General features: G+C 60.8%; 61 protein-coding genes (1 of these 61 only partly in view). 38 read left to right on the top strand and 23 right to left on the bottom strand.

The window, feature by feature from the left end:
* A protein-coding gene (locus tag CFB10_RS16345; protein WP_020009632.1) for a CbtA family protein crosses the window boundary here: on the top strand, positions 1-139 show its 3' end. The gene continues 575 nt to the left of window position 1, outside the view; 139 of the gene's 714 nt are visible here — the last part of the coding sequence; its start codon lies off the left edge, out of view; it ends in the stop codon at positions 137-139.
* Between the two features lie 4 nt (positions 140-143).
* Positions 144-458 (top strand): hypothetical protein, encoded by a 315-nt coding sequence (locus CFB10_RS16340; protein WP_020009633.1) that lies wholly within the window; start codon positions 144-146, stop codon positions 456-458.
* Positions 459-563: 105 nt separating this feature from the next.
* Here the strand turns inward: CFB10_RS16340 and CFB10_RS16335 are convergent, their stop codons facing one another.
* The 5 genes from CFB10_RS16335 to CFB10_RS16315 all read right to left on the bottom strand — a co-directional run bounded on the left by CFB10_RS16335 (position 564) and on the right by CFB10_RS16315 (position 3,740).
* Positions 564-1,130: a type 1 glutamine amidotransferase family protein gene (locus tag CFB10_RS16335; protein ID WP_026363492.1), complete on the bottom strand. Its 567-nt coding sequence runs from the start codon at positions 1,128-1,130 to the stop codon at positions 564-566.
* Positions 1,131-1,151: 21 nt separating this feature from the next.
* A complete protein-coding gene (locus CFB10_RS16330) occupies positions 1,152-1,640 on the bottom strand; it encodes a GNAT family N-acetyltransferase (protein WP_003509304.1) in 489 nt (162 codons plus the stop codon).
* Between the two features lie 195 nt (positions 1,641-1,835).
* The gene (pip, locus tag CFB10_RS16325; RefSeq protein ID WP_020009635.1) at positions 1,836-2,783 is read right to left on the bottom strand and encodes a prolyl aminopeptidase; all 948 of its coding nucleotides are present in this window, start codon (positions 2,781-2,783) and stop codon (positions 1,836-1,838) included.
* 83 nt (positions 2,784-2,866) lie between these two features.
* On the bottom strand, positions 2,867-3,280 hold the full coding sequence (locus tag CFB10_RS16320) for a helix-turn-helix domain-containing protein (protein WP_026363493.1): 414 nt from the start codon (positions 3,278-3,280) through the stop codon (positions 2,867-2,869).
* 109 nt (positions 3,281-3,389) lie between these two features.
* Complete coding sequence (locus tag CFB10_RS16315; protein WP_020009637.1) at positions 3,390-3,740, bottom strand: hypothetical protein; 351 nt, start codon at positions 3,738-3,740, stop codon at positions 3,390-3,392.
* A gap of 128 nt (positions 3,741-3,868) precedes the next feature.
* Here CFB10_RS16315 and dmeR point away from each other — a divergent pair, with 128 nt between their 5' ends.
* Both dmeR and dmeF read left to right on the top strand, forming a co-directional pair.
* On the top strand, positions 3,869-4,141 hold the full coding sequence (gene dmeR, locus CFB10_RS16310) for a Ni(II)/Co(II)-sensing transcriptional repressor DmeR (protein ID WP_003509296.1): 273 nt from the start codon (positions 3,869-3,871) through the stop codon (positions 4,139-4,141).
* A gap of 98 nt (positions 4,142-4,239) precedes the next feature.
* On the top strand, positions 4,240-5,271 hold the full coding sequence (gene dmeF / locus CFB10_RS16305) for a CDF family Co(II)/Ni(II) efflux transporter DmeF (protein ID WP_020009639.1): 1,032 nt from the start codon (positions 4,240-4,242) through the stop codon (positions 5,269-5,271).
* Positions 5,272-5,281: 10 nt separating this feature from the next.
* On the opposite strand, the gene CFB10_RS16300 is transcribed toward dmeF, so the two are convergent.
* The 5 genes from CFB10_RS16300 to CFB10_RS16270 form a co-directional block, all read right to left on the bottom strand.
* Positions 5,282-5,569 (bottom strand): hypothetical protein, encoded by a 288-nt coding sequence (locus CFB10_RS16300; protein ID WP_020009640.1) that lies wholly within the window; start codon positions 5,567-5,569, stop codon positions 5,282-5,284.
* Between the two features lie 341 nt (positions 5,570-5,910).
* A complete protein-coding gene (locus CFB10_RS16295) occupies positions 5,911-7,011 on the bottom strand; it encodes a glycine betaine/L-proline ABC transporter ATP-binding protein (protein ID WP_020009641.1) in 1,101 nt (366 codons plus the stop codon).
* Positions 7,004-7,912 carry a proline/glycine betaine ABC transporter permease gene (locus CFB10_RS16290; RefSeq protein WP_020009642.1) on the bottom strand — a complete coding sequence of 303 codons (909 nt, stop codon included), beginning with the start codon at positions 7,910-7,912 and terminating at the stop codon, positions 7,004-7,006. Before CFB10_RS16290 ends, CFB10_RS16295 begins: the two co-directional genes overlap by 8 nt.
* Before the next feature lie 247 nt (positions 7,913-8,159).
* Positions 8,160-9,170: an ABC transporter substrate-binding protein gene (locus tag CFB10_RS16280; RefSeq protein WP_020009643.1), complete on the bottom strand. Its 1,011-nt coding sequence runs from the start codon at positions 9,168-9,170 to the stop codon at positions 8,160-8,162.
* A gap of 495 nt (positions 9,171-9,665) precedes the next feature.
* The gene (locus CFB10_RS16270; protein WP_020009645.1) at positions 9,666-11,765 is read right to left on the bottom strand and encodes a S9 family peptidase; all 2,100 of its coding nucleotides are present in this window, start codon (positions 11,763-11,765) and stop codon (positions 9,666-9,668) included.
* Positions 11,766-11,988: 223 nt separating this feature from the next.
* On the opposite strand from CFB10_RS16270, the gene CFB10_RS16265 reads away from it, so the two are divergent.
* The 4 genes from CFB10_RS16265 to CFB10_RS16250 all read left to right on the top strand — a co-directional run bounded on the left by CFB10_RS16265 (position 11,989) and on the right by CFB10_RS16250 (position 15,518).
* The gene (locus CFB10_RS16265) at positions 11,989-12,390 is read left to right on the top strand and encodes a DUF930 domain-containing protein (protein WP_003509289.1); all 402 of its coding nucleotides are present in this window, start codon (positions 11,989-11,991) and stop codon (positions 12,388-12,390) included.
* Between the two features lie 105 nt (positions 12,391-12,495).
* Complete coding sequence (locus CFB10_RS16260) at positions 12,496-13,404, top strand: dihydrodipicolinate synthase family protein (RefSeq protein WP_020009646.1); 909 nt, start codon at positions 12,496-12,498, stop codon at positions 13,402-13,404.
* Between the two features lie 51 nt (positions 13,405-13,455).
* Positions 13,456-14,181, top strand: a complete 726-nt coding sequence (locus CFB10_RS16255; RefSeq protein WP_020009647.1) for a polysaccharide deacetylase family protein — start codon at positions 13,456-13,458, stop codon at positions 14,179-14,181.
* A 257-nt stretch (positions 14,182-14,438) separates the two neighbouring features.
* On the top strand, positions 14,439-15,518 hold the full coding sequence (locus CFB10_RS16250; protein WP_020009648.1) for a bifunctional transcriptional activator/DNA repair enzyme AdaA: 1,080 nt from the start codon (positions 14,439-14,441) through the stop codon (positions 15,516-15,518).
* Between the two features lie 297 nt (positions 15,519-15,815).
* Here CFB10_RS16250 and CFB10_RS16245 read toward each other — a convergent pair whose 3' ends face one another.
* Both CFB10_RS16245 and CFB10_RS16240 read right to left on the bottom strand, forming a co-directional pair.
* A complete protein-coding gene (locus CFB10_RS16245; RefSeq protein ID WP_020009649.1) occupies positions 15,816-17,012 on the bottom strand; it encodes an AI-2E family transporter in 1,197 nt (398 codons plus the stop codon).
* An 84-nt stretch (positions 17,013-17,096) separates the two neighbouring features.
* A complete protein-coding gene (locus tag CFB10_RS16240; RefSeq protein WP_026363494.1) occupies positions 17,097-17,957 on the bottom strand; it encodes a VOC family protein in 861 nt (286 codons plus the stop codon).
* Here CFB10_RS16240 and CFB10_RS16235 point away from each other — a divergent pair.
* The 5 genes from CFB10_RS16235 (at position 17,940) to CFB10_RS16215 (ending at position 20,632) form a co-directional block, all read left to right on the top strand.
* Positions 17,940-18,188, top strand: a complete 249-nt coding sequence (locus CFB10_RS16235; RefSeq protein ID WP_081629468.1) for a hypothetical protein — start codon at positions 17,940-17,942, stop codon at positions 18,186-18,188. The genes CFB10_RS16240 and CFB10_RS16235 overlap by 18 nt on opposite strands.
* A 47-nt stretch (positions 18,189-18,235) precedes the next feature.
* The gene (locus CFB10_RS16230; RefSeq protein WP_020009651.1) at positions 18,236-18,646 is read left to right on the top strand and encodes a universal stress protein; all 411 of its coding nucleotides are present in this window, start codon (positions 18,236-18,238) and stop codon (positions 18,644-18,646) included.
* 61 nt (positions 18,647-18,707) lie between these two features.
* Positions 18,708-19,028 (top strand): TraR/DksA C4-type zinc finger protein, encoded by a 321-nt coding sequence (locus tag CFB10_RS16225; RefSeq protein ID WP_020009652.1) that lies wholly within the window; start codon positions 18,708-18,710, stop codon positions 19,026-19,028.
* A gap of 318 nt (positions 19,029-19,346) precedes the next feature.
* On the top strand, positions 19,347-20,015 hold the full coding sequence (locus tag CFB10_RS16220; protein ID WP_026363495.1) for a hemolysin III family protein: 669 nt from the start codon (positions 19,347-19,349) through the stop codon (positions 20,013-20,015).
* A 119-nt stretch (positions 20,016-20,134) separates the two neighbouring features.
* Positions 20,135-20,632: a GNAT family N-acetyltransferase gene (locus CFB10_RS16215; RefSeq protein ID WP_026363496.1), complete on the top strand. Its 498-nt coding sequence runs from the start codon at positions 20,135-20,137 to the stop codon at positions 20,630-20,632.
* Between the two features lie 211 nt (positions 20,633-20,843).
* On the opposite strand, the gene msrB is transcribed toward CFB10_RS16215, so the two are convergent.
* The gene (msrB, locus tag CFB10_RS16210; protein ID WP_020009655.1) at positions 20,844-21,251 is read right to left on the bottom strand and encodes a peptide-methionine (R)-S-oxide reductase MsrB; all 408 of its coding nucleotides are present in this window, start codon (positions 21,249-21,251) and stop codon (positions 20,844-20,846) included.
* Positions 21,252-21,454: 203 nt separating this feature from the next.
* Between msrB and CFB10_RS16205 the strand changes: the two genes are divergently transcribed.
* From CFB10_RS16205 to CFB10_RS16160, 10 genes are all read left to right on the top strand, one after another.
* Entirely contained in the window at positions 21,455-23,824 is a 2,370-nt protein-coding gene (locus CFB10_RS16205) for a putative monovalent cation/H+ antiporter subunit A (RefSeq protein WP_020009656.1), read from the top strand.
* On the top strand, positions 23,821-24,240 hold the full coding sequence (locus CFB10_RS16200; protein ID WP_020009657.1) for a Na+/H+ antiporter subunit B: 420 nt from the start codon (positions 23,821-23,823) through the stop codon (positions 24,238-24,240). Before CFB10_RS16205 ends, CFB10_RS16200 begins: the two co-directional genes overlap by 4 nt.
* Complete coding sequence (locus CFB10_RS16195; protein WP_003509263.1) at positions 24,240-24,617, top strand: Na+/H+ antiporter subunit C; 378 nt, start codon at positions 24,240-24,242, stop codon at positions 24,615-24,617. Before CFB10_RS16200 ends, CFB10_RS16195 begins: the two co-directional genes overlap by 1 nt.
* Positions 24,618-24,636: 19 nt before the next feature.
* A complete protein-coding gene (locus CFB10_RS16190) occupies positions 24,637-26,214 on the top strand; it encodes a Na+/H+ antiporter subunit D (RefSeq protein WP_020009658.1) in 1,578 nt (525 codons plus the stop codon).
* On the top strand, positions 26,211-26,690 hold the full coding sequence (locus tag CFB10_RS16185; protein ID WP_020009659.1) for a Na+/H+ antiporter subunit E: 480 nt from the start codon (positions 26,211-26,213) through the stop codon (positions 26,688-26,690). Before CFB10_RS16190 ends, CFB10_RS16185 begins: the two co-directional genes overlap by 4 nt.
* The gene (locus tag CFB10_RS16180) at positions 26,687-27,070 is read left to right on the top strand and encodes a cation:proton antiporter (protein ID WP_020009660.1); all 384 of its coding nucleotides are present in this window, start codon (positions 26,687-26,689) and stop codon (positions 27,068-27,070) included. Before CFB10_RS16185 ends, CFB10_RS16180 begins: the two co-directional genes overlap by 4 nt.
* A complete protein-coding gene (gene mnhG, locus CFB10_RS16175) occupies positions 27,067-27,399 on the top strand; it encodes a monovalent cation/H(+) antiporter subunit G (RefSeq protein ID WP_026363497.1) in 333 nt (110 codons plus the stop codon). Before CFB10_RS16180 ends, mnhG begins: the two co-directional genes overlap by 4 nt.
* A gap of 433 nt (positions 27,400-27,832) precedes the next feature.
* The gene (gene ros / locus CFB10_RS16170) at positions 27,833-28,261 is read left to right on the top strand and encodes a MucR family transcriptional regulator Ros (protein WP_003509257.1); all 429 of its coding nucleotides are present in this window, start codon (positions 27,833-27,835) and stop codon (positions 28,259-28,261) included.
* Positions 28,262-28,594: 333 nt separating this feature from the next.
* Positions 28,595-29,017, top strand: a complete 423-nt coding sequence (locus tag CFB10_RS16165; RefSeq protein ID WP_026363498.1) for a helix-turn-helix domain-containing protein — start codon at positions 28,595-28,597, stop codon at positions 29,015-29,017.
* The gene (locus CFB10_RS16160; RefSeq protein WP_026363499.1) at positions 29,010-29,852 is read left to right on the top strand and encodes a DUF6456 domain-containing protein; all 843 of its coding nucleotides are present in this window, start codon (positions 29,010-29,012) and stop codon (positions 29,850-29,852) included. The genes CFB10_RS16165 and CFB10_RS16160 overlap by 8 nt, the downstream gene beginning before the upstream one ends.
* Positions 29,853-29,856: 4 nt before the next feature.
* Here the strand turns inward: CFB10_RS16160 and CFB10_RS16155 are convergent, their stop codons facing one another.
* Positions 29,857-30,273, bottom strand: coding sequence for a SufE family protein (locus tag CFB10_RS16155; protein WP_003509253.1), 417 nt, complete (start codon positions 30,271-30,273; stop codon positions 29,857-29,859).
* Between the two features lie 183 nt (positions 30,274-30,456).
* Entirely contained in the window at positions 30,457-30,882 is a 426-nt protein-coding gene (locus CFB10_RS16150; protein ID WP_020009664.1) for a DUF5330 domain-containing protein, read from the bottom strand.
* A 488-nt stretch (positions 30,883-31,370) separates the two neighbouring features.
* Between CFB10_RS16150 and CFB10_RS16145 the strand changes: the two genes are divergently transcribed.
* The 3 genes from CFB10_RS16145 (at position 31,371) to CFB10_RS16135 (ending at position 34,386) form a co-directional block, all read left to right on the top strand.
* Entirely contained in the window at positions 31,371-32,903 is a 1,533-nt protein-coding gene (locus CFB10_RS16145) for a HAMP domain-containing sensor histidine kinase (RefSeq protein ID WP_020009665.1), read from the top strand.
* Positions 32,875-33,774 carry a peptidoglycan-binding domain-containing protein gene (locus CFB10_RS16140; protein ID WP_026363500.1) on the top strand — a complete coding sequence of 300 codons (900 nt, stop codon included), beginning with the start codon at positions 32,875-32,877 and terminating at the stop codon, positions 33,772-33,774. The genes CFB10_RS16145 and CFB10_RS16140 overlap by 29 nt, the downstream gene beginning before the upstream one ends.
* Positions 33,775-34,032: 258 nt before the next feature.
* Entirely contained in the window at positions 34,033-34,386 is a 354-nt protein-coding gene (locus tag CFB10_RS16135) for a DUF1491 family protein (protein WP_020009667.1), read from the top strand.
* 74 nt (positions 34,387-34,460) lie between these two features.
* Here CFB10_RS16135 and CFB10_RS16130 read toward each other — a convergent pair whose 3' ends face one another.
* Positions 34,461-35,396, bottom strand: a complete 936-nt coding sequence (locus CFB10_RS16130; RefSeq protein WP_026372543.1) for a DUF2336 domain-containing protein — start codon at positions 35,394-35,396, stop codon at positions 34,461-34,463.
* 561 nt (positions 35,397-35,957) lie between these two features.
* Here CFB10_RS16130 and CFB10_RS16125 point away from each other — a divergent pair.
* Positions 35,958-36,146 carry a hypothetical protein gene (locus CFB10_RS16125; RefSeq protein ID WP_003509245.1) on the top strand — a complete coding sequence of 63 codons (189 nt, stop codon included), beginning with the start codon at positions 35,958-35,960 and terminating at the stop codon, positions 36,144-36,146.
* 19 nt (positions 36,147-36,165) lie between these two features.
* On the opposite strand, the gene CFB10_RS16120 is transcribed toward CFB10_RS16125, so the two are convergent.
* From CFB10_RS16120 to CFB10_RS16110, 3 genes are all read right to left on the bottom strand, one after another.
* On the bottom strand, positions 36,166-36,714 hold the full coding sequence (locus CFB10_RS16120) for a membrane protein (protein ID WP_020009671.1): 549 nt from the start codon (positions 36,712-36,714) through the stop codon (positions 36,166-36,168).
* On the bottom strand, positions 36,707-37,294 hold the full coding sequence (locus CFB10_RS16115) for a DUF1214 domain-containing protein (protein WP_020009672.1): 588 nt from the start codon (positions 37,292-37,294) through the stop codon (positions 36,707-36,709). Before CFB10_RS16115 ends, CFB10_RS16120 begins: the two co-directional genes overlap by 8 nt.
* A gap of 109 nt (positions 37,295-37,403) precedes the next feature.
* Positions 37,404-38,012, bottom strand: coding sequence for a LysE/ArgO family amino acid transporter (locus tag CFB10_RS16110; protein ID WP_020009673.1), 609 nt, complete (start codon positions 38,010-38,012; stop codon positions 37,404-37,406).
* Between the two features lie 289 nt (positions 38,013-38,301).
* Here CFB10_RS16110 and CFB10_RS16105 point away from each other — a divergent pair, with 289 nt between their 5' ends.
* Entirely contained in the window at positions 38,302-39,201 is a 900-nt protein-coding gene (locus CFB10_RS16105) for a LysR family transcriptional regulator ArgP (RefSeq protein ID WP_020009674.1), read from the top strand.
* A gap of 250 nt (positions 39,202-39,451) precedes the next feature.
* Here the strand turns inward: CFB10_RS16105 and CFB10_RS16095 are convergent, their stop codons facing one another.
* A complete protein-coding gene (locus tag CFB10_RS16095) occupies positions 39,452-41,644 on the bottom strand; it encodes a transglycosylase domain-containing protein (RefSeq protein ID WP_020009675.1) in 2,193 nt (730 codons plus the stop codon).
* A gap of 254 nt (positions 41,645-41,898) precedes the next feature.
* Here CFB10_RS16095 and CFB10_RS16090 point away from each other — a divergent pair, with 254 nt between their 5' ends.
* From CFB10_RS16090 to CFB10_RS16055, 8 genes are all read left to right on the top strand, one after another.
* Entirely contained in the window at positions 41,899-42,378 is a 480-nt protein-coding gene (locus CFB10_RS16090) for a YcgN family cysteine cluster protein (protein ID WP_020009676.1), read from the top strand.
* Positions 42,379-42,547: 169 nt separating this feature from the next.
* Complete coding sequence (gene blaOXA, locus CFB10_RS16085; protein ID WP_020009677.1) at positions 42,548-43,372, top strand: class D beta-lactamase; 825 nt, start codon at positions 42,548-42,550, stop codon at positions 43,370-43,372.
* Positions 43,373-43,413: 41 nt separating this feature from the next.
* Positions 43,414-44,022 (top strand): class I SAM-dependent methyltransferase, encoded by a 609-nt coding sequence (locus tag CFB10_RS16080; protein WP_020009678.1) that lies wholly within the window; start codon positions 43,414-43,416, stop codon positions 44,020-44,022.
* A 173-nt stretch (positions 44,023-44,195) separates the two neighbouring features.
* Positions 44,196-46,763: a heavy metal translocating P-type ATPase gene (locus CFB10_RS16075; protein WP_020009679.1), complete on the top strand. Its 2,568-nt coding sequence runs from the start codon at positions 44,196-44,198 to the stop codon at positions 46,761-46,763.
* Positions 46,760-47,182: a Cu(I)-responsive transcriptional regulator gene (gene cueR, locus CFB10_RS16070; protein ID WP_020009680.1), complete on the top strand. Its 423-nt coding sequence runs from the start codon at positions 46,760-46,762 to the stop codon at positions 47,180-47,182. The genes CFB10_RS16075 and cueR overlap by 4 nt, the downstream gene beginning before the upstream one ends.
* A gap of 53 nt (positions 47,183-47,235) precedes the next feature.
* A complete protein-coding gene (locus CFB10_RS16065; protein WP_020009681.1) occupies positions 47,236-47,436 on the top strand; it encodes a heavy-metal-associated domain-containing protein in 201 nt (66 codons plus the stop codon).
* Positions 47,437-47,504: 68 nt separating this feature from the next.
* The gene (locus tag CFB10_RS16060) at positions 47,505-47,771 is read left to right on the top strand and encodes an AbrB/MazE/SpoVT family DNA-binding domain-containing protein (RefSeq protein WP_020009682.1); all 267 of its coding nucleotides are present in this window, start codon (positions 47,505-47,507) and stop codon (positions 47,769-47,771) included.
* Positions 47,771-48,130: a type II toxin-antitoxin system PemK/MazF family toxin gene (locus CFB10_RS16055; RefSeq protein ID WP_020009683.1), complete on the top strand. Its 360-nt coding sequence runs from the start codon at positions 47,771-47,773 to the stop codon at positions 48,128-48,130. Before CFB10_RS16060 ends, CFB10_RS16055 begins: the two co-directional genes overlap by 1 nt.
* 20 nt (positions 48,131-48,150) lie before the next feature.
* On the opposite strand, the gene CFB10_RS24060 is transcribed toward CFB10_RS16055, so the two are convergent.
* Positions 48,151-48,399: a hypothetical protein gene (locus tag CFB10_RS24060; RefSeq protein ID WP_020009684.1), complete on the bottom strand. Its 249-nt coding sequence runs from the start codon at positions 48,397-48,399 to the stop codon at positions 48,151-48,153.
* Positions 48,400-48,575: 176 nt separating this feature from the next.
* On the opposite strand from CFB10_RS24060, the gene CFB10_RS16045 reads away from it, so the two are divergent.
* Positions 48,576-49,964 (top strand): MFS transporter, encoded by a 1,389-nt coding sequence (locus CFB10_RS16045; RefSeq protein WP_026363502.1) that lies wholly within the window; start codon positions 48,576-48,578, stop codon positions 49,962-49,964.
* A gap of 78 nt (positions 49,965-50,042) precedes the next feature.
* Here CFB10_RS16045 and CFB10_RS16040 read toward each other — a convergent pair whose 3' ends face one another.
* Both CFB10_RS16040 and CFB10_RS16035 read right to left on the bottom strand, forming a co-directional pair.
* Positions 50,043-50,216, bottom strand: a complete 174-nt coding sequence (locus CFB10_RS16040; protein WP_020009686.1) for a hypothetical protein — start codon at positions 50,214-50,216, stop codon at positions 50,043-50,045.
* Positions 50,217-50,283: 67 nt separating this feature from the next.
* Positions 50,284-51,999: a glycoside hydrolase family 32 protein gene (locus CFB10_RS16035; protein WP_026363503.1), complete on the bottom strand. Its 1,716-nt coding sequence runs from the start codon at positions 51,997-51,999 to the stop codon at positions 50,284-50,286.
* 169 nt (positions 52,000-52,168) lie between these two features.
* Here CFB10_RS16035 and CFB10_RS16030 point away from each other — a divergent pair, with 169 nt between their 5' ends.
* Entirely contained in the window at positions 52,169-53,629 is a 1,461-nt protein-coding gene (locus CFB10_RS16030; RefSeq protein WP_020009688.1) for a YdiU family protein, read from the top strand.
* Positions 53,630-53,690 lie beyond the last annotated feature (61 nt).

Genomic DNA, 53,690 nt, shown 5'->3' with positions numbered 1-53,690 from the left:
GCCGGAAGGTGAACATGCGCTGGCGCCGCTGCCGCTGGAGCGTCAGTTCATCGTCGCCGCCACCATCACGAGCTTCGTTTTCTGGGCGCTGCTCGGGACATTGAGCGCGTTTTTCCTGAAGCGCTTCCAGCAGGCTTAAATCCATGCAGGACGCAGCGGAATGGAGTGAGGAACTCGATGCGCTGCGTTTTGCCGTTCCGGGTCACGGCGCTTTCTGCGCCGTGCACCGTCTTGCTTTCAAGGCAATGCTGGGGCCGAACCCGGATCGCGAGGCGGCTCTCGCCTGTTTTCATGGACACGAAGCTGCATTTATCGCTGCGGCGCTCAGCAAGATAAAACGCTCGAATTTGCCCGCCGGCCGTAGCCTGCATCTGAACAGCCGCGATATTCGCCGTGCGATAGCAGGTGAGGGCGACGCGTCGGCGGCGCATATGTGCCGGGTGCTTGATCGGCGGTGATGCGTGAGGATGCAAAGACTTTGGTATTTGGCGCTACCCTCACTCCTGTGACAGCCACAGGAATGAGGGTGGGGGATTACGTAACCGCCAATATCAGCGTCCGCCTCACCGATGCTCCGCCGCAAAAACCTGAAGTTCCGCCTCGGCTTCCGGACCAAAGAGGCCGAGGTGTTTCAGGATTTCCACAGCGAAACTGACCGGTGCGCTGCCGGCGGCCGTGATGATGCCGCGATCGCTGACCGCTTTCGGCTGGTCGCGGTAAAGCGCCTCGCCACTATAGACGGCATAGGCCTTGTGGGACGCCAGCGAATTGCCGGTATGGGCGACATCGTTCAGAACGCCCGTGCCGCCGAGCGCGCTCGCCGCCGCGCAGATGCCGGCAACCAGCCGGTCGCTGTCGCGAAACCGGTGCACCAGCCCGCCGAGATCGACAGCCATGCCCTTTTCCCAGCTCAAGCCGCCGGGAATGACGAGCGCATCGATGCCAACAGGATCAAGCGCGTCATAGGATATGTCAGGCGTCACATTCAGCCCGCCCATCGACGTTACCGGCCGGCCATCGGGCGTGGCATAGATGATTTCGACGCCGAGATAGCCGCGCGCTGCGGCAGCAAGCAGCGCCGGTTCCCAGTCCGCAAAATCCTGCGCGAGCGCAATGGCGATCCGTGTCATGGCCGTCTCCATTTATGCCAGTCAGGCAATCGACTGCATGTAGCGCATGCCGGTAACCGGCCGGGGCGCGAAATCCATGTTTTCATAGAAACGATGCGCCGCGACATTGCCTGTTGTGGCGCTGACGGAAAGATAGTCGCAGCCGAGACGCTTGGCGATATCGCGGGCGCGGGAAACCAGATGCTGACCGGTGCCATGGCCGCGATGGCCGTCACGCACGAAGAGATGATGCAGCTCAAGCCCGCGCCGGCCTTCCTGCGCCCTGTAGAGCGGCAGAAGCAGGGCGTAGCCGATCAGCGCGCCATCGGCTTCGGCCACGAGACCGTGCACCCAGGGCAGCGGGCCGAACAGGTCGCGTTCCAGTTTCGCCGGCGTGATCGCCGCCGCATCGCCGTGGTAGGAGGCAAGCAGCGTGATCATCTCGTTGAGTTCGGGCAAGTCCGTCTTGCGTGCGCCACGAATGATGACGACGGGCGGTCTTTCCAGTGTAAGGGAGCTATCTTCGGTCATTTTTTCGGTCCTTTGGTCTTATCGGTGCCGTCAGGACGCTTGAGAAACAACAAAGCCGCCTGACGGCGGCTTGTTGACAACATGATCTGTCGAGCCGCCCTTAGAGGTAGGCCCAAAAGTACGAGCAGGAGATGGGTGCGCGTTCGTTGATCATGGGAAATGCAATGCGCCCGAATCCGTAATCTGTCAAGCGGGTCAATTCGCAAATCGCGCGATTGCCGACAGGATTGCATCTTCCATGCCCGCATCGCCCGTGGAATGGCCGGCGCCATCGATGGCGACAAGGTCGCTTCCCGGCCATGCTGCGGCAAGTTCGTAAGCAGTGACGGGCGGCCCCTGCAAATCACGCATGCCCTGAATGAGTATGCCGGGAACACCGGCGAGGCTGCCGGCATTGTGCAGAAGCACGCCATCGTCCAGCCAGGCGGCATGGTGGAAATAATGGGCGCAGAGGCGGGCGCGGGCAAGAATGTAATCGCCGTCGCGCCATTTTTCAGGAAAGGCCGAAATGCCCTCGGCGCTGATCGAGCCCGCCTCCCATAAATGCCACTCAAGGGCGGCCGTTGCGCGCACGGCAGGGTCGAGATCGTTCAGAAGCCGGTGATAGGCGCCGACCGGATCTTGCCTCGGCATATGATCCGGGATCGCGGCGATGAAGCGCTGCCACTGCTGCGGCAGAAACATTGCCAGCCCCTTGTACAGCCAGTCGATTTCCTTCTGCCGCGTGGTGGTGACGCCCGCCAGCACCATGCCGCGCACGCGCTTCGTGTGGCGCTGGGCATAAGCGAGGGCGAGCGTGGAACCCCATGAACTGCCGTAGACCAGCCAGTCTTCCACCGCGAGCGCACAGCGAATGGCCTCCATGTCATCGATCAGATGATGCGTCGTATTGTGTTCAAGGCTATCGGCGGCGTTCGGCGTGCTTTGGCCGCAGCCGCGCTGGTCGAACTGGATGATACGGAAAATGGCGGGATCGAAGTAGCGCCGTGCTGTCGATGACAGCCCGGAGCCGGGCCCGCCATGCAGCAGGATCGCAGGCCGCCCGGCCGGATTGCCGGCAAGCGTCACGTGCAGCCTGTGACCCTCGGAAACATCTAGGAAAATGGTGTCTGATGGCGTGATGTCAGGAAAGAGTTCGGCCATCCGGCATCCTTTTTTCAGGCGGGTACGAGGCGCTTACCGGGTGCGGATGACATTTGAATGTCAGTCCCGTTCCCTGTTGCCGCTCAGTGCTCGCCCTCGCACATGTCATGATTGGAAAGCGCGCGGATGACGTAACAATCCTCGATCGAATGGCCGTGGCAGTGGGAGACGATGCGCTCCAGCTCGTGCTCCAGCTTTTTCAGGCTGGCGATCTTTTCTCGCACATGGGCAAGGTGTTCGGCGGCGATGCGGTCCGCGCCCTCGCATGGCATCTGCCGGTGCTGGCTAAGCGCGATCAATTCGCGGATGGCGTCGATGTTCAGCCCGAGATCACGCGCATGGCGGATGAAGGCCAGCCTGTCGAGGTCGGTCTTTTCGTAACGGCGCTGGTTGCCCTCCGAACGATCGGCCTCGCGGATGAGGCCCATCTGCTCGTAATAGCGGATCGTCGGCACCTTGACGCCGGTACGTTTCGACAGTTCACCGATGGACAGCATGACTTTCTCCATATCTCGGGCAAAGACGGGAAAACGGGTGGCTCCGCCGTTCAGGGTCGATGCTCTAGTCTCTAGAGATATTGCTTTTCAGCCCGCCATTCAATGGGTCTCAGACGGCTTCATCCACGCCAAGCGCCTGGGCGAGCGCTTTGAGGACATCATTCTCGATGCTGGATGCGGCTTCTGGCTGCGCCGATGCGGTCATGTCCAGGGCGGGCGTTGTCGTGGAAGTGCCGCTGTCGAGATTCCAGAGTGCCGTGGCAAGGCCGAAGGAAGCACTGGCGGCGGCCGGCGCGATGGCCGTGGCAGCGGTTTCGACGCTCGAAATGGTGCGATGCGCGGCGCGGGTAAGCTCCAGCAGGGCTTCGGTGGTGGAGTGGGTTTCCTTGCCTCTCGCCGGCTCAATGCCCCGGAGCGGAGTGGGATGATAGCTGCTGATGGTTGCTGCGATAGTCGTCATGACTGAGTCCCCTAAGTTTCATGGGGGATTTTTTAAGGGGCGAAACATTCGCGAAGATTGCGTCACGCGGGGCTTGAACGGAAAATTCTCTCAATATAGTATACCCCCCTATAGTATATGAGGTGCTCATGTCCCATACGATCCGCAATAAGGAGAAGCTTCTGGCCCGCATCCGCCGCCTGAAAGGGCAGATGGAAGCGGTGGAGCGCGCACTTGATGATGCCAAGCCGTGCGGCGAGGTGCTGCAATTGCTCGCTTCGGTGCGCGGCGCGCTTTCCGGACTGACGGGGGAGGTGATGCAGGAGCATCTGCATGAGCATGTGGTGCATGCCGAAAATGAGGACGAACGGGCCCGGGCGGCGGAAGAGCTGGCCCAGGTGCTGAAGACCTACATCCGGTAAAATCGAACGGGCCAGCAGATCAGACAGGCCCGTAACAAGCGGGCCAATAACAAGCAGGCCAGTAGCAAACAGGCCAGTAGCAAACAGGATTGAGCGACATGACGACGACATCCGAACACCGTGCAGCAGCCGGTCACGACCATGTTTTCCTCGGCCAGAACCACGAGCGCAATGAAAGGCGCGTCTGGATGGTCATTGCGCTGACCGCGGCCATGATGGTGGCTGAGATCGTTGCCGGCCACTGGTATGGCTCGATGGCGCTGACGGCGGATGGCTGGCACATGTCCACCCATGCGGGCGCGATGCTGATTTCGGCCTTGGCCTATCTTTATGCCCGTCGTGAGGCGCGCAACCCGCGCTTCACCTTCGGCACCGGCAAGTTCGGCGATCTCGCGGGTTTTGCCAGCGCCATCGTGCTGGCGGTGGTGGCGCTGCTGATTGCCGTGGAAAGTGCGATGCGCCTCGTCAATCCCGTCGAAATCGATTTCAACCAGGCCATCCTCGTCGCCATTATCGGCCTTGCCGTCAATCTTCTCAGCGCCGTGCTGCTGAAGGATGATCATCACCACGATCATAGGCACGGGCATGGACATGGGCATGGCCACGCGCACGGCTCGCATGCCCATCACGGCCATGGCAGCCACGCCCATCATGATCATGGCTCGCATGCCGGTCATCATGCTGATCACGGCGCAAAGGGCGGCAGGGATAATAATCTGCGCGCGGCCTATCTGCATGTGCTGGCGGATGCGCTGACCTCGGTTCTCGCCATCGTCGCGCTGCTGCTTGGCAAATGGAACGGCTGGTCGTTTCTCGATCCGGCCATGGGCATCGTTGGCGGTCTGGTCATCGCCCGCTGGTCATGGGGGCTGATCCGCTCCACGGCGACGACCCTGCTCGACGCGCTGCCGCCGGCGGAGGATTTGCCCCAGGAAATCCGTGAAAGCGTGGAAACCGAAGAGGATCGCATCACCGACCTGCATGTCTGGCAGGTAGGGCCGGGGCATCACGCCGCTATCGTGGCGATCCATTCGCAGGTGCCGAAAGCGCCGGCTTTCTACAAACAGAAACTTGCCGCCATACATGAACTGTCCCATGTGACGGTGGAAGTGAGCCCGGCAAGGGCCTGATAGGAATCGTTTATTCGGTATATTCCGAATAGGCGCTGCGCACCCATTCCGCCTGTGCTTCCGCCTTGTCCTCGGCGGAAGCCGCCGCCGGATCCTGATAAGCGGGCGCGCTGCCATTGCCGACGGCCCAAAGCACATTGGCCAGCGACTGGGAAAGAATGGTGCTGGAAACGGTGGGGTTGCCGGGGCTGCGTTTGACGGCCTGTTCTTCAGCCGCATTCTGCGCGCCGCCGGCTTTTTCAAGCTCGCGAACACGCCCCTGGTAATTATATCCGCCGATATTGCTTTCAATCTGCATGTCGGTGATTCCGCGTTCAAAAGTTAACGAATGGTTAACGACGGGGACTTGTCCGAAACTTGCGCTTGCTGCGCTGCAGCGATCGCCGAGGGTTGACAGCCGGCGAAGTAGTGCTTCGTTTTTGCATGGAGGGGGCGGGGAGCGTGGATTGGTGAATGAGCCCACCCTCCGGACGCCAGCAATGTGTGCGTGGTCGGATAAAAGGTCGATCTCGCCAGATATGCCGACGTCATCCTCGGGCCTGTCCCGAGGATCTGCAACGTTTCGATTGTATTGACGTGTTTAGATCCTCGGGACAGGCCCGAGGATGACGGGAGAGTTTCAGAGCGTAAACAGGCTGATCACGCCGTTTCCTTCTCCGCCGGAGCAACAGGCTCCCGCACCTTCTCCGCTTCCTCTTCCGCCTCCGCCTCAACTTCCTGCGGCGCAGGCGTCACCATCGCGGCCACCAGCGTGTCCAGACCGATGCTGCCGACCGGCTTGCCGTCCTCGTCCACCACATGGGCGGTCGTCTCGTTGGCTTCCGACATGTCGCGGGCGATTGTTTCCAGCGTCGCGTTCTCCTGCACGGCCATGCCTTCGGGGCGGCTTTCGAGCGGCTCCATGACAGTGGTTGCCTGCAGCACGCGGCTGCGATTGACGTCACGCACGAAGTCGGCGACGTAGTCATCCGCAGGTGAGAGGATGATGCTCTGGCCGTCGCCCTGCTGCACCACTTCGCCGTCTTTCAGGATGGCAATATGGTCGCCGAGCCGCAAAGCCTCGTCCAGATCGTGGGTAATGAACACCACGGTCTTTTTCAGCTCCTGCTGAAGGTCGAGCAGCATCGTCTGCATATCGACACGGATCAGCGGATCGAGCGCCGAATAGGCCTCGTCCATCAGCAAAATATCGGCGTCATTGGCAAGCGCGCGGGCAAGGCCGACACGCTGCTGCATGCCGCCGGAAAGCTGGTTCGGGTAATAATCCTCATACCCGTCCAGACCGACGCGGTTCAGCCAATACCGGCCCTTTTCCTCGCTCTTGCTGCGCGGCACGCCCTGGATGTCGAGACCGTAGACGCTGTTTTCCAGCACGGTGCGGTGCGGCAGAAGGCCGAATTTCTGGAACACCATCGCCGTCTTGTGGCGGCGGAATTGCCTGAGCGCCGAAGCGCTCATGCCGCAGATATCCTCGCCGTCATAAAGCACCTCGCCGGCGGTCGGGTCGATCAGCCGGTTGATGTGGCGGATCAGCGTCGACTTGCCGGAACCGGAAAGTCCCATGACCACGGTGATCTTGCCGCCCGGCATGGTGATGTTGATGTTGTTGAGACCGAGCACATGGTTGTGTTTGTCGTTCAGCTCGACCTTGTCCATGCCTGATCGCACCGCTTCGAGGTACTTCTCGGGATGCTTGCCGAAGATCTTGTAAAGGTTTCGGATTTCGATGCTTTTAGCCATGGGAGACCTCGCGGTATTTCTGCAGGCGCTTGCCGAAAGCCTGGCTTGCCCGGTCGAACATGATGGCGATGGCGACCAGAGCGAAACCGTTCAGGAAGCCCACCGTGAAAAACTGGTTGTTGATGGCCTGCAGCACATTCTTGCCGAGACCGCCGACGCCGACCATGGAGGCGACGACGACCATGGCGAGTGCCATCATGATGGTCTGGTTGATGCCGGTCATGATGGTGGGCAACGCCAGCGGCAGCTGCACATTAAGCAGCTTCTGGCCGTTGGAGGAGCCGAAGGCATCGGCGGCTTCCAGCACTTCCCGGTCTACCAGGCGGATGCCGAGGCTGGTCAGGCGGATGACCGGTGGAATGGCGTAGATCACCACTGCGATCAGGCCCGGTACCTTGCCGATGCCGAAAATCACCACCACGGGGATGAGATAAACGAAGCTTGGCAGGGTCTGCATCACGTCGAGCACGGGATTGATGAGACGTTGCAGGCGTTCCGAACGTCCCATCAGGATGCCGAGCGGCAGGCCGATGACGATGGCGATCAGCGTGGCGATGGCGACGATGGAGAGCGTCGTCATGGCGTCGCGCCAGAGGCCGACGGCGCCGATCATAAGCAGGGAGATGGCGGTGCCACCGGTGATCTTGAAGCTGCGCCCGGCCAGATGCACGATGGCGAGAATGACCAGCATCGTGATGATCCACGGCGTCTGGATGAACAGCCGCTCCGAGGCATTGAGGAACAGCTGCAGCGGATGCACGACGACGTCGATCGCATCGCCGTAATTGCGCACGATGTCGCGAAAACCGTCATCGATGGTTTTGCGTGCCACACGCATTGTTGAGTTGTCGATGGCCGGGAACTTGCAGAGCAGGTCCGGCAGGTAGTTGCAGAGGGCCATTATTGTTGTTTTCCCTTTGGGTTTTGGGGGATGGTGCGGCGGAGGCTGGAGCGCGGAGCACCCCCCTCTGTCCTGCCGGACATCTCCCCCTCAAGGGGGGAGATCAATCTGCGGCAAGGTCTCGCCCATCTCGATGGTTGAGGATGAAGCGGTGAACGTGCCCCCGGCCGATCTCCCCCCTTGAGGGGAAGATGCCCGGCAGGGCAGAGGGGGGTAAGCGGCTTGCGCCGACTCCCCCATCAACCAATCACATCGAAGCCTTGATCTTCTCCGCCACCTCGGCCGGAACCCACTTCGTCCAGATGTCCTCATGGTTCTCGAGGAAATATTCCGCGCCATCCTCGTTGGTGCCCTGGTTCTCATCCATCCAGGCGAGGATTTCGGCGACTGTCTTGTTGTCCCAGTTGCGGGCCTTGATGTAATCCATCGTCACCCCGGCCTTGCCTTCGAAGTCCTTGGTGATGACCGTAAAGACATCGGCCACGGGATAGGCGTTAACCTTGGGATCGGCGCAATCGACCTTGGCCGTGCATTCGTCGAAATGGGCGCGGTCCAGTTCGACGCCGTCGTCCAGCTTCACCATTTCGTATTTGCCGAGAATGGCGGTGGGCGACCAATAATAGCCGAGCCAGCCCTGCTTCTTTTCAAACGCGTTGGCGATGGAACCGTCGAGGCCGGCGGCCGAACCCGTGTCGACCAGCGTGAAGCCCTTCTTGTCGCCCTCGCGCGCCTTGTAGAGATTGGTGGTCGTTACCTGGCAGTTCCAGCCGGACGGGCAATTATGCACGGCGCCCTTGCTAGCGTCTTCCGGGGCGGGGAAGAGTTCGGGATGTTTCAGCGCATCCTCGACGGTCTTGATGTCGGGGTGTGCATCGGCGATGAATTTCGGAATCCACCAGCCTTCGATGCCGCCTTCGCTGAGGATTTTCGACGCTTCGATCATGCGGCCGTCCTTGACGGCGGCGTCGAGCGGCTCGCGCACGGCATTGACCCACAATTCGGGCGCCATGTCCGGCTGGCCCTTTTCGTTCATGGAAGCGAAAGTCGGCATGGTGTCGCCGGTGACGACATTGACCGTGCAGTCATAGCCATTTTCCATGATGAACTTGTCGACGTAAGCCGCGACACCCGCGGATGCCCAGTTCATTTCGGCGATGGTGATGCTGCCGCAGCTATCGGCGGCATTGGCGGAATGTGCTGCACCGGCAGCGATGGTAAAGCCCGTTACGAGAATGGTCGAGGCCAGGAGTTTCTTCATAGGAGACCTCCAAGTCTGATGCAGTGTTTTCAGTTGGCAAAGCGGGAGCACTGCAAAGCCCGGATTGCCAAGGGCGAACTGACATGGCGCGTTGAAAAAGCCGAAAAATTACGGCGAGAAGAATATCCGCAGAACACGCTGCGGCATTGCCGCAGGAAAAGCGGCGAAAAGGCGCATGAATATGTCAACGACCGGCATAATACGGCCAAAAAGTGATATTGCAACGCGAAATGGCGCATCGCAGCCATGCATTCGATTTTTGGAACATTTCTCTAATTCGAATAATACATGAGATTTATTATGATTTAAGTTGGATATATTTTTAGTTGCAATAACTAGAAATAAAAATCCAATGTTTAGACAAGTGAAATTTAAATAAAAGATGCAATCGATATTTTCTGGAATAAATGTTCGAAAAGAAGATTTTTGTAGGTATTTTTATCTTTCATAGGGTCGGGCGGCGACGGAATCGCCGCCCGTTTCAATGTCAGGCCGTCACACGGCGTCCTTGCCGGCCACCTTCAGGGCGAAGGCGTATTCGAAGGCGATTTCTTCAAGCCGCTGGAAACGGCCCGATTTGCCGCCATGGCCCGCCGCCATGTTGGTTTTCAGCAGGATGGGCGCTTCTCCCGTTGTCCTTTCGCGCAGCTTCGCCACCCATTTGGTCGGCTCCCAATAGGTCACGCGCGGATCGGTAAGGCCGGAAAGCGCGAGGATCGGCGGATAGGCCTTGGCGCCGACATTGTCATAGGGGCTGTAGGCGGCGATCCAGCCGTATTCCTCCGCCGATTCCAGCGGATTGCCCCATTCCGGCCATTCCGGCGGGGTCAGGGGCAGTGTGTCATCGAGCATGGTCGTCAGCACGTCCACGAAGGGAACGGCGGCGATGATGCCGGCGAATTTCTCCGGCGCCATATTGGCGACAGCCCCCATCAGCATGCCGCCGGCCGAACCGCCTTCGGCGATGATGCCCTCATAGGAGGTGAAACCTTCCTGAACCAGATGATCGGCAGCGGCGATGAAATCCTTGAAAGTGTTCTGTTTGGCTTCCATCTTGCCGGTTTCGTACCACTCGAAACCCTTGTCCTTGCCGCCGCGGATATGGGCGATGGCATAGATGAAACCACGGTCGGCGAGCGACAGCGTTGTGGTGGAGAAGGAGGCGGGAATGGTGATGCCGTAAGCGCCGTAGCCATAAAGCAGGCAAGGGGCGGAACCGTCGAGCGCCACATCCTTGCGATAGAGCAGGGAGACCGGCACCAGTTCGCCGTCATGCGCAGGCGCCATGATGCGGCGGGTGATGTAATCATCGGGATTATGGCCTGATGGTACTTCCTGCGTCTTCAGAAGCGTGCGATCGCGCGTGACCATGTCGTAATCGAACAGCTGGCTTGGCGTCGTCATCGAGGAGTAGGAGAAACGGATGACATCCGTGTCGTATTCCGCCGCGCCATGCAGGCCGAGCGAATAGGCCTCTTCGGCAAAGGCGATGGAATGTTCCTCGCCGGTGCGTCGGTCGCGGATGACGATGCGCGGCAGGCCGTCACGGCGTTCCAGCCAGATTAGATGGCGGGCATAGGCGTCGACGGAGAGGATCAGGCGGCCCGGCTCATGCGGCACGACTTCTTTCCAGTTTTCCTTGCCAGGTGCGGAGACCGGCGCTTCCACGATGCGGAAATCCTTGGCGTCGCCGTCATTGGTGAGGATGAAGAAGACATCACCGCCTTCGCACATCGAATATTCGATACCCTCTTCGCGCTCCGCCACGATAGCGGGCTCGGCCGTCAGGTTTTTCGTTGAGAGGATGCGATATTCGCTGGTCTCATGGTCGTGAATGTCGATGAAGATGAAATCGTCGAGAACCGACGCGCCGACGCCCATGAAGAAGCCGGGATCCTTTTCCTCATAGACCAGCCGGTCGGCCGATTGCGGCTCGCCGATGATGTGGTGGAAGACTTTCGAGGGGCGGTGGTTCTCGTCCTGCAGCGTATAAAAGAAGCTCTTGCCATCGGGCGCCCAAGCGCCGCCGCCGCCGGTGTTCTCCACGATATCGGCAAGGTCTTCGCCGGTTTCGAGATTGCGGATGCGCAGGGTGAAATATTCCGAACCCTTGTCGTCATAACCCCAGATGCCGTGACTGTGATCGGAGGACTGGTCGAGACCGGCAAGACGGAAATAATCCTTGCCTTCCGCTTCCCTGTCACCATCAAGCAGCACATGTTTTTCGCCGCCGTCACGCGGGGTGCGGAAATAATGCGGCTGCTCGCCGCCGGTCACGAACAGCGTGCCATAGGCGTAAGGCCCGTCATTAACGGGAACGGAGGAATCGTCCTGCTTGATGCGGCCCTTCATCTCCTCGAACAGCTTTTCCTGAAGCGCCTTGGTGTCGCCCATGGCCGCTTCCATATAGGCGTTTTCCGCCTCCAGATGGGCGCGGATGGCCGGGTCGAGCAGGGTGGGGTCCTTGAACATGGCCTGCCAGTTATCGGCCCGGAACCATGCGTAATCGTCGGTGCGGGTAATGCCGTGATGCGTGTCCTGGACGGGCCGTTTTTCGGCTGTGGGGGCAATGGGCAGGTTCTTGAAAATCGGCAAGGGAAACTCGCTTTCCTGTAAAAATTCCTGGGCGGCACCAAGATGTAGAGTGCGGCTTGCGGCCGATCAAGTTTCAAATCTCCACAGGCGGAATGCGGCTCGGGCACAATTTCGTCAGCTTTCGATCACATTTTGGCAATATCCGGCAAATCGGCGATGATGCGCGTCGGCCGTCCGGCCTGCCGCAATCGACAAGAACAAACGAAAAAACTGACAGGACCCCATGCGAAAGCTTCTTCCCGCTGCCCTCTCTGCCTTTTTCCTTAGCCTGCAGGCCTTCACCCCCGCTTTCGCGATCGATGCCAGCGTCATGCGGCAGCTGAATGCGCTGGCCCCCGAAGAGCGCCTGGAACAGCGCTGCGATATAGAGGCGATGGAGAGGATAGCGACGGAACAGAAGGGCATGCGGCCGGACAAGGTCATCGCCTATACGTTCGGCGACCCGGAAGTGGGGAAGAACTCCATCAAGGCGCCGGGTGCGGTCTTCAGGAGTGCGGGTGAATGGTACAAGCTCAAATATAAGTGCCAGCTGAAGAGCGACAGCCTCAGCATCCAGTCCTTTGACTACCGTGTGGGCGATAAAATTCCCGAAGAGCAGTGGAAGAAGTTGTATCTTTATGACTGAGCACGGAATTTTTCGATTTCAGGCCAGCCTTTAGCCGCCGCTTTTGTTGCGGCCGTGCGGCCGGCTCTGTAACCCTGACTTCCAATCGAAGTGAGGGGCATAGACATGGCGACACGATTCAAGGGACTTTCGGCTTTTCCGATCACGCCGGCCGACGAGGCGGGGCGGGTCGATGTTGGAGCTTTCTCTGCCCTGATCGAGCGGCTGGATGCGGCGGCGGTCGATTCCGTCGGCGTTCTCGGCAGCACCGGCATCTACATGTATCTCACGCGACAAGAGAGACGCCGCGCCATCGAGGCCGCGGCCGCCATCCTCAAGGGCAGGCGCATATTGATGGCGGGTGTCGGCGCCTTGCGCACCGATGAAGCCGTGGCGCTGGCGAAGGATGCGGAGGCCGCCGGCGCCGATGCTTTGCTGCTGGCGCCCGTCTCCTATACGCCGCTGACGCAGGAAGAGGCCTATCACCATTTCGCCGCCGTCGCCGGTGCGACGGCCCTGCCGCTCGCCATCTACAACAATCCCACCACGACCCGCTTTGCCTTCAGCGACGAGCTTCTGGTGCGGCTTGCCTATATCCCGAATATCCGCGCCATCAAGATGCCGCTGCCGGCCGATTCCGATTATGCCGGCGAACTTGCGCGGTTAAGGCCCAAGCTGGGGCAAGATTTCGCCATCGGTTACAGCGGCGACTGGGGCTGCGCCGAAGCGACGCTTGCCGGCGGCGACACCTGGTACAGCGTGGTTGCCGGCCTGCTGCCGGTTGCGGCCCTGCGGCTGATGCGGGCGGCTGAGACCGGCAATGCGGAAGAGACGAAGAGGATCGATGCGGCCTTCCAGCCGCTTTGGGCGCTGTTCAGGGAATTCGGCAGCATCCGGGTTGTTTACGCTGCCGCCAATATCCTGTCGCTGACGGTGAGTGAACCGCCGCGGCCGATCCTGCCGCTGACCAGCGCGGAGCGCCAGCGGGTGGAAGAGGCGCTGGAAGCCCTGTCCGTGCTGGAAACCGCGCCATAATTCGGGCGCTTTGCAGGCGGATTGCCACCTCTTCACACTCCGGAACATAAAATGCTGCGTCGTCTCTTCATTGCCGCCCTGTCTCTCTCCGCCTCTTCAGCCGCTTTCGCGGGAACGGGGCTTGTCGAGCCGACGCTGAAAATGACGCCGCAGCATGACGGCCGGGTGCGGGTGGCGATGACGCTGGATGCCTGCATGGGCAAGACCGACCACCGCATCCTCGATACGCTCGTGCGCGAGCGCATTCCCGCGACGATCTTCGTCACCGCCCGCTGGCTGAAACATAACAGCGAGGCGCTGGCCACGCTCATGGCGCATCCGGATCTGTTCGAGATCGAAAATCACGGCGAAAACCATGTGCCGGCGGTGGATAAGCCGGTTTCCATCTACGGCATCGCAGCTGCGGGTTCGCAAGCGGCTGTCGAGCAGGAAGTGGAGGGCGGCCGTCAGGCGATCGTCGCAGCCACCGGCATCCAGCCGCAATGGTTCCGGGGTGCGACGGCGAAATACACTGGCTCGTCCATGGCCACCATCAACCGGCTTGGCATGCGGGTCGCGGGTTATTCCGTCAATGGCGATGGCGGATCGCTGCTGGGTGCGGCCACGACGGCGAAACACATCGCTTCCGCCAAGGATGGGGATGTCATCATCTCCCACATCAACCAGCCCACCCATGAAGCGGGCGAGGGCGTGGTGAAAGGCCTTCTGGCGCTGAAGGCGCGGGGCGTGATTTTCACAAGGCTGGACGACCCGTCCTTCGCGCCGCCGGGGAATTGATCCGCAAGGTCGCCGCCCGTTTCTTCTCCCCGCCGGGGAGAAGATGCCCGAAGGGCAGATGAAGGGGTAAGCTCCCCGCATCTCTCCACCGTCGCCCCCTCATCTGGCGCTGCGCGCCACCTTCTCCCCGGCGGGGAGAAGAAATATGCCGCACCGGCTTGGCCAAACGGCGCGGACGAAACGAGCCGACAACATCCCCCACATCCATGCCCGTTTTTCGGCGGCGTGCCGCTTAAATTTGCGCTAGCATCCTTCTCATGATGCTGTTCAAACGCCCCGACACCGAAACGCTCTATTCCGCCCTTGTGAACAAGGACCCCGCCTATGAGGGCGTGGCCTATGTCTGCGTGACCTCGACGAAGATCTTCTGCCGTTTCACCTGCACGGCGCGCAAACCGAAGATCGAGAACTGCCGGTTCCGCGAGACCATCGCCGAATGCCTGGAGGCGGGTTTCCGCCCCTGCAAACGCTGCAAGCCGATGTTGTCCTATGGCTCCGCCGATGAGACCGTCACCTCGCTTCTGACGGCGCTGGAAAACGAACCGGCGCGGCGCTGGCGCGAGGAGGATGTGGTGGCGCTCGGCCATGATCCTTCCACCGTGCGCCGCACTTTCAAGCGACGTTTCGGCATGAGCTTTCTGGAAATTGCGAGATTGCGCCGGCTGGGCGATGCGGCGGAGAGCATTGCTTCCGGCGAAGCGGTGATCGGTGCGCAGATCGATGCAGGTTACGATTCCGGCAGCGGTTTCCGCGCCGCCATCAACCAGTTCTTCGGCGCTTCACCCACGGCCATGAAGGGCAAGGGGTTCCTGAAGGGCGACTGGATCGATACGCCGATCGGCCCGATGCTCGTCGTCGCCGACGATCACGCCCTGCATCTCCTCGAATTCGCCGACCGGCCGGCGCTTCCCGCCGAGCTGAAGCGGCTGAAAACGCGCACCGGCGCGGATATGGTGCTCGGCCGTACGGCGGTGACCGGCCAGATCGAAGCGGAGCTCAAGGCCTATTTCGCCGGGCATTCGGCCGCCTTCGAAACCCGGCTTGCCGGCCACGGCACACCCTTCGAGCGCGATGTCTGGCGCAACCTGCGGGAAATCCCGCCGGGTGAGATCGTCAGCTATTCCTCGCTTGCAACCACGATGGAAAGACCGTCCGCCGTGCGTGCGGTCGCCCGCGCCAACGGCGCGAACCAGATCGCCATCGTCGTGCCGTGCCACCGTGTGCTGGGCGCGGATGGCAGCCTGACCGGTTATGGCGGCGGGCTGTGGCGCAAGAAATGGCTGATCGAGCACGAGCGCCGCATGGCGAACCGCCAGGGCATGCCGCTCGCTTCCTGAGCGGCCTGGCTGCTGGTTTTCAGGAGGTTGTCGATTGACGGTCGGCGCGTGGGGTTTACCCCCCTCTGCCCTGCCGGGCATCTCCCCCTCAAGGGGGGAGATCGATCTGCGGCGAGGTTTCGCCTATCTCAACGTTGAGAATGAAATGGCGGTAGCGCCTCCTGCCGATCTCCCCCCTTGAGGGGGAGATGCCCGGCAGGGCAGAGGGGGGTAAACGCCACACGCCCCCGTCAAAGGACAATCTCCTTACAGCTCAAACCCGGGGGCGCTTCGCACTTCCCGCCGGAAAACCGCCGGTCAATCCGGCAGGTTGGGCACAACCCGGCGCGAGGGGAAGAGTTCCCGCGTCACTGTCATCACGATCAGCGACAGCGGCAGGGCGAGCATGGCGCCGGCCGCCCCCCACATCCACGTCCAGAAGATGATCATCACGAAGACGAGGAAGGGGTTTATCTCCATGTTGCGGCCAACGACCGCCGGAAAGGCGAGGTTTTCCATCAGCAGGTGAATGGTGAAGAAGATCGCTGCCGGCAGAAGCGCCAGAACGATGTTGTCATGGGTGATGATGCCCGCCACCGTCAGCGAAATCGTCATGGCGGTGATGCCGAGAAACGGCACGAAGCTGGAGAGGAAGGCAAACAGCCCCCAGAGCAGCGGCATGGCCAGCCCGCCCAAATAGGCGATGACCACCATCGTCACCCCAAGCCCCGCATAGATCAGCGCCGCCGTGGCGAAATAGGTGCCGAGCACCTCTTCCACCGAACCGATGATGCGGATGGTGCGAAGCCGCTGGTGGCGGGCCGGAAAGGCCATGATGATCGCCTTGCGCAGCCGCAGCCGGCTATAGAGAAACATCAGCAGGGCGGCGAGGAAGATCAGGCCCTGAATGACCGCGGGGGTGATGTTGGAGCCGAGCACGGAGATGATCTCGCCGCTGCGCGAAATCAGCGATTCCATCGACATCGATCCCATGCTGAAACTGGCCGCCGAAATGTTCAGCCATCGCAGGCTTTGCAGATAGGGCAGGAAACGATCGATGCTGCGTTCAATCAGCGCCGGTCCTTCGGAAGCCAGGAGCGAGAGCGGCTCGGTCAGCGAATTGATGACGAAAAACATCACCGCCGCCACGAGGCTTGACAGGATAAGCGCAACGCCGAAACCGGGAATGCCGTAGGAGCCGAGTTTTTCAGCGGCGATGCCAAGGATCATGCCGACCACGATGGCCATCACCACCGGAATGAGGATGAGCGACAACTCGTGGATGACCGCCATCAGCATGATGAGGAAAATGCCGATCACCGACCAGGCGACGACCACATCCAGCGCTTCGCGGCCAAGCGGCTGCTGGCTGCGCGCATCGTCGCGGCGTTGGCCGGAAGCGGGTACTTCCAGCGGGTCCGCTCTTGTCGCCGGAATGGTTCCGGCGGTAGCGCCGGCGTGTGCCCCGGTGCTGGCCAAGCTGCCGGTCTTCTCCGGCCTGGCATTTTCATTCATCGAACGGTCCCCCAATAAGGTGACAAACGTTCGAAAAATGTGGCGGTTCCGGGGCGGCAGAAATTTCTGCCGCCGCTTTTTGCTTTATGCGGAAAGCTTTAGCCCAATGCCCCAGGGATCTCTGAGGACGATGCCGTCGCTTTGCCTTTCGGTGGCGATTTCCAGCCGGTCGAGTGCGGCAACCGCCGTATCGAGCGCGGCCTGCTCGTTGAATTTCAGCGAATAGCCGGAAAGTCCCGTCATATTGTCCTTGCGGGCCGCAGCGCCGCGGCTGTTCCAGATATTGGCGGCCACATGGTGGTGATAGGCCCCGGAGCCGAAGAAACTCGCACCCGGATACCGCGCCATGATCTTCAGCCCCAGCACATCCTGATAAAACTCATCCGCCTGCGGAATATTGCCGACCTGCAGATGGATATGGCCGATGGCGGCGCCATCGGCAGCACCGGTGAATGCGGTCTTCGGTGCGCTGTCATAAAGCGCCTGAAGGTTGAGGCCGAGTGTGGCCATCTCAACCGTGCCATCAGGCTGGTAGTTCCATTCATCCGGCGAACGGTCGCGATAGACCTCGATGCCGTTGCCTTCGGGGTCGGCGAGATAGATCGCCTCGCTCACCAGATGGTCGGATGCGCCCTGAAACTGGATATTGTTATGGGCGGCATGCGCCAGCCAATGGGCCAGGTCATCCCGGCTCGGCATCAGGAAGGCCGTGTGGAACAGGCCCGCGGCATTGCGCGGCGCGCGTTCCGCCATGCTGGAGGTGGAAAGCGTCAGAAGCGGCTGGCCGCCGACACCAAGCACCTCGCCGCTCGGGTTCTTTTCAAGAACGGAAAGGCCGATGATCTTCTGGTAGAAATCCGAAACGCGCGGCAGATCGTGAACGACGAGATGCGCCTGGCCGACATAGGCCGGCCGCGTCAGGGCGAATTGTTTGATTTCACTCATCATGATCTCCATATTGAATCCGAAGCGCCTTGGGGCGGATCGGTCGCCGAAACTATCGGCCGACGCCGCTTTGCGGCGTTTGTCGAAGGCGAATATGGGCTGGTTTCGTCGTTCAGCAAAGATCATCGTCTGGCGATTGACCGTCCACTATTCGTTGACAATGCCCCGTTCGGTCCCGGCTCCGGCTTTGACTTCGATCAAGGTGAAGGCCGTGCGGGCGGGGAAATATAAGCCTAGCCCGACACGCTAAACGGCGGATCAAGCCAAAGGAGACAGCCATGTACAAGAAGATCATCGTACCGGTAGACCTCAGCGCCACCGACAAGGGGGAAAAGATTCTCGAAAAGGCAAAGGCGCTGCTGGATCCGGACGGCGAGATCGTTCTCATCAACGTTGTCGAGGAACTGCCGGGCTATATGGCGATCGACCTGCCGGTCGACCTGATCGAAAACGCCATCAAGGACGCCAAGACCAAGCTTTCGGACCTCAAGACCAGGGCCGGTTTCAAGGGCAGCCAGGAAATCAGAAGCGGCGCACCCGCGCGCGAGATCATCGCTGCCGCCGAGGAATACAAGGCCGATCTCATCATCATCGCGTCGCACACGCCTGACTTCAGCAATTATTTCATCGGCGCCACCGCCGACCGCGTGGTGCGCCATGCCAAATGCTCGGTGCTGGTTGACCGGTAAAAGCTGACGGTTTTTGGGTTGCGGGCGGGTTTTCCGCCCGTACGGGCTGGAGGAAAAGACCATGAATGTCGAAACTTACGAGAAAATCCTGCGTGACCGCCAGCGCGAGCTTTATCGCCGCCTGCACAAGATCGAGGCCGATTTCGAAGAGCCTCGCAATCCCGATGACGACGATCGCGCCAGCGAACGCAGCAATGACGAGGTGCTGGACGAGCTGGGGCAGGTGGGGCAGGACGAGCTGCGTGCCATCGACGCGGCGCTCGACCGCATCGCGAGCGGCGCCTTCGGCACCTGCGTCAAATGCGGCAAGAAGATTTCTGAAGATCGGCTGAAGGCGGTGCCTTACACGCCGTTTTGCCAGGAATGCGCTGCGGCGTTGTGAGGGCAGCGGAAAGCGTGACTGGGTTTCTTCTCCCCGCCGGGGAGAAGGTGGCCCGAAGGGCCGGATGAGGGGGCAAGCTCTCCGAATACATCTACACTTGCCCCCTCATCCCGCTGCCGTGGATTTCTCTCCGGTGGGGAGAAGAAACAAGCGGTATCCGTCCGTTCCACGGGCGATTGCTCTGGCCGCAGGGCAACCCGCACCTCTCTTTTCGCAACAGTCTCGAACGCAATTTGATTGCCGTTAACCGGCCGCTGTCTTGTTCCTGTCTAATATTGGCCCCATGCTTTGATGAAAGCACGCAGACGGGAATGGATCATGAGCGAGATGTGGCGGTTCGGGCGCCAGTATGATTTTCACGAGATTGTCGCCGATGGCATCGTCCATGGGGTCGGCATCGTGTTTGCGCTTATCGGCGCGACGGCGCTGATCTTCTACGCGATGGTCTGGGGCAGCCTCAGCGCGATCGCCGCCGCGTGGATTTACGGTCTCGGCCTTGTCGCCTGTCTTTCCGTGTCTTTCACCTATAATATCTGGCCGCATTCCAGGGTAAAATGGTTCCTGCGCCGGCTGGACCATTCGGCGATCTTCATCCTCATCGCCGCCACCTATACGCCTTTTCTGATGCGCGGTATCCAAGATCCCCTGATTGCCGTCATGCTGGGGTTGATCTGGCTTGCAGCACTCTGCGGCATCCTGCTCAAATGCCTGTTTCCCGGCCGTTACGACCGGGTCGCCATCGGCCTTTATCTCGCCATGGGCTGGAGCGGCGTCATGGTGGTCGAGCCCCTGTCGACACATCTTTCGCCGGTCACTCTCTGGCTCATCGTTGCCGGCGGCGTCATCTATTCGCTCGGCGTCATCTTCCATGTCTGGGAAAAGCTCCGGTTCCAGAACGCCATCTGGCACGGTTTCGTGGTTTCCGCCGCCGCGGTTCACTATTTCGCCGTGGTCACCTCGTTCAGCCTCGTTCCGCTGGCCTCCTGAAGCCTACGTTTTCGACAGGGCGAGCGAGGCGCTGGACATTGCGCCGCCTCATCGCTTAAGGCTCGTGGGGATCGCGTCAGGCAATGACGCTTTCTGAAACGACAGGGGCGAAGGATAAAATGACGGTGGAACTGCGCGATGCGACGGTGGACGATCTCTCCGGCATCATGGAGATTTATAACGACGCGGTGCTGAATACGACGGCGATCTGGAATGACGTGCTGGTCGATCTGGAGAACCGTAAGGAATGGTTCGCCGCCCGCAAGTCGCGCGGCTTTCCCGTCATCGTCGCAATCCTCGACGGCAAGGTCGCAGGCTACGCCTCCTATGGCGACTGGCGCGCTTTCGACGGATATCGCCATACACGCGAACATTCTGTCTATGTGCATAAGGATGCGCGTGGCCACGGTCTCGGCAAAAAGCTGATGCAGGCGCTGATCGACCATGCGTCGGGCAATGACGTGCATGTGCTGATCGCCGCAATCGAGGCGGAAAACACCGCCTCCATCCGCTTGCATGAAAGCCTCGGCTTCAGGGTCGTCGGCCGGTTTTCGGAAGTGGGCACCAAGTTCGGCCGCTGGCTGGATTTGACCTGCATGGAGCTGAAGCTGAACTAGTTCCCGGGCGGGTTGCCTAGATAAAGTGGCCCGGCGCGGGACGTCCAACCTCTCCTCCGTCATCCTTGGGCTTGTCCCAAGGATCTAACCACGTCGAATTAAATCAATCGGTTGCAGATCCTCGGGACAAGCCCGAGGATGACGCTGAGTGCTTGGGGTGGACGTCCGCAAACCGACGTCGCATGCCGTATAGGCGTTACCCATTGCCCAATCAGACCGGCTCGAACACCATCGAATGGCCGTTGATGCAATAACGCAGGCCGGTGGGCGGCGGGCCGTCCGGGAAGACGTGGCCGAGGTGGCCGCCGCAATTGGCGCAGCGGATCTCCGTGCGCACCATGCCGTGGCTCGCGTCGCGATGTTCCGTCACGGCGCCCGGCTTTACCGGTTCGAAATAGCTCGGCCAGCCGCAGCCGGCATCGAATTTCGTGTCGGAGAGGAACAGCGGCTCGTCACAGGCCGCACAGCGATAGAGGCCTTTCTGGAATGTATCCCAGTAGGGACCGGTGAAGGCGCGCTCGGTGCCGTGTTCGCGCAGGATGCGATATTGCTCCGGCGTCAGCTGCTCACGCCACTCGGCATCGGTCTTGGTCACTTTGGGGGATATCAGATCGCTCATGGAATGATCCTTTCTGTTCCCGCCTCAAATAATCATCACTGAGGCGGATTAAAAGGGGATGGGCGTCATAACGCGTTCGTTATGGGCCGGGAGTACCGATTTGGGTTGAGATGCCTGTGTCTATGCATTAACTGAAAAGCCGATTTGAAAGAAGAACGCCATTCATTGGCGCGCAGGGATGGGGGACATCCCGGGAGATGTGAATGCCATCAGATGTCACGCCGCTGACATTCCTGTCGCTGTTTCTGCCGTTTTTGGCAGCGCTTGCCGCGCCGACGCTGGTGAAAAGGTTCGGTCACAATGCGGCATGGGTTCTGGCGATCGCGCCGGCTCTTGCCTTCGTGCATTTTGCGCTGATGCTGCCCGAGATCGCGGCAGGCGGCGTGGTGACCGGCGGTTATGCCTGGGTGCCGAGCTTCAATCTCAGCTTCTCCTGGTTCATCGACGGCCTGTCGCTCACCTTTGCGCTGCTCATCACCGGTATCGGGCTGCTGATCGTGCTTTATGCGGGCGGTTATATGAAAGGCCATCCGCAGCAGGGCCGTTTCCTGTCCTTCCTGCTCTTGTTCATGGGAGCGATGCTCGGCGTTGTGGTTTCCGACAGCCTGCTGATGCTGTTCGTCTTCTGGGAACTCACCTCCATCACCTCCTTCCTGCTGATCGGTTTCGACCATGAGCGCGCAGCCTCGCGACGCGCCGCGCTGCAGGCGCTGGTGGTTACGGGCGGCGGCGGTCTCCTGCTGCTCGCCGGGCTGATCTTCATCTGGGATATCAGCGGCATCACGCAACTGTCGATGCTGGTGCGCGGCGGCGATGTATTGCGTGACAGCCCGTTTTATCTGGCCGCGCTGCTTCTGGTTCTCGGCGGCGCCTTTACCAAATCGGCGCAGTTTCCCTTCCATTTCTGGCTACCCAACGCCATGGAAGCCCCAACGCCAGTCTCCGCCTATCTGCATTCGGCAACCATGGTGAAGGCCGGCGTCTATCTGCTGATGCGCCTTAATCCGGTGCTTGGCGATACCGCCGCCTGGCAGATCCTGCTGCCCTTCTTCGGTGGGCTGACCATGCTCACCGGCGCGCTGCTCGCCGTGCGCCAGACCGATCTCAAGCTGATGCTTGCCTATACGACGGTGTCGTCACTCGGCCTGCTGGTCATGCTGACGGGCTTTGGCTCTGACCATGCCATCGAGGCGGCGGTGCTTTATCTGGTGGCGCATTCGCTGTTCAAGGGCGCGCTCTTCATGGTCGCCGGCATCATCGACCATGAGACCGGCACCCGCGACGTGACGAAACTCGGCGGCCTGCGAAAAGCCATGCCCATCACCTTTGCGGCAGCGCTGGCGGCTGCGATTTCCATGGCCGGCCTGCCGCCCTTCTTCGGTTTTCTCGCCAAGGAAGAGATTTATTATGCGCTGGCGCATGGCAATCCGCGCGCCGTGCTGTTCACCGGCATCGCCATCCTCGGCAATGGGCTGATGTTCGCCGTCGCCTTTGCGGTGGGGCTGAAACCCTTCCTCGGCAAGCCGGTGAAGACCCCGAAACACGCGCATGAAGGCCCGCTGCTGCTCTGGCTCGGCCCGGCGCTGCTGGCTCTGAAGGGGCTGACGATTGCGCTCTTTTCCGGCATCGCGCATTTCTACATCTCCACCCCGATGGCGAGCGCCATCGCCGGCGAGGCGCGCCCGATTGAAATATCGCTCATTCCGCATATCGGCGTGCCGCTCGGCCTGTCGCTGCTCACCATGGCGCTCGGTATCGTCCTTTATACGCAGCTTTCCGCTGTCCGCGGGCTGATCGACCGCACCTTCAAGGCGCTGGGGGCCGGGCCGGACAGGGGCTTTGACGTCTTCATCGAAATGCTGGTGAAGGTCTCGTTCCACATCACCCGGATCATTCAGCCGGGCAGGCTGGAATTCTACGTCACCGCCACCTTCGCCGTCATCGCCGCCGTGCTGCTGGTGCCGCTGTTCCTTTATGGCGAACTTCCCGCCATGCCGGCATGGCCGCACGATATGCAGATCCATGAGCTGACCTTCATCGCCATTGCCGTGGCGGGCCTTATCGCCGTCCTGACGGCTTCCAGCCGGCTCACCGCCATCATCGCGCTCGGCATTCAGGGTTTTGCGGTGGCGGTCATCTTCCTGCTCTTCGGCGCGCCCGATCTGTCGTTCACGCAGTTCATGGTCGAAACGCTGTCGGTGGTCATTCTGACGCTGGTGATGACGCGGCTTCGCCTGTCACCGTCAGACCATCGCGGCCTTGGCCAGAAGCTTCTCGACAGCACCATCGCCATTGCCTGCGGCACCGGCTTTGCCCTGTTCCTGATGCGCGCGACGCAGGCGAGTTTCGACAACCGCCTGACGGACTTCTACAACACCTATTCCAAGGTCATCGCCCACGGCGCCAATGTGGTCAACGTCATCATCGTTGACTTCCGCGGCACGGATACGCTCGGTGAAATCGCTGTCGTGATGATAACGGGTCTTGCCATCCTCGCGCTGATCCGCATCCGTCCGGCCGCCGCACGCAAGGGGCCGGCCAAAACCGCGAAGAAGAAAGGAGCGCGGGCATGAACACGCTCATTCTGCGCACCGTCACCCCTGTCGTCACCAGCCTCATGGTGCTGTTTTCCATCTTCGTGCTGCTGCGTGGCCATAACGAGCCGGGGGGCGGTTTCATCGGCGGTCTGATCGCCGTCTCGGCGCTGGCGATCTATGGCATCGCTTATGGCGTCACAGCGGTCAGGCGCGCCATCATGTTTCATCCGCTGTCGATTGCCGGTGCGGGGCTGCTGATGGCGATGCTCTCCGGCCTCGTTTCCATCGCCGCCGGTGTGCCGTTCATGACCGGGCTCTGGGTCTATCCAAGCCTGTTCGGTGTCGAAATACCGCTCTCCACCGTCATGTCCTTCGATATCGGTGTCTATCTCGTCGTGGTCGGCGCCATCACCTCCATTGCACTGGCGCTGGAAGAAAGGGAAAGCGACTGATGGAAGCGGTCTTCTCCATTCTCGTCGGCATCTTCTTTTCGGTGGCGATCTATCTCATGCTGTCGCGTCACAGCATCCGCATGCTGCTCGGCATCGCCATTCTCGGCAATGCGGTGAACCTTCTGCTGTTCACGGCAGGCCGGCTGACGCGCGAAGTGCCGCCGATCATTCCGCCCGGCATGGACACGCTGCCCGCGGGTGCGGCCAATCCGCTGCCGCAGGCGCTGATCCTCACGGCAATCGTCATTTCCTTTTCCTTCTTCTGTTTCCTTCTGGTGCTGACCTGGCGTGCGTTTCAGGAACTGCAGACCGATGACACGGACGAAATGCGCACCGCAGAACCCGCAGGCGAGCCCTTGCCGCCGCTCGGTTATTGAGCGGCGAGGCTGAGACAACATGGCATCCTCCACCACAACAGCAGTCACTGACCTCTCGGCAGCGCTCGTTACGGCACCCGTGCTGCTGTCCGACTGGCTGATCATTCTCCCCATCGCGCTCTGCATCGGCGCTGGCGCGGTGCTGATGATGATGCGCCACGCCATCCGCCATCATGCGACCGTCGCCATCGTGGCGCTTTTCCTGCTGGTGCTGCTCGATGCAGCACTTTTATGGAAGGTCGCCACTGAAGGCCCGTTCACCATGGTGATGGGCCGCTGGCTGCCGCCCTTCGGCATCGCCTTTACCGCCGACCTGACGGGGGCGTTGCTGTCGCTTGCCGCCGCCATCGTCGCACTGGCGGGCGCCATCCATGCCGGCGCGGATATCGACGCGAGCGGCAGGCGATACGGTTTTTATCCCTTCCTGCTGCTGCTGATGGCCGGCGTCACCGGCGCGTTCCTGACCGGCGACATCTTTAACCTCTATGTCTGGTTCGAAGTGCTGCTGATCTCGTCCTTCGGCCTGATCGTGCTCGGTTCGACGCGCGAGCAGATCGACGGCGCGCTGAAATACGCCATTCTGAACCTCATCGGCACGACGCTGTTTTTGATCACGGTCGGGTATCTCTATGCCATCTTCGGCACGCTCAACATGGCCGATATCGCCCAGAAGGCGACGGCGCTGCGGGAGACCGCGCCGCTGATGACGCTTGCGAGCCTCTTTACGCTCGCCTTCGCCATGAAGGCCGCGGCCTTCCCGGTGAATTTCTGGCTGCCGGCCTCCTATCACACGCCGCGCATCGTCGTTTCCGCGCTTTTTGGCGGGTTGCTCACCAAGGTCGGCATCTATTCGCTGCTGCGCGTCATGGTCATGCTGTTCCCCGTCGAGCGGGAAGAGCTCAGCATCGTCATCGCCATCTCGGCGGCGCTCACCATGGTGCTGGGCGCCATGGGCGCGCTCGCCCAGAACGATATCCGCCGCATGCTCGGTTACATCGTCATATCGGGCATCGGCTACATGATGGCCGGCATCGCCATCGGCACGCCCTCCGGTGTCACAGGCGCAATCTTCTACGCGCTGCATTCCATGGTGCTGATGACGGCGCTTTATCTTGCCGCAGGCCATGCCGCCCGTCTCGGCGGCAGCTTCAGCCTCATCGATCTCAGGGGGCTTTACCGGCAGGCCCCATGGTTTTCGGCGCTGGCGCTCGCCCTGTTTTTCGCCGGTTCCGGCCTGCCGCCCTTTTCCGGCTTCTGGCCGAAGGCGGTTCTGGTCAAGTCCGCGATCGATATCGGCGCCTGGTGGCTCGCCGGCGCCATCCTCGCATCCGGCTTCATCGCCACCATCGCTTTCGGGCGTATCTTCCTTCTGTGTTTCTGGCGTCCCGCTGCGGCATCCCCCGGTCAGCCTTCCTTCCCGCAGGCGTCACCGGCTGCATCTCCTTCTTTCGCGCCACTGGTGGGGTTGACCTTGCTCGTGGTATTCTTCGGCCTGTTTCCGGAAAGCCTGCTCAATCTCAGCCAGCAGGCGGCCGCAGGCCTCGGTAATCCGCAGGCCTATATCCAGTCGGTCTTTTCCGAAGGAGGCAAACCATGAGCCTCTATCTCGTGCAAGTGCTGTTCGTTGCCGTATGGCTCGCCGTGACCGGCAGCGTCACCCTGCCGAACATCATCTTCGCCCTGATCGTTTCGACACTGGCGCTCGGTCTTATCCGCCACCAGCTTCCGGGCGGGCGTAACCACTGGCTGCGGCTTACCCGCGTGGCGTCGCTGGCGCTGCTGTTCTTCAAGGAGCTGGCGCTTTCGGCCTGGAAGGTCGCCGTGCTGGTGACGCGGCCCAAGCTCGACGTGCAGCCCGGCATTTTCGCCTATCCGCTGACGGTGACGACGGATTTCGAGATCACGCTGCTTGCCAACCTCATCACGCTCACCCCCGGCACGCTGTCGGTCGATGTTTCCGCGGACAGGAAAACGCTTTACGTGCACGCGATTGACTGCAGCGATATCGAAGCCACGAAAAACGACATCCGGAACGGCTTTGAAAGAAAGATCATGGAGGCGTTTCAGATATGACGCCAGAACAAACAGTTTCATTTGCAACTATACTTGCATCGGTTGTTCTGTCGGCCGCTTTTTTGCTGACAGTATATCGCGTCGTCGTCGGCCCCACCTTGCCGGACCGCATCGTCGCGCTCGACATGCTGGTGGGCATCGCGATCGGCTTTATCGCTGTTATCGCCATCCGCACCGGTTTCAATCTTTACGTCGATATTGCCATTGCGCTCGGTCTTGTCGGTTTTCTGGCAACGGTGGCCTTTGCCCGCTTCGTGCTGTCGCGCGGCCCGGATGGCCGCAGGCCGACGGCGGTTCTCGATGGCGAGAGGGCATCTGAAGCCATTGAAAAAACAACGCAAACACGTACCGGCGGTAGAAAAGGAAAGGGTAGGCGATGATGGCGTGGATCGTGGCTATTCTCGTTGCGGCGCTGACGATCTCAGGCGCCGTTTTCTCGCTGATCGCGGCAATCGGGCTCAATAGACTGCCAGATGTCTATACCCGCATGCATGCGGCATCCAAGGCGGGAACGGTGGGTTCCGGCCTGCTGCTTCTCGCGGTCGGCATTCATTCCATGGAAATCCCGACGCTGGCACGGGCTCTGGCCGGCTTTTTCTTTTTTGTCCTCACCGCGCCAGTCTCTGCACATCTTCTTGCCATGGCCGCTCACAAGGCAGGTTATCCACTTGCCGTTAAATCGGTAGTTGATGACATCAAGAAAATTTGAAGTTGAAAATCCCCCTAATAAGTGGGGGTATTCATTTTCAATTACTACTAGGCATAGTATTTTATTACCCGTAATTTTTTGTATTCCAATTAGACTGTTTTGAACTGAAAAATTGACACTAGGAATTTGACTTTTGCTGTTTTGCTGTTATCCAAATTAAGTGTAAAGTTGCTAATCGCGATTTGCATCTAGCCTCTTCATAGTCGGCATAGGCATTTTATTAATGTCTAATCTATGGCCCGTCGGACCATTGCTGCCCATGTCGCGGGCCATAAGTTGAATCTCGGACCAATTCGTTTCCGGTTTTCGCTCGAAATCTAGGGGTAGGTTTCATGTTGGTTTCAACAAGGCGAAGGTGGGGCACCGGGTAACTTCACATCGCTCGATGCGGCGTTCGCCCGCTTCAGGGGATTAATAAACAGGAGATACTTAAATGACGGAAACTGCATACGGTAACGCCCAGGATCTGCTGGTCGAACTGACTGCGGATATTGTGGCTGCCTATGTTAGCAACCACGTCGTTCCGGTAACTGAGCTTCCCGGCCTTATTTCGGATGTTCACACGGCACTCAGCGGAACATCGGCACCGGCATCGGTGGCGGTCAATGTCGAAAAGCAGAAGCCTGCCGTCTCGGTCCGCAAGTCGGTTCAGGACGATCATATCGTCTGTTTGGAATGCGGCGGCTCGTTCAAGTCGCTCAAGCGGCATCTTACGACGCATCACAGCATGACGCCGGAAGAATATCGCGAAAAATGGGACCTGCCGGTCGATTATCCGATGGTTGCGCCCGCCTATGCCGAAGCCCGTTCGCGGCTCGCCAAGGAAATGGGTCTCGGCCAGCGCCGCAAGGCCAGCCGCTGATCGTAACGACGGGTCGGCGGGGCTTGTATTCCCTCGCCACTCAACCCGCTGCCGCACCTTCTCCCCACAGGGGAGAAGGCGGCAAGGCGCATCTGTCCGCCCCATATGCCGCCATGAAACTTTTCTACCGTCGCATGAATGTCCAGCCGGTCCGCAGACCGGCTTTTTTATTGTCGCGTAAAATTTCCACTGAGGAAAAAAATCCTTTATTGTGTTCGCCATTTCGGCGAATATATAGCCATATCAACCGCATATTCTTCCTCGCAAAATTTACGCTTCCCCATAACTGTTCCCGGGTGTATGAATTAATTCCTATTCGTAGAGGAGTTGCATATGCCGTCGGATACTGTGTTTCTGTCTGCCGCCGCGCGGCCTTGCGTGCGGGTCGGGGATCGTCCTTTTCGTCATTGGTCGTCTGCGGGCGGGCGGGATGAGATTTCCCGTCTTTGCCGTCTGGTACGGCAGCTCACCGGTGAGATGGTGCAATTGACGGGTGACCGAACGCTGGTGCGCCGCGACATCAGGCGCACGGAGTGCCATATCCGCCAGATCGCCATGTATGTGTGCCATGTACAGCTCGGTATTCCCATGTCGGATATTGGGCCCTGCTTCGGCCGGGACAGGACGACGGTGGGCCATGCCTGCCAGGTGGTGGAGGACCGGCGGGACGAACCGGCGTTCGATGAGTTCGTCGCCGCGCTCGAGCGCCTCACGGGCAGTATTTTCAACGTGATGAAAGGGGTCCGGGATGAGTGAGGTGAAACGCGTCCCGGCTGCTTCCTCAAATCCTCACCTCCTGCGCTTGCTGCGTTGCATCGCTGCGGGCGCGGCCGAGATTTCGCTGGAGGGCGGAGATATTGTCGTGCACCGGGCGCGGGCAGGGCATCCCACGCTGCGGTTTCCGGCGGCGGCGGTGCGGCTCGCCGTTTCGTCCGGACTGGTGGAACAGCGGGAAAACACCCTTTCCGCCGCGCCGCCACTCGCCTCTTATCTGAAGCGTGCAATGGCAAAAGATCGCGACGAGGTTTTTCAGGAACAGCATCGGGATATGCAGAACGTTGTTGTGGATGTCGGTGACGTGAAGCAACCGGCGCGTCGCAACCTCAACACCTCACCGCTGACCAGCCTTTCAAGGCTGAAGGAGCGGGATGGCGCGGTGTTTTTCCCGGCAGACGCTCTGGAGGCAGGCGAGCGCCTCGCCGCCGATTTTCATCGCGGTCACCTCAATCCGAAGGTGACGGCGACATGGGAGCCGAAAGTAGCCAGCCGCACCAAGGGGGAGGCGGGGGGCCTGCTCGATCTTACCGAGGCGGCGATGGCGGCGCGGGCGCGGTTTTCCCGCGCGGCGGATGCGATGGGACCCGAACTGTCGGGCGTCGCCATCGATGTCTGCTGTTTCGAAAAGGGGTTGGAGACGGTGGAGCGGGAGAGGCAATGGCCGGCGCGCTCGGCAAAACTGCTGCTGCGCGCAGCATTGCTGGCGCTTGCCCGCCATTATGCGCCGCCAGCCGTTCGCGCCCGTGGCAACAATCACCATTGGGGCGATGCGGATTATCGCCCCTCGATGGCGCCAGGGGTAACGGCGGGATGAGCGCTCAGGCGGCCAGCAGCCGTGCTTCCTCGCGGATGCGCTTGATCATCGAGCGCAGGCCGTTGGCGCGCTGCGATGACAGATGCTCCACCAGCCCGATCTTGTCGAACACCTCGATGGCGTCGAGATCGGCGATATCGGAGGCTTTTTTGCCGGAATAGACGGCGAGCACGATGGCGACGAGGCCGCGCACGATATGCGCATCCGAATCGCCCTCGAAGGTCAGCAGGGGGTCTTCCGCGCCGTCGCTATGGCTGACGAGCCAGACCTGGCTGGCGCAGCCATGCACCTTGTTCTCGGCCGTGCGCTTATCCTCGGGCAGATCGGGAAGCGCCTTGCCGAGTTCGATGACATAACGATAACGGTCCTCCCAGTCGTCGAGGAAAGCGAAATCGTCAAGGATCGTTTCGAGAGAGGCCATTTGCGCGCCGTATCATCCGTTATTGCAGGTCTTTGCTAGGATATAGGGCAAGTGCGGCCGGTTTTGAACCATGGGCCACGAAAAAGCCCACGGAAAACAGGTTTCCGTGGGCAAGTTTGGCAGGCATTCGGCGGGCGGAAATCTCCGCTCGCAAAAAAGATGCGGCGCGGTGGCCGGCGAAGATCAGGGAGCAGGGCGCTTCTGCGGCAGGGGAATGACGGTGCCGGTCTTCAGCATGTCGGTATTGCCGGGAAATTCGACGCTGACGACAGGAGCGCCAGCCAGCTTTTCGACCTCGGCTGCGACTTCAGCGGCGGGAGCGGATTTTTCACCGGAGGCAAGCTGCTTGTCGAGCAGTTCATAGGCGACCTTCGCGCCTTCCTTTGCCCGTTCGCCCAGCGCATGGAAGGTTTCGGCGCCCTTGACGCAGACATCGGGCTTTTCGATGCAGATGGCGCTGACGTAACGATAGGCTTCACCGGCTGCCGAAACGGCGCTGGGAAGATCAAATGCCGAAGGTTCCTTGGCCGGATCGTTGCTGCTGCCGAAATAGGACAGCGCCACCAGCACCAGCGAAAACCAGAATGTTCCTTTGATCAGAAACCACATTGTCAGACTACCCTGCCAGATGATCTTTGTTTTCTAAAGCCCCGCCCGGTTCCGGGTCATCGGCCTTTGTCCCGTTTTTCGGGCTTGTGAAGAAGCTACACGCGACCGGCGAACAGCCGATTGCAAAAAGCGACGCAATTTAATTCAAATTGTATCTATTCTCCTCGTATCGGGACGCCTGCCACCAATTCATTCGCATTTTAACAGTCCATGTTAAGCATAATTGCGACAGAGGCCGCGCGTTCCGGGCGAAAGCTGTGGCCCGCCTTGCCACAAAAGTTAACATGATGGCAAAAATGAAGCGAAATCCGTCGCTTACCCGTCATTAACCATGATTGGCAAAGCTTGGAATAAATGCCCCGTAATGGGACTGCGACGCCTTTGACAGGCCTTTGACGCCATTCTTTTTATCCATTCCTTAAGCCGCCGCCTTCTATTGTCGGAGCCGTTAGAACCGCCTCAGGGATTCGGTGTTGGTATTGCGTAATATGAGAGAAAAAGCGGTCGCATTGGTCGACCATGCCGCAGGCAGATGGCTTGCGCGCATGGAAGAGGACGCCGAAAGGCGCGCCGGAACCGTTGCGCGCCTGCGCCGGCTGATTGCCTTCAGCACTGTTGGTCTTTTCTTGGTGCCTGCCCTCTTCAGCCTCGTCATCAGCCCCGCCATCGCGCTGCCCATCGGCGCCGCACTGGTGCTGGCGCTGTTTCTGGCCGCCGCAGCGCTGCTGATCGCCTTTTCCCGTCCTGCGCGCGGTGCATCCTCCTTTTCCGCCGCGTCTGGCGATAACGACCTGATCGCCGCTTCGCAGGTGCCGGGCCTCGTGCTCATGATCGGTGAGACCGGCTTCGTCGAACACGTCTCCGGCCGCGATCTCGCGACCTTCCCGGCCGATCTACAGGCCAGCAAGGGCCATTCGCTCGTTGAATATGTCTATGTCTCCGACCGTATCGAATTGATGCAGGCATTCGACCTGTTGCGGCAGGGCGAGGACAGGGCGACCGCCGAACTCCGCTTCGAGACGGGTGCGAAATCGCGTCAGGCACAGTTCATGCATGCGCGTATCGAGATGACGGCGATCCGCAGCGCCAGCGGCCGGCTGCGCCGCATCGTCGCCCAGCTTTCCGATGTCACCGAGATGGAACGCCTGCGCCGCGATGTCGCCCGCAAGGCGGCGGAGGCGGAATCGGCCAATGACGCCAAGTCGCGTTTCCTTGCCGCCGTCAGCCACGAATTGCGCACGCCGCTCAATGCGGTCCTCGGTTTTTCCGATATTCTCGCCGGCGAATATTTCGGCCGGCTGGAGAACGACCGCCAGCGGGAATATGTCGGCCTCATCCGCCAGTCCGGCGCCCATCTCCTGTCGGTCGTTAATACCATGCTTGACATGAGCAAGCTGGAAGCCGGCCGTTACGAGCTGATGATGGAAAGCTTCCCCATTTCCGAGACCATCTCGTCCTGCGAAGCCATGCTCGGCCTGCAGGCGAAGGAAAAAGGCCTGACTTTGACCAGCCGCATCCAGCGCGGCATCGGTGAAATCTCCGCCGATCAGCGCGCCATCCGGCAGGTTCTCATCAATCTCGCCGGCAACGCCATAAAATTCACCGATGCGGGTGGTGTGGTGTCGATCGACGCCGCGCGTGAGGGCGCGATGCTGAAACTGACGGTGAGCGATACCGGCATCGGCATCGCTTCCGACAAGATTGAACTCCTGGGCCAGCCCTTCATGCAGGTTCAGAATGAATATACCCGTCGCTATGAGGGCACGGGTCTGGGATTGTCCCTGGTCAAGGGGCTTGTGGCACTGCATGGCGGCACTTTCGCCATCACCAGCAAGCCCGGCGAGGGAACGGTCGTAACGATCACCCTGCCTGCTGACGGTTCCGGCATGGCGGGTGAGGGCGAAAGCGCTGAAACCGAAAGCATGGTGGAATTCCCGCCGCGCATCCGGCAGCTCGGTGACATCGCCGCAATGATGAAAAAGGATGGTGACGATGGCCCCGCGAAAGCGAAAATCGCCTAAGAAAACAACGGCCCAGATTGGCGCCGGGATTGTTTCCTTGGTGGTTTCGGCCATCGGGCGCGAAATCCTGCGCCATCCAAAAATGGTCGGCAGCTGCGGCGCCTTCGCGGTCGTTTTCGGTTTTGTCGCCGCCAATGCGCTCTGGTATCAGCCGGGCGTGCACCCGTCGCCCTTCCTGCGCACGCGCGATGCGGAAAACCCGAACGGCATTGCCGGTTACCGTCCCGCCGAGCCGCTCGGCACGCAGGGCAACGTCACCACCTTCCGCATAGAACGACCGGCGGAGACGCAAAACGCGCAACAGCCTGCGGCCCAAACGCCAGCGCAACCCGCTGCCGAAACCCAGAAGCCGCAGCAGATCGTCGCCGATATTCAGGCCGAACTGAAGAAACGCGGACTTTACGAAGGCGAGGCGGACGGCCGCATGGGCCCGCGCACCGCCGCCGCCATCATGTTCTTCGAAGAAACGCTCGGCATGGAACAGACCGGCGAACCGACGACCCGCGTGCTGGCGGCGCTTCGGATCGACGGCGCGACAGTTGCGGCGATCCCCAGGGACCGGCCTGCCGATAGCAGCGGCGGCGTCGAGATCGACCCCGTCGCCGCGGCCATCCGCAAGGCGGAAGCACCGCGTCCGAAGGCCGAACCGGCCTCCCTCAACAGCGCCGCCAAGCCGGCAAACCGCGAGCTGATCGCCAGGATTCAGCAGGGTCTGATCAATATCGCCTATGCCGATGTGAAGGTGGACGGTGTCGCCGGCCAGCAGACCCGCAACGCCATCCGCGCATTTGAGAAACATTACCGCCTGCCGGAAACCGGTGAGCCGAGCGAGGCCGTGTTGAAGAAGCTGAAGTCGATCGGGGCGCTTTGAGTTTTGACAGCAGCCGAAGGTGCGCGGGGCTTACCCCCCTCTGCCCTACCGGGCATCTCCCCCTCAAGGGGGGGAAATCGGCAAGAGGCTCTTCCACTGCTCCATTCTCAAACGTTGAGATGGGCGAGCACTTACCGCAGATCGATCTCCCCCCTTGAGGGGGAGATGCCCGGCAGGGCAGAGGGGGGTAAGCCCCGCGCACCTTCGGCCGCCCAAAATCAACAACAGCATGCCCACCGTTTCCATCGAAAGCACCCCATGCGCCTCAAATCCGAAATGTTCGTCTCAGCCCTCATCCGCCGCGTCTTCGCCGCCGGCGGATTTGCCGCTGTCGAAAAGAAGGGGGCGGAGGAGGCGGGGGCGATCTTTGTTCGCCAGCGCCTGCGCGATGGCCGCGAGAACCTCTATGGACCTGCGCCGCAGAGCTTCGCCGATGATGAGGAAATCCGTGCCGAGCGCCGTTTCGAAACGCGTCTTGCGGGTGCGGATGGCGAGGAAAGCACAGCTCTTCTGGAAAGGGAACGGCGTTTCGACAGCGACCTGTGGGTGGTGGAGATCGAAACCGACGAGATCGGAACATTGCTGACGCTGGTGGACCAGCCCAAGGCCTAGAACGAGGAAAAGCAGACCCCGGTTCTTCGTCCGCGAATGGCTTCGCGTCGCGAAAGACGCAAGGACAGGCCTGCTTACCCTTGCGTCCCGTTTCTCTGCGCAGCAGGTGCGCTGTGGCTCAGCCGCTCGCGGCCATGCGTATAGCTGTCGGCCCGCCGCCAGCTTTCCAGCCGCTCTTCGCATTCCACGATGTCGAGGCGGTCGAGCAGGGCCTCCGCACGGCTCATGTCGCCTTCGGCGGCGGCAAGATGCGGATAGAAGCATTGCAGGACGAAGGCCGCCTCGGAAAACTCCATGCCAAGACCGGTGAGCGTCGTTGCCAGCTGTGCGCCTGATATATCGAGCATGATGCGCTCCGACAGCCAGTAGCTGGAGGACAGTGAATCCGCCAGCGCCACCGCAAATTGGCGGGCGTTGCGCTCGCGGGCGAAACGCACCAGCAGCGCCTCCTGCACCTCGCTCAGGCGGCGAAGACCGAGGACGTCGCTTTCCGGGCGGTTGAGGTGATGCGCCATCTGCTTGATCCGCTGGCGCATTTCTTCTTCGAGTGCGGAAGCGGCGGCGATGTTGTCAGTCTTTTCTTCCGTTTTCGTCGCTTCGGGGCTTGCCGCCACCTGCGGTTCGGCGGCAGCCGTTTCCTCTTCCGGCCGTTTCAGGTCTTCCGCGTGGCGCAGGCCGACAAGCGCGTCGATGACGGTGGGGGAGAGATCCTCGCGCCGGACGATGGCGCGCGCATGCGCCGCGCCTTGTGTGCGGGCGATGGTGATCAGCGTGTCGTCATCGAGGCATTTGGAGGAGATGAGGAAGGGCGCCGCAAGCGAAATCGGCTGGCAGGCGATGAAGAAGGCGACAGCCGAAGGCACGCTCGGATGCTGCGAGAGTGCGGCGATCGCCTCCCGCTTGGCTTCATCGGTGGAGGCGTTGAAAAGCGGCATGAAAAGTTCGGCGAACTGCCGAAGGTCCGTTTTTGACGGATGCGAAACATTCTCGAAATTCGTCACGGTGGCCATCAGCACCACATCTTTCTTCCTCACGGCTCTTGGCCTCTCAAGTTCTCGAAACCGGTCGGTCAACGCACTACCCAACAAACGCAAACACAATATCGGTTCAAATTAGAGCAAATGCGTTGACGTCCTGTTAACTATGGGGGGTGGCAAGAGGGAATCTGCCTCTATCAACAAGGAAATTTTAAAACCTTCATAACGGGTGAAATGCCGTGGAACTTTACCGCATCGCCTTTGTTTTCAAGGCGTGTGGCGCCGGGAGGAATAAGTGACGGCCCGGCAGTTAGGGTTAACGGATCATTAACCTCTGTCTGTTTGTAATTTCATGGGCAGTATTAGGATTCCATGTTATTCTTATCGACGGAATAAATGCAAAAATGGCATGCGAAGCCTGAATCTGCGCACGATCCCCTTATAAGAATCGTTTTGGATTTTTGGATCGTGCGAAAACCAGTCTGTGGGCTGGCCTATGCGCAATGTGATGGTGATGAAATTCCCGACGCAAGATGAGGCTTGCGCGGTTCCCATGGGCAACATTGACAATCATGTCCCGAAGAGGAGATGAGCATGGCAGAGATTATTCCAATCAGCGACGCCCGACGAAGCCTGCGTCCCGCCGGCGTTGTCGGAAAGCTGATCGGCCCCGCGAAGGTCGTGCTGTTTACCGGCGTGCGTTATGAAAAACGTGATACCGAGCCGACCGGCAAAGTCGCGCGCAAGGGCAAATCCGCAGTGGAAACCGCCCTCAAATCCTGATTGCCGATGATGTCAGACGCTATTTCCAGGGCGTCGGCTGGCACTTCGCCTCGTTCAGGAACCGTTCCGCCTCTTCGCCGAAACTCGGCTGCGGCACCATGGTCCGCAAAACCACATACCCTTCCGTCTGATCCGATTCCGCCAGAATGGCCTGCGAAAGCGAGGGCGGCTGCGCCTTGCGGATGGCGGCTATCTGCACCGCATCAGCCACCAGAATATCCATAACCCCGGCGGCGGATGTGCGGTCGTTCATGCTGAACACCTCATTCGAGGCCTTGTCGTAAACTGCGACCGACCAGAAGGGTACGGCGCCGATGGCGGTCAGCCTGACGGGCTGTTCCTCGATGTTAAAGGTGCAGACCGCCACCCGCATGAAGGGATCGCCGCTGCCAAGGGTCTTTTTCTCCGTCGTCTCCTCGAGAAGATGAAACAGATGCGGCTTTCCTTCCGCAAGCGCGCGCGTATAGGCGTCGCGATTGCTGAAATGCGGGATAGCGAGAAGGATGATGACGTGCAGCACGGCTGCGCCGACGAGACCGGTGAGAATGGCGAGCAGGACCCTAAACATTGCCACACCCCAGCTTGCGGATTTGCGGCATGGATATGTCTATCAGGCCGGAACTGCCGGCAACCGGTGTGTCGAGCAGGGTCATGACAAGCTTGAAGGTCTGGCCCTGCGGCACCGCCAGCCAGTTATAGGTCTGGGCGTCAGGGGCGATGGTGATGTCGATGCCGCCATCGGCGCTGCGCAGAAGCGTGCGGGAATTCAGCGCGAAGGGCCGCCCGGCATCTTCAGCCAGAACATTTCCCTGCTGGTCGGCGGTGTAAATCGTCCAGAAACGGGCGGGCGGCACGGCGCCGGCCAGCCGGTACCGGCACTCGCCGCTGAGGCGCTGTCCATCGCTGTCGACGGAGGCGGTGAAGGACAGTCCCTCGGCGGTTCCGTAAAGCAGCTTGCCGGCATCGGCGCGGTGCGATTTGGCGTAAGGGTCGGCCTCGATCGTCTGCGCTTCGGGAAACGCATCCCACGAGCCGATGCGGATCGATCCAAAGCCGGATGTCGCCTCAAGTGCTGCGAGTGTTGCGGCAATACCGCCGCCAAAGGCGATCAGAAGGGCGATGCCGACAAGGAATGGAACTCGGAACACGCTGTTTTCCCGTTTTGAACAGGTCGAGGACTATCACTGATTCCCCGTTTGGAAAATGGCGCGGCTTGTTTAGTCCTCGTGAAAGTGACTGGAGCGGGAAATTCCTTGCCTATGCGCCCATGACGAGCTTGAAGGCGATGGCCCACATGGTAACGGCGATGATGCCTTCGAGAATACGCCAGGCGGAGGGTCTTTCGAAAATCGGTCGCAGCCAGCGCGCGCCATAACCCAGCGAAAAGAAGAATACCAGCGAGCCGGTGGCCGCGCCCGCCGCAAAGGTTTTCTCAAAGCCGGGGAACTGCGTGGAAATGGTGCCGAGCAGCACGACGGTATCGAGATAGACATGCGGATTGAGGAAGGTCAGCGCCAGACAGATGGCGAGCGTCTGCCACAGGCTCGCCTCCTGCCGCTCGGTCACCGACAGCGTCTCGGAGGAACGCAGCGCCGAATGCAGGCTTTTTGCGCCATACCAGATGAGGAAGGCGGCGCCCGCATAACGCATGATGGGATCGAGCGCCGGCATGATGGCGCTGATCCGCTGAAAACCAAACACGCCGACGGTGATGAGCAGCGCATCTGATATCGCGCAGGTGGCGCAGACGGCAAACACATGCGAACGCGCCAGACCCTGCTTCAGAACGAAGGCATTCTGCGCGCCGATGGCGACGATGAGGCTGAGGCCCATGGTAAGACCGGTGAAGAAGATCTGGATGTCCATACGCGTCGCGGCCCCTGCCTCTGTCCATGTGGAATGGCCGAAGGCGTTGCTTTCGGACCGAGTGCTTGGATATTTGGGCGGAATGGTTTAATCCAGTTAAATAAACTCAACTCGGATAAGATAAGCTAATGTCGCGCTTCTCTCTTCAACCTTTCGATTTTTCACGACGTTGCCATCTCTCAACCCTCATTCCTGTGACAAGAACAGGAATGAGGGCGGGAGAGGGTGTCGCCCATCGCCTCGAAGAGCCTCGCGCCACCCCCACCAACCCCCTACATCAGGTGCGATAATGCTCGACTACCCTGCCATGCGCGCCGTGGCGCTCGTTGCCCAGACCGGCAGTTTCGAAAAGGCGGCGCAGGTGCTGTGTGTCACGCCTTCGGCCGTCTCCCAGCGCATCAAGCAGCTGGAGGAGCGGCTGGGCGTGGTGCTGATCGTGCGCGGCAACCCCTGCGTCGCGACGGATAAGGGTGAATGGCTCTGCCGGCACATGGATCATGTCGGCATGCTGGAAAGCGAATTGTTCCGCCAGCTTCCGGCGCTCGCAGAGACGGGCGCCGCGGCGGAGCGTGTGACGCTCAATATCGCCACCAATGCCGACAGCCTCGGCACATGGTTTCTGGATGCGGTTTCAAAATTCACCGGCGGCAGCGATTATCTCGTCAACATCGCAGTGGACGATCAGGATCATACGGTGGAATGGCTGCGAGGGGGCAGGGTGCTTGCCGCCGTTACCGCCCACGCCAAGCCGGTGCAGGGCTGCCGGGTAACGCCGCTCGGCGTGCTCCGCTATCACGCCACGGCCAGCCCGGATTTCATGACCCGCCATTTCGCCGATGGCGTCACGCCCGCAGCCCTTGCCCACGCACCGGGACTGACCTTCAACCAGAAGGACAGGTTGCAGGCGAGCTGGATCAGGCAGGCGCTGGGCGAGGATGTCTCCTATCCCACCCACTGGCTGCCTTCGACGGACGGTTTCGTGAAGGCAAGCCTTGCCGGTATGGGCTGGGGGCTCAATCCGGTGCAGCTTGTGAGGGAGCATCTTGAGGCGGGAAGGCTGGTGGAGGTCGTTCCCGGCACGCCGCTTGATATTCCGCTTTACTGGCAGGTTAATCGTTTGGCCGCCGACCGTTTGGGCGCGCTGACATCGCATATGGTGGAGACGGCGAGGGCGGTGTTGTTGCGGTGAGATGACTGACGCCGGCTTTGGAGAGACGGGAGCCGTAGAGTGAGTGGCTTACCCCCCTCTGCCCTGCCGGGCATCTCCCCCTCAAGGGGGGAGATTGGCGAGCGGCGCTACCACCACTTCATTCGCTAACGTTGAGATGGGCTGGACCTCGCCGCATATCGATCTCCCCCCTTGAGGGGTAGATGCCCGGCAGGGGCAGAGGGGGGAAGCCGCACGCTCCGTCAGAAATCCTGGCCGGTTGCCCGCAACCTCACCGCCGCGCCGCATCCTCCGCGCCGTCACGCAAAGATGCATCCGCCACCTTCTGCGTCGTCACGCTCAAGGCCGAAGCATCCTTCATCTTCTTGGCGATGGAGCGGATGACGCGGGTGGCCTCTGCTGAAAGCGAGCGTGGGCGGGTGAGGGCCGGCAGGGCAGGTGTGCTGGTGGCTGCGGCCGCCACTTGCGCCGAAGGTTGCGGGCGCGCACCTGTCGGCAACGGGTTCTGGATGCCGGGGATGGGGCGCAGCTCCATGCCCTGATGGGCGTAATCCATCAGCCGTTTGAAGGTCATGGCGGGCAGGGCGCCGCCGGTCATGTTGTTCATCGGCGTGAATTCGTCATTCCCGAACCAGACGGCGGTCGTATAATTGCCGGTGAAACCCACATACCACGCGTCGCGGTAAGCCTGCGAGGTGCCGGTCTTGCCGCCGGAGACGATGCCATTGTCAAGCGCGCCGCGGCGGGCCGTGCCCATGACCGGAATGGTCACCAGCATCTGGTTCATCTTGGAATTGGCGTCTTCGGAGAGCACGCGCTTGGCGGGCGGCTCATTGTGGCTGAAATCGTAGAGAACATTGCCCTCGTAATCCAGCACCTGCTCGATGCCGTGGCGGCGTGACTGCATGCCGTCGGCCGGGAAAACGGCATAGGCGGTTGCCTGGTCGAGAACGGTCACTTCCGATGTGCCGAGCGGAATGGTCTTGTCGCTGCGAAGCGGTGTGGCCACGCCCATGGCCTTGGCCGTGTCGACAATGACCTGTGTGCCGAGCACATCCTTGGCGAGCCGGACCGGCACGGTATTGTAGGATTTGGCGAGCGCCATCTGCAGCGTCACCTTGCCGGCATAGGAGCGGCCGTAATTCTGCGGCGACCAGCCGCGCCAGGTCACCGGCGCATCGGAAATCAGCGTCTCCGGCTTCATGCCCTTTTCCATGGCGGCCGAGTAGGTATAAACCTTGAAGGAGGAACCCGGCTGGCGAAGCGCCGCCGTGGCGCGGTTGAACTGGCTTTCGCCATAGTCACGCCCGCCGACCATGGCGCGCACGCCGCCGCCGTTCTCGATCATCACCATCGCGCCCTGCTTGACGCGGTAACCTTCGCCATATTCGCGCAGGCCCATTTCCATCGCCTGTTCGGCCGCCTGCTGCAGGCCGGTATCGATGGTGGTGCGCACGACGACGGTATGGTCCTTGAACTTGCCTTCGGCGGCCAGCCGCTGCACTTCGTCGAAGGCCCAGTCGAGGAAATAATCCGGCGCCTTCACATCGGCGCGGTCGATGACGGTGGCCGGATTGCGCCGCGCGCCGATCACCTGACCCTCGGTCATCAACCCGCTTTGCACCAGGTTGGAAAGAACGGTGTTGGCGCGGGCGCGCGCGGCGGGCAGGTTGACGTGCGGCGCATATTTGGCCGGCGCCTTGAACAGGCCGGCCAGAATGGCGGATTCGGCCAGTGTCACGTCGGTCAGGTTCTTGCCGAAATAAAACTGCGCCGCGGCCGCCGCCCCGAAGGTGCCGCCGCCCATATAGGCGCGGTCGAGATAAAGGCTGAGGATTTCCTTCTTCGACATGTTGGTCTCGAGCCACAGCGCGAGGAAGGCTTCCTTGATCTTGCGCTCCAGCGAGCGCTCATTGGTGAGGAACAGGTTCTTGGCGAGCTGCTGCGTCAGCGTCGAGCCGCCCTGCACCACGCCGCCGGCGCGGGCGTTTTCGCTCATGGCGCGGGCAAGACCGATGAAATCGATACCGAAATGGTCGAAGAAACGCCGGTCTTCGGTCGCCAGCACCGCCTTGATGAAATGGTCAGGCATCTGGTCGATCGGGACGGAATCTTCATGAATGATGCCGCGATGGCCGATTGTATTGCCGTAACGGTCAAGGAAGGTGACGGCGAAATCGCCGCGATAACGCCAGTCCTTCTTGGTTTCCTCAAAGGCGGGCATGGCGAGCGCCAAAAGCACGACGCAACCCGCCGTTCCGAAGGTCAGCGCGTCGCAGGTGAGGTTGACGAGAAGCTTCTTCCAGCCGCGCACATGCAGTTTGCGCGAGGCGATGGTGACGTCTTCCCAGAAATCCACCAGCCGCGCCGCAGCCGTCCACAGGCCGGAGTCGATGAAGCTATCGATCCGGAGCAGGATGTGCCGTTTTTTACGGCCGCTTTTATCGTCTTTTTCTTCCTGCACGTGCCGATGTGTTCCTGTTCAACGCAACGCGATCGTCGATATTCTGCGCTTCAACCCATTCCCGACGCAAAACCGTGGCATGGTTATGTCGGAATTGCTTGACGTGGCGGCGGTTCGCGGGCCAATGACCGCTTTGCCGCCTGCCAATATGCTAAAATATCGTACAAACCAGCCCTTGGCGATACGATATAAAGGATTAGGGACCGGTTAAACACTCCTGTCCAAGTGATCAAAATGAAACGGAAATGTTAACGATGAATGACGCGCCGTTCTGGAAAACCAAATCGCTGACCGAGATGACCGGTGAGGAATGGGAAAGCCTGTGCGACGGCTGCGGGCTGTGCTGTCTGAACAAGCTGGAGGACTGGGATACCGGCGAAGTGGCGTTCACCTCGGTTCGCTGTGTGCTGCTCGATGGCGAGAGCTGTCGATGCTCCGACTACGAAAACCGCCGCGCCACCGTGCCGGATTGTATCCAGCTGGACCTGAAGAAGGTCCATGAGATCGGCTGGCTGCCGCCCACCTGCGCCTATGCGCTGGTGCGTGATGGCAAGGATCTGTACTGGTGGCACTATCTTGTTTCCGGCGATACGGAAACGGTGCATCAGGCGGGCATTTCCGCGCGCGGCCGCACGGTCAGCGAGGCCGACGTGGATGTTGACGACTTCGAGGATTATGTGGTCGACTGGCCGCTGACGGTTGGCGAGAGGGCAGGCGAAAAGGAGCGGATGTGACGGAAATCGCTAATTTTCGTTTTGGTCCTATTCCTGCCCCATCAGTCTCCTAAAGGCATGTCGTCCGAAAGCGTGTCACGGTTTCGGGGTACGACTTGTCTGAAATCAAAGACAGCTTCCGGCCATTCCGGCAAATGATCCGCAAAGCGGACGAGGGACATCAAAACGCATGCGCTACCGGCTGCCCGCCATCGTTCTTTCATGCCTTGCCCTTCCGGGGCTCCTGCCGTTTTCCGCTGATGCCCAGCAAAAGCCCCAGGCCTTCGAATGCACGCTGGTCACGTCAATCGAGACCGGCGCCATCATCAACCAGCAGGGCGCCTGTGACCAGCGCGTGGCGCCGGCCTCCACTTTCAAGGTGCCGCTGGCGCTGATCGGTTACGATGCCGGCATCCTTCAGGATGAAAAGACGCCCGCCTGGGACTGGAAACCCGGCACGGAGGCGCGCGCCTCCGACCGCAAGACGGTCGATCCCTCGATATGGGAACAGGATTCGGTCCTGTGGTATTCGCGTGAAATCACCCGCCGTCTCGGACCGGAAAAATTCGCCGCCTATGTGAAGCGTCTCGGTTATGGCAATGCCGATGTTTCCGGTGAGCCGGGCAAGAATAACGGCCTGACCCATTCCTGGCTCGGATCGTCGCTGACGGTTTCGCCGGTGGAGCAGGTCGGCTTCCTGCGCCGCCTTCTGGCCGGCAATCTGCCGGTCTCGCGTGATGCACAGGCGAAAACAAGGGCAATCGTTCCGGTCTTCGATGCGCCGGAAAGCTGGGCCGTGCACGGCAAGACCGGCACCGGCTACATGCGTGACGAAAAGGGCAACCCCGACCGCAATCGTCCTTTCGGCTGGTTCGTCGGCTGGGCGGAGCGCGAAGGCCAGCACATCGTCTTCGCAAGGCTGCGCGTTTCCGACAAACCGTCCAACGAGCCGCTCGGTCCCGCCGTGCGCGACGCCTTCCTGCGCGATATTCCGCGGCTGGCCGTGCACCGGTGATTGCGCAGCCGGCATGACCTTTGCCTGAAGAGGATAAGCACATGTCGGACGCCTCTCGCGACGTCATCGCGATCTATAATGAACACGGGGCCGATTTCGACAGTTTACGGGGCCGTTCGCTTGCCGAAAAACCATGGCTCGACAGATTCACCTCGCTCTTGCCGAATGGCGCGTCCATTCTCGACATAGGCTGCGGTTCCGGGGAGCCGATCGCCGGCTACTTCATTGCCAACGGCTATGACGTCACCGGCATCGATGCGTCCCTGCCGCTGGTTGAGCTTTGCCGGGCGAGATTTCCCCGGAACCTCTGGGCGGTTGCGGATATGCGAAAGCTGGCCCTCGACCGCCGCTTCGACGGATTGATTGCGTGGCACAGTTTTTTCCACCTGACGGTGGAAGATCAGCGCCGCATGTTCGGCATTTTCCGCCAGCATGCCAATGATGGCGCGGCGTTGATGTTCACGGCCGGACCCGACTACGGGGAAGCGATCGGCACCTTTCAGGGGCGGCCGCTTTATCACGCAAGCCTTGCTCGCGATGAGTATGAAAGCCTGCTTGTCGCACATGGTTTCCGGCTTCTCGATCATACCGTCAACGATCCCGAATGCGGCGGCGCAACGGTTTATCTGGCAAGACGCGTGGCGGTCTGAACGCGCTTGGGAAGCCGCGCCCGATAGTGGGTCGATAGGTCTTCTGATCGTGGCGAACGCCCTGCTTCGGACGGGTGGCTGCGCTCACGATTGTGTGTTCAACAAAAAATTTCCCTTCCCTTGACCTTCCCATCATGGGAATCTCTACATAGGGTCTCGAAAGGGGATTTCCCATGAACGAGACAGTCAAACACGCCCATCGAAATGAACCGGTTTCCATTCCCGTGGAGGGCATGACCTGCGCCTCCTGCGTGCGGCGGGTGGAAACGGCTGCCGCCAAGGTGCCCGGTGTCATGTCGAGTTCCGTGAACTTCGCCACGAAGAAGCTCACCGTCGAGCCCGCCGAGGGTTTTTCGGCGCGCACGCTTGGCGCCGCCATCAAGAAGGTCGGTTACGATATCGCGCCGGAGCGGCAGGAATTTGTGGTGGAAGGCTTGCAGGACGAGGCGCAGGCCGGGCGGCTGAAGGCCGTTCTGGAAGCGGTCGCCACCACAATCGCCGTCAAGGTCGAGGCGGCTTCCGGCAGGGTCTCGGTGGAAACGATCGGCGGCCGGCGCGAACGGGATGCGCTGGTGGAAACGGCAAAGCTTGCCGGGTTCGCGCTGAAGACACCCAAACCGCATGACCATTCCGCCCATCACAATCATAATCATCATCAGGGCCACGGCCAGATGGCGGGCGAAACCGGCGGCCATGACCACATGCAGCATGTGGGTGAGGAGGGCGCGCTGAAACGCGACCTGACGATTGCCGCCATCCTGACCGCGCCGCTTTTCGTGCTGGAAATGGGCGGCCATCTCTATGAGCCGATGCATCACTGGCTGATGGGCATCATCGAGACGCAGAACCTCTATTACATCTATTTCGTGCTGGCGACGGCGGTGATCTTCGGGCCGGGCCTGCGTTTCCTCAAGGCCGGTTTTCCCGCTTTGCTGCGCGGTGCGCCGGAAATGAATTCGCTGGTGGCGCTTGGCGTCACGGCGGCCTACGCCTATTCCGTCGTGGCGACCTTCGCGCCCGATCTGCTGCCGGAAGAGGCGCAGTTCGTCTATTATGAAGCGGCAACCGTCATCGTCACGCTGATCCTGACCGGGCGGCTTCTCGAAGCCCGCGCCAGCGGCCGCACGGGAGACGCCATCCGCAAGCTGATGAGCCTGCAGGCGAAGACCGCGCGGGTGGAGCGCGACGGCGCCACCATCGATATTTCCCCCGATGATCTGGTGGCCGGCGATATCGTCGTCATCCGTCCCGGCGAAAGGCTGGCGGTCGATGGCGAAGTCGTCGAAGGCTCGTCCTATGTCGATGAATCCATGATTTCAGGCGAGCCGGTGCCGGTGGAAAAAACCATCGGCGCAACTGTCGTCGGCGGCACCATCAACAAAACAGGCGCCTTCAAGTTCAAGGCGACCAAGGTGGGCGCGGATACCATGCTGTCGCAGATCATCCGCATGGTGGAGGAGGCTCAAGGGTCCAAGCTGCCGATCCAGCTGCTGGTGGACCGTGTTACCGCGCTGTTTGTGCCCGTCGTCATCGCCATTGCGGTGCTGACCTTCATTGTCTGGGCGATATTCGGCCCGGAACCCGCCTATACGTTCGCTCTGGTCAATGCGGTCGCGGTGCTCATCATCGCCTGCCCCTGCGCCATGGGTCTCGCCACGCCGACCTCAATCATGGTTGGCACCGGCCGGGCGGTGGAACTGGGTGTGCTGTTCCGCAAGGGACAGGCGTTGCAGGAGCTGCGTTCGGCTGAAATCGTCGTGGTCGACAAGACCGGTACGGTGACCAAGGGCCGCCCGGAACTGACCGATCTGGTGGTTGCGGAAGGATTTGCCGACAACGAGGTTCTGGCGCTGGTCGCCGCCGTCGAGGGCCGGTCGGAACATCCGATTGCCGAGGCCATCGTCCGGGCTGCGGAAGAAAAGAATGTGGCGACCCCGGAGGGACTCGAACCCGCAACTGTGGAAAACTTCGAAAGCGTGACGGGTTACGGCATCGCCGCGACCGTCAATGGCCGCAAGGTCGAGGTCGGCGCGGATCGTTTCATGGCGAAACTCGGCCATTCCGTGGATATCTTTGCTGAGGCCGCCGCAAGGCTGGGTGATGAGGGCAAGACGCCGCTTTATGCCGCCATTGACGGCAGGCTGGCGGCTGCGATTGCGGTTGCCGATCCGCTGAAACCCTCGAGTGTGACTGCCATCCGGGCGTTGCAGGCCATGGGCATCGAAGTGGCCATGGTGACGGGCGACAATGAACGCACGGCGAACGCAATCGCCAGGCAGGTCGGCATTTCCCGCGTGGTGGCGGAAGTCTTGCCCGAGGGCAAGGTGAAGGCGATCCACGAGATGCGCGCAGGCGGCAAGGTGCTCGCTTTCGTCGGCGACGGCATCAATGACGCGCCGGCGCTGGCCGAGGCCGATATCGGCATCGCCGTCGGCACCGGTACGGATGTCGCCATCGAAAGCGCCGATGTGGTGCTGGTCGGCGGTGATCTCATGGGCGCCGTCAACGCCATAGAGATGAGCCGGGCGACCATCCGCAACATCAAGGAAAACCTGTTCTGGGCCTTCGGTTATAACGTGGCGCTGATACCGGTCGCGGCGGGCGTGCTTTATCCGGCCTTCGGCATCACCTTGTCGCCGATGATCGGCGCGGGTGCGATGGCGCTGTCCAGCGTCTTCGTTCTCGCCAATGCGCTGAGATTGAAACGGGCGAAGGTGGTCCATCGGGAGGTGATGTCATGAATATCGGGCAGGCATCGGAAGCATCGGGCGTTTCCGCCAAGATGATCCGTTATTACGAGCAGATCGGCCTCATCACGCCGGCCGCCCGCACCGGCAATAATTACCGGGTCTATGGCGAGCAGGACGTGCACAATCTGCGCTTCATCAAGCGGGCGCGCACGCTCGGTTTCTCGCTGGAAGAGACCGAGACGCTGCTGAAACTCTGGCAGGACAAAAGCCGTGAGAGTTCGGCGGTAAAGGAAATCGCGCTCGTCCACATCGCCGATCTCGAGCAGAAGATCGCCGAGATGAAGAGCATGGTGAAAACGCTGTCGCATCTCGCCCATTGCTGCGGCGGCGACCACCGGCCCGACTGCCCCATCCTCGATGATCTCGCGGGCGCTGAAAAGAACAACGCCAGGTCCGCGAGAACTCACTGAACTTTAATGACAACCGGCGCGACAATATCGCTACCGGCCAGAAGGAGAAAACCATGGGTGCAACCACCTTCCTTATTCCGGACATGACCTGCGGCCATTGCGAAAAGACGCTGCGCGGGGCTCTCACGGAGGTGCTTCCCGATGCCGCCGTCAGCATCGATCTTTCCGCCCACCGGCTCACGGTAACGGGCGACGCCGCAACTGCGGAAGCGGCGATCCGCGAAGCCGGTTATTCGCCGGAAAGGGTGGGCTGAGAGGCGGCTTCCGTTTGCACGGGTCAGAAAATGTGCTACATATGTTGCACAAAATGGAGCGTAGACGGATGACCGTAACGACGAGAATAAGACGTCAGGGCGGTGCGGCGGTGATGACCATCCCGCCCGCTCTTTTGAAAATGCTGGGACTGGAAATCGGTGAGCAACTGACGCTCGAGGTCGATAACGGCGCGCTGGTCGCAAGCCCGGTTCGGCAGGAAAAGAAACGCTTCACGCTTGCCGAATTGCTGGAGGGTGCGGATGAAGTCGCTACCCTCAACGCCAGCGCGCGGGAATGGGACGAAGCGCCGCCAGTCGGCAAAGAAGCCCTTTGATGGTCCGCAGTCAGGTTCCAAAACGTGGCGACGTTTATCTGGTCGACCTCAACCCTGTGATCGGCAGCGAAATCAGGGACGAACATCGTTGTATCGTCATCACGCCCAGAGAAATCAACGCGGTTGGACTGTGCCTTGTCGTTCCCGTGACCACAGGCGGACTATTCACGCGCAAGGCGGGGCTTGCCGTGAACATATCGGGCCACAAGACAACTGGTGTCGCACTATGCAACCAAGTGAGAAGTATGGACATTGTTGCCCGCACCGCCCAGAAGAAAGCGAGATATATCGAAACGCTTGACGATGCTACGGTCGACGAAATCGCCGGTCGTGTCATCAGCATGATCGATCCCGCCTGAGTCGTTGCAGGGCGAAATCATTAAACCTCGTCGAAAGCCCCGCCTTCCCGTGAGGGATTGCGGTTGATCACCCGTTCCTCGGCATCGTCGGGCAGGGCCTCGTCGCTTTCCTGATAGGGGTCGTCCTCGGTCTCCGCCTCTTCTTCCTCGATTTCCTGTTCGATGGATTGCGGAATCTCTCCCTTGGCGGGAAGGGCGTCGATGTCGAGATCAAGCAGATCCTCATCCATGGCGTCTTCGTTAGGGGGCAGGATTTTCTTGCGGTCCATGACGGTATCCTTTCTGTCGGTTCTTCGGCAAACGAGCGGGCGCGCGGAGGGTTCCTGCCGTGCAGGATTCCTTCAAAACAAATGACGTGAAAAAGGCGTCTTGACCTCAATGGCGCTTGAGGTTCTAGTTTGCCGGCCGTACCCGAAAAAATGGAAAGGATACGGCTTTGTCGAGTATCGAAATGGCGGAGAAAAACGGCTGGGGCGAATTGCTGAGCGGGGCGAATCTCTCGCTACTGACCGTCATCTCCTCCGGTATCGGCCTGCATGCTTTTAATCAGTTCGCTGTGGTGACGGCCTTGCCCGTTGCCGTGAACGAAATCGGCGGCGCGGGTTTTTACAGCTGGGCCTATAGTCTTTATTTCGTCGGCTCCGTGGCGGGCGGCGTCACCGCCGTGCTGTTTCGCGAACGTTTTGGCGCGCGCGCCGTCCTGCTTCTCTGCTGCCTGATATTTTCCTTCGGTTCGGTTCTCTCGGCAATCGCCGGCGACTTTTTGTGGGTCGTCGTTGGCAGAGCCTTGCAGGGACTGGCGGACGGGCTGATCGTGGCCGTGTGCTACAGCCTCATTCCCGCGGGTTTCCGCTCCGGCCTGTTGCCGAAGGTCTTCGCCATCGAGGCGGCGATCTGGGCGGTCGCCTCCTTCATAGGCCCGCTGACCGGTGGTTTTGCCACCGAACATATCTCCTGGCGGGCCACCTTCCTGCTGTCGGCGCCGCTGATCCTGCTGCTTCTGGCCTATACCACCATTGCCGTCTCCGCCGAGCGGCCGGTGGCGGCGACGCGCAGACCGCTGGTGCCGCTGGTTCTCTGCCTTGTCGGCGCATTGGCCTTTTCCGCTCCTTCCGCCTTCGAGGATGCGAGCCTGCGGGCGCTCTCCCTGCTGGCGGGGGCAGCGCTGCTGTGGGCCTCTCTGCGGGCGGGCGCACGGCCTTCCGTCGGACTGTTGCCGAAGGATTCCTTTCGGCTGAAGACGGTGCTCGGCAGCGGTTTCTGGGTGCTGTTCCTGATGTCCTATGCCCATGCGCTGGGCAGCGTCTATCTCGCTTATGTCGCCATCAATCTCTGGCAGCATGAGCCGACCTTTGCCGGTTTCATCGTGGTGACGATGCCGCTTGCCTGGAGCTTTGTGGCAATGCTGATCGGCAGCCTGCGCTCCACCCGTCTGCGGGAGGTTTGCCTGCATTACGGTCCCTACCAGATGGTGCCGGGCTGTGCGCTGCTGGGGCTTGGGCTGGCGACCGGCAACTGGGGAGAAATGCTGCTCGGTCAAATCCTGATCGGATCGGCTTTCGGCATGTCCTGGGCCGGCATCAGCCAGGCCGCCATGGAGGCCGCGCCGGAAGAGGAACGCAAGATGACGGGTGCGCTTTTGCCGACGGTCGCGACGCTCGGCTCTGCGGCCGGCGCCGGTGCAAGCGGCACTGTCGCCGCCGCGACCGATCTCGTGGCGCAGATCGGGCGTGCGGATGTGACGATGCCGATGGTTTATCTCTATGGGCTGGGTGTGGTCGTATCGCTGCTGGCGATCATGACCGCCAGCGGGTTGCGGGGCGAAAGGCGCTAGAGCAAGCATTTCCAGAAAAAGTGGAACCCGGTTTTCTGTCCGGAAATGCGACCAACAAAGCGGAGGGCGCGGCCCCGATCAGGACTGGGTGGCGGCGATGGTGATCGCCGCCAGATAAACGACGAAGGACATGATGGCGATTGCGCCGATAATGATGATGATGCCCTTGCCGGCGCGTTTCTTCTCGGCCTTGTTTTCATTGGCTTCGGTCGGAAACAGGATCGGATCGCTGGTATCGCGGATTTTGGTCATGCCGTTTCTCCTTTCGGCGGAATGGGCGGTTTCGGTCTATCAACCGCCCAATCCGTCAAAAGGTTCCTCACGGTTTCAGCGCCCAGCTGGTGGCATGCACCACCGCGCCGGGGGCGGCCTTCAGCAGCGCCGAGCGCACGGGTTCGAAACCTTCGATGCGCTTGGTGCCCACATATCGGCCGCGATTGGCGAAGACCTCGATAGAGCCGTAATCGAGAAAGATGCGGATGCGGGACGCCTTGGCTCCCCGGGCGATATAATGCGGCGATGGGCCGTCGCGGCCATCCTCATGGCATATCCACAGCCCCGTTTCATCGGAAACGACGCCAAGCTTGACCGTCGGATGATCGAGCATCAGTTCGAAGGGCGCGCCGGGTGAGGCAAGCTCGAACAATATTTCCACCGCCCCGTTGATGAAGGTGACGCGTTCGCCCGCAGCAAGCCGCGTGCGGTCAAGAATATGGCTGCGCAGGCTTTCCGCAGCGCCGATGGGCGGGGTCAGAAGCTCGCCATTCACGTATTGAATCCGGCGCGGCAACGTCATCGAGGTCGGGAAATCGATTTCCGGATTGGCATCCGCCCAGTTTGCCAGCCACCCCATGCCGATGATGCTGTCGCCGTCCAGAAACGCCTGGAAGGCGTAGTTGTCGGTGCCGAAATCCAGTTCCTGCCCGGATTCCTTGGTGAAGGCCTTGCCGTCAAACCAGCCGACATCGGCCATGGTCAGGTTCTTGCGGCCGGTCTCCGGATCCTCCGAATGCATCAGCCCGTAAATCAGCACCCAGCGGGTGGAGCGGGCATTGACCGGGCCATCAAGCGGCAGCAGGCAGGGGCATTCAATGGCGGTGGTTTTATAACGCGTCTCCACCCAGAGTTTGCCCACATAGGTCCAGCCCGATGCCGCCGTGGGGTCCAGCGTCTCGTAGAGCAGAATGACGCCGCCGCCATCGCTCTGGCTGCCAAGCACCATTTTCCACAGGCCATCGGGGCCACGAAAGACGTAAGGGTCGCGGAAATCCGGGGTCAGTCCCTGTCCGTCCGGCCGGTGGCCCAGAATGACCTCGGCCTGCCCAGCCATGATGAGATCGGACGAGGTGGCGGTCAGCTGTATCTGCTGCTCGGGAATGCGGTCCTGCACCTGCTCGGTGAAGAAGACGCGGATGCCGGCGCCTTCGACCAGCGGAATGGTCGAACCGGAATAGGCGCCGCCGCGCTTGTCCGGCCGCGTCGTCAGATCCTCTGACGGGAAGAGGAAGATCGGCAGATGCCGCCAGCGCAGGTAATCGGAGGAGACGGCATGGCCCCAATGCATGGTGTTCCAGCGCAGCCCGTGAGAATAATGCTGATAGAACAGGTGCGGCCGGCCCTCGAAGCGGCCAAAACCGTTCGGGTCGTTCATCCAGCCAAAGGGCGGGCGGAAGTGGTAGCTGCCGGGAAGCTCGGGTGCGGCGTTGTCCGGCTTGGTATGGACGACGGTGATACCGGTTTCGAGCACATCCGACGCGGTGAACCAGTAGATGACGGAAACGGCTGTCGTGACCGTGTCGTAACTCAGTTCCACATGGCCGCCGCCAAAGACCTGGTAGATTCGAAAACCGAACTCTTCCGTGTTGACGCTTGAAACTTCAGCGAATTTTCCATTCTGATTGGAAAAGGAGACGGCGCCGGGCTCGGCGGCTTTCTTCGCCTTCAGCCAGACGTGGAAGGTGGCGTTGACAGGCAGTTCGGTGTGGAGGGTGCGGATGGCGCTTTCCGGTTCGGCTGCGGCTTCAACAACGGTCATTGCTTTTCCTTTCCGTTCGGCATTCTGCGGGTCAAGCATAGGAACGATGATGGCGCGGGAAAGTTCATTGCGCAAAATTGAATGAAGCGATGGAGGAGGTTGGGCATTTATCGCTCGCATCCGCCGCCTTCCGGCCCCATATAGGGGCAAAGCAGGGAGTTTATCCGTGATGAAATTCGACAATTCCTATGCCCGCCTGCCGGAACGGTTCAGCGCCGCCGTGCTGCCGACACCGGTGAAGGCGCCGCGCCTCATCGCTTTTAATCGCGGGCTGGCCGACGAACTCCTTCTCGATGTGGCCGGCCTTGATGATGAAAGGCTGGCGGCGATCTTTTCCGGCAATGTCGTGCCGCAGGGGGCCGCGCCGCTGGCCATGGCCTATGCCGGCCACCAGTTCGGCGGCTTCGTGCCGCAGCTGGGCGATGGTCGCGCCATTCTGCTCGGCGAGGTGATCGACATTAACGGCAAACGCCGCGATATCCAGCTCAAGGGCTCCGGCCCAACGCCGTTTTCACGCAGGGGAGACGGCCGTGCGGCCCTTGGCCCGGTGCTGCGCGAATATATCGTTTCGGAAGCGATGTTTGCACTCGGCATTCCCGCCACGCGGGCGCTGGCGGCTGTCCTCTCCGGCGAAAGGGTGCAGCGTGAAGTCGGCCTGCCGGGCGGTGTCTTCACCCGCGTGGCGGCAAGCCATATCCGTGTCGGCACCTTCCAGTTCTTCGCCGCGCGCGAGGATGACGAGGCGATCAGGAACCTCGCTGACTATGTGATCGACCGTCATTATCCCGAGGCGAAAGACGCCGAAAATCCTTACCTCGCCTTGCTGCGCGGCATCGCGGAGAGGCAATGCGAACTCATCGCGCGCTGGATGATGGTGGGTTTCATCCATGGCGTGATGAATACCGACAATATGGCGGTGTCAGGCGAAACCATCGATTTCGGCCCCTGCGCTTTCCTCGATGAATATCACCCCAACAAGGTCTTTTCTTCCATCGATGCGCAGGGCCGTTACGCCTTCAACAATCAGCCGGGCATTGCGCAATGGAATATCGCAAGACTGGCGGAATGCCTGCTGCCGCTGCTCGATCCGCAAGTGGAAAAAGCCGCCGAACTCGCCAATGCCGTTCTCGCCGATTTCGCCGCCGCCTTTCCCCGACGCTGGCTTACCGGCATGCGCGAAAAGCTTGGCCTGACGACCGAGGAAGAGGGCGACATGGATCTGGTGCAGGCGCTGCTGGCGCTGATGCAGGCATCTGAAGCGGATTATACGCTGACCTTCCGGCGTCTTTCCCATGCGGCCAATGGCGACGCCGAGCCGTTTCGCGGCATGTTCATCGATATAGCGGGGGCGGACGAATTTCTCACCCGTTGGCGGGAAAGAGCCGGTCGTGAGGGGATTTCCGATTCCGAAAGGTCAGGCGCGATGCTCTCCGCCAATCCGGCCATCATCCCGCGCAACCATCGTATCGAGGAACTGATCGAAGCGGCGGTGGAAGAGGATGACTTCGAGCCCTTCCACGCCATGCTGAAGGCGATTGCGACGCCCTTCGAGGAGCGGCCGGACAATTTCGTCTATATGCAGCCGCCGATGAGCCATGAGCGGGTGTTCAGGACGTTTTGCGGGACGTGAGCGCAGCGCTGATTCGCAACTTGGGAACGAGCGGGGCCTCTTTCGCCTTCTCCCCGGCGGG

Origin of the sequence: Agrobacterium sp. 719_389 (assembly GCF_900188475.1) — a bacterium.
In the GTDB taxonomy this organism is placed as follows: domain Bacteria; phylum Pseudomonadota; class Alphaproteobacteria; order Rhizobiales; family Rhizobiaceae; genus Agrobacterium; species Agrobacterium radiobacter.
The sequence above is the reverse complement of the archived record's forward strand: the minus strand, read 5'-3'. Positions and strand labels throughout refer to the sequence as shown.

What these genes read in the sequence shown, in the direction of transcription:
- CFB10_RS16200 (WP_020009657.1), top strand. Translation starts at nt 23,821, where the DNA reads ATGAACACGCTCATTCTGCGCACCGTCACCCCTGTCGTCACCAGCCTC.
- CFB10_RS16110 (WP_020009673.1), bottom strand. Translation starts at nt 38,012, where the DNA reads ATGGACATCCAGATCTTCTTCACCGGTCTTACCATGGGCCTCAGCCTC.
- CFB10_RS16280 (WP_020009643.1), bottom strand. Translation starts at nt 9,170, where the DNA reads ATGAAGAAACTCCTGGCCTCGACCATTCTCGTAACGGGCTTTACCATC.
- CFB10_RS16120 (WP_020009671.1), bottom strand. Translation starts at nt 36,714, where the DNA reads ATGTTTAGGGTCCTGCTCGCCATTCTCACCGGTCTCGTCGGCGCAGCC.
- mnhG (WP_026363497.1), top strand. Translation starts at nt 27,067, where the DNA reads ATGATGGCGTGGATCGTGGCTATTCTCGTTGCGGCGCTGACGATCTCA.
- CFB10_RS16300 (WP_020009640.1), bottom strand. Translation starts at nt 5,569, where the DNA reads ATGCAGATTGAAAGCAATATCGGCGGATATAATTACCAGGGGCGTGTT.
- CFB10_RS16295 (WP_020009641.1), bottom strand. Translation starts at nt 7,011, where the DNA reads ATGGCTAAAAGCATCGAAATCCGAAACCTTTACAAGATCTTCGGCAAG.
- cueR (WP_020009680.1), top strand. Translation starts at nt 46,760, where the DNA reads ATGAATATCGGGCAGGCATCGGAAGCATCGGGCGTTTCCGCCAAGATG.
- CFB10_RS16150 (WP_020009664.1), bottom strand. Translation starts at nt 30,882, where the DNA reads ATGTGGTTTCTGATCAAAGGAACATTCTGGTTTTCGCTGGTGCTGGTG.
- CFB10_RS16065 (WP_020009681.1), top strand. Translation starts at nt 47,236, where the DNA reads ATGGGTGCAACCACCTTCCTTATTCCGGACATGACCTGCGGCCATTGC.
- CFB10_RS16340 (WP_020009633.1), top strand. Translation starts at nt 144, where the DNA reads ATGCAGGACGCAGCGGAATGGAGTGAGGAACTCGATGCGCTGCGTTTT.
- CFB10_RS16155 (WP_003509253.1), bottom strand. Translation starts at nt 30,273, where the DNA reads ATGGCCTCTCTCGAAACGATCCTTGACGATTTCGCTTTCCTCGACGAC.
- CFB10_RS16035 (WP_026363503.1), bottom strand. Translation starts at nt 51,999, where the DNA reads ATGACCGTTGTTGAAGCCGCAGCCGAACCGGAAAGCGCCATCCGCACC.
- dmeR (WP_003509296.1), top strand. Translation starts at nt 3,869, where the DNA reads ATGTCCCATACGATCCGCAATAAGGAGAAGCTTCTGGCCCGCATCCGC.
- CFB10_RS16215 (WP_026363496.1), top strand. Translation starts at nt 20,135, where the DNA reads ATGACGGTGGAACTGCGCGATGCGACGGTGGACGATCTCTCCGGCATC.
- CFB10_RS16250 (WP_020009648.1), top strand. Translation starts at nt 14,439, where the DNA reads ATGATGCTGTTCAAACGCCCCGACACCGAAACGCTCTATTCCGCCCTT.
- CFB10_RS16080 (WP_020009678.1), top strand. Translation starts at nt 43,414, where the DNA reads ATGTCGGACGCCTCTCGCGACGTCATCGCGATCTATAATGAACACGGG.
- CFB10_RS16240 (WP_026363494.1), bottom strand. Translation starts at nt 17,957, where the DNA reads ATGAGTGAAATCAAACAATTCGCCCTGACGCGGCCGGCCTATGTCGGC.
- CFB10_RS16135 (WP_020009667.1), top strand. Translation starts at nt 34,033, where the DNA reads ATGCGCCTCAAATCCGAAATGTTCGTCTCAGCCCTCATCCGCCGCGTC.
- CFB10_RS16190 (WP_020009658.1), top strand. Translation starts at nt 24,637, where the DNA reads ATGGCATCCTCCACCACAACAGCAGTCACTGACCTCTCGGCAGCGCTC.
- CFB10_RS16320 (WP_026363493.1), bottom strand. Translation starts at nt 3,280, where the DNA reads ATGCTGTCCATCGGTGAACTGTCGAAACGTACCGGCGTCAAGGTGCCG.
- CFB10_RS24060 (WP_020009684.1), bottom strand. Translation starts at nt 48,399, where the DNA reads ATGGACCGCAAGAAAATCCTGCCCCCTAACGAAGACGCCATGGATGAG.
- CFB10_RS16125 (WP_003509245.1), top strand. Translation starts at nt 35,958, where the DNA reads ATGGCAGAGATTATTCCAATCAGCGACGCCCGACGAAGCCTGCGTCCC.
- CFB10_RS16225 (WP_020009652.1), top strand. Translation starts at nt 18,708, where the DNA reads ATGAATGTCGAAACTTACGAGAAAATCCTGCGTGACCGCCAGCGCGAG.
- CFB10_RS16335 (WP_026363492.1), bottom strand. Translation starts at nt 1,130, where the DNA reads ATGACACGGATCGCCATTGCGCTCGCGCAGGATTTTGCGGACTGGGAA.
- CFB10_RS16220 (WP_026363495.1), top strand. Translation starts at nt 19,347, where the DNA reads ATGAGCGAGATGTGGCGGTTCGGGCGCCAGTATGATTTTCACGAGATT.
- pip (WP_020009635.1), bottom strand. Translation starts at nt 2,783, where the DNA reads ATGGCCGAACTCTTTCCTGACATCACGCCATCAGACACCATTTTCCTA.
- CFB10_RS16180 (WP_020009660.1), top strand. Translation starts at nt 26,687, where the DNA reads ATGACGCCAGAACAAACAGTTTCATTTGCAACTATACTTGCATCGGTT.
- ros (WP_003509257.1), top strand. Translation starts at nt 27,833, where the DNA reads ATGACGGAAACTGCATACGGTAACGCCCAGGATCTGCTGGTCGAACTG.
- blaOXA (WP_020009677.1), top strand. Translation starts at nt 42,548, where the DNA reads ATGCGCTACCGGCTGCCCGCCATCGTTCTTTCATGCCTTGCCCTTCCG.
- CFB10_RS16265 (WP_003509289.1), top strand. Translation starts at nt 11,989, where the DNA reads ATGCGAAAGCTTCTTCCCGCTGCCCTCTCTGCCTTTTTCCTTAGCCTG.
- CFB10_RS16055 (WP_020009683.1), top strand. Translation starts at nt 47,771, where the DNA reads ATGGTCCGCAGTCAGGTTCCAAAACGTGGCGACGTTTATCTGGTCGAC.
- CFB10_RS16040 (WP_020009686.1), bottom strand. Translation starts at nt 50,216, where the DNA reads ATGACCAAAATCCGCGATACCAGCGATCCGATCCTGTTTCCGACCGAA.
- CFB10_RS16245 (WP_020009649.1), bottom strand. Translation starts at nt 17,012, where the DNA reads ATGAATGAAAATGCCAGGCCGGAGAAGACCGGCAGCTTGGCCAGCACC.
- CFB10_RS16330 (WP_003509304.1), bottom strand. Translation starts at nt 1,640, where the DNA reads ATGACCGAAGATAGCTCCCTTACACTGGAAAGACCGCCCGTCGTCATC.
- msrB (WP_020009655.1), bottom strand. Translation starts at nt 21,251, where the DNA reads ATGAGCGATCTGATATCCCCCAAAGTGACCAAGACCGATGCCGAGTGG.
- CFB10_RS16255 (WP_020009647.1), top strand. Translation starts at nt 13,456, where the DNA reads ATGCTGCGTCGTCTCTTCATTGCCGCCCTGTCTCTCTCCGCCTCTTCA.
- CFB10_RS16130 (WP_026372543.1), bottom strand. Translation starts at nt 35,396, where the DNA reads ATGGCCACCGTGACGAATTTCGAGAATGTTTCGCATCCGTCAAAAACG.
- CFB10_RS16075 (WP_020009679.1), top strand. Translation starts at nt 44,196, where the DNA reads ATGAACGAGACAGTCAAACACGCCCATCGAAATGAACCGGTTTCCATT.
- CFB10_RS16030 (WP_020009688.1), top strand. Translation starts at nt 52,169, where the DNA reads ATGAAATTCGACAATTCCTATGCCCGCCTGCCGGAACGGTTCAGCGCC.
- CFB10_RS16165 (WP_026363498.1), top strand. Translation starts at nt 28,595, where the DNA reads ATGCCGTCGGATACTGTGTTTCTGTCTGCCGCCGCGCGGCCTTGCGTG.
- CFB10_RS16260 (WP_020009646.1), top strand. Translation starts at nt 12,496, where the DNA reads ATGGCGACACGATTCAAGGGACTTTCGGCTTTTCCGATCACGCCGGCC.
- CFB10_RS16105 (WP_020009674.1), top strand. Translation starts at nt 38,302, where the DNA reads ATGCTCGACTACCCTGCCATGCGCGCCGTGGCGCTCGTTGCCCAGACC.
- CFB10_RS16185 (WP_020009659.1), top strand. Translation starts at nt 26,211, where the DNA reads ATGAGCCTCTATCTCGTGCAAGTGCTGTTCGTTGCCGTATGGCTCGCC.
- CFB10_RS16160 (WP_026363499.1), top strand. Translation starts at nt 29,010, where the DNA reads ATGAGTGAGGTGAAACGCGTCCCGGCTGCTTCCTCAAATCCTCACCTC.
- CFB10_RS16290 (WP_020009642.1), bottom strand. Translation starts at nt 7,912, where the DNA reads ATGGCCCTCTGCAACTACCTGCCGGACCTGCTCTGCAAGTTCCCGGCC.
- CFB10_RS16145 (WP_020009665.1), top strand. Translation starts at nt 31,371, where the DNA reads ATGAGAGAAAAAGCGGTCGCATTGGTCGACCATGCCGCAGGCAGATGG.
- dmeF (WP_020009639.1), top strand. Translation starts at nt 4,240, where the DNA reads ATGACGACGACATCCGAACACCGTGCAGCAGCCGGTCACGACCATGTT.
- CFB10_RS16205 (WP_020009656.1), top strand. Translation starts at nt 21,455, where the DNA reads ATGCCATCAGATGTCACGCCGCTGACATTCCTGTCGCTGTTTCTGCCG.
- CFB10_RS16060 (WP_020009682.1), top strand. Translation starts at nt 47,505, where the DNA reads ATGACCGTAACGACGAGAATAAGACGTCAGGGCGGTGCGGCGGTGATG.
- CFB10_RS16230 (WP_020009651.1), top strand. Translation starts at nt 18,236, where the DNA reads ATGTACAAGAAGATCATCGTACCGGTAGACCTCAGCGCCACCGACAAG.
- CFB10_RS16090 (WP_020009676.1), top strand. Translation starts at nt 41,899, where the DNA reads ATGAATGACGCGCCGTTCTGGAAAACCAAATCGCTGACCGAGATGACC.
- CFB10_RS16315 (WP_020009637.1), bottom strand. Translation starts at nt 3,740, where the DNA reads ATGACGACTATCGCAGCAACCATCAGCAGCTATCATCCCACTCCGCTC.
- CFB10_RS16195 (WP_003509263.1), top strand. Translation starts at nt 24,240, where the DNA reads ATGGAAGCGGTCTTCTCCATTCTCGTCGGCATCTTCTTTTCGGTGGCG.
- CFB10_RS16140 (WP_026363500.1), top strand. Translation starts at nt 32,875, where the DNA reads ATGGCCCCGCGAAAGCGAAAATCGCCTAAGAAAACAACGGCCCAGATT.